This is a genomic window from Streptomyces sp. NPDC043996 (assembly GCF_056435225.1).
Genome location: NZ_JBWKEY010000007.1, coordinates 54,366 through 111,317, shown reverse-complemented (window position 1 = coordinate 111,317; position 56,952 = coordinate 54,366). Strand labels below are relative to the sequence as shown.

Annotated in this window: 50 protein-coding genes and 1 riboswitch (1 of these 51 cut by a window edge); of the genes, 28 read left to right on the top strand and 22 right to left on the bottom strand. The window is 73.3% G+C overall.

Translation table 11 applies throughout. The features are described 5' to 3' along the window. Positions 1-805 carry the 3' portion of an ABC transporter ATP-binding protein gene (locus tag AC07A4_RS19780; protein WP_478600184.1) on the top strand. Its footprint begins 53 nt before the window's first position, so the window shows 805 of its 858 coding nt (coding positions 54-858); its start codon lies beyond the left edge, outside the window; it ends in the stop codon at positions 803-805. Further along, the gene (locus AC07A4_RS19775; protein WP_478600182.1) at positions 802-1,767 is read left to right on the top strand and encodes an ABC transporter substrate-binding protein; all 966 of its coding nucleotides are present in this window, start codon (positions 802-804) and stop codon (positions 1,765-1,767) included. The genes AC07A4_RS19780 and AC07A4_RS19775 overlap by 4 nt, the downstream gene beginning before the upstream one ends. 112 nt (positions 1,768-1,879) lie before the next feature. On the opposite strand, the gene AC07A4_RS19770 is transcribed toward AC07A4_RS19775, so the two are convergent. The 4 genes from AC07A4_RS19770 to AC07A4_RS19755 all read right to left on the bottom strand — a co-directional run bounded on the left by AC07A4_RS19770 (position 1,880) and on the right by AC07A4_RS19755 (position 9,809). Next, positions 1,880-2,950 carry an RICIN domain-containing protein gene (locus AC07A4_RS19770; RefSeq protein ID WP_478600179.1) on the bottom strand — a complete coding sequence of 357 codons (1,071 nt, stop codon included), beginning with the start codon at positions 2,948-2,950 and terminating at the stop codon, positions 1,880-1,882. Positions 2,951-3,131: 181 nt separating this feature from the next. After that, on the bottom strand, positions 3,132-4,322 hold the full coding sequence (locus AC07A4_RS19765) for a hypothetical protein (protein WP_478600177.1): 1,191 nt from the start codon (positions 4,320-4,322) through the stop codon (positions 3,132-3,134). A 48-nt stretch (positions 4,323-4,370) separates the two neighbouring features. Next, positions 4,371-6,968: an ATP-binding protein gene (locus AC07A4_RS19760; protein WP_478600174.1), complete on the bottom strand. Its 2,598-nt coding sequence runs from the start codon at positions 6,966-6,968 to the stop codon at positions 4,371-4,373. A 27-nt stretch (positions 6,969-6,995) separates the two neighbouring features. Beyond that, positions 6,996-9,809 carry a helicase-associated domain-containing protein gene (locus tag AC07A4_RS19755; protein ID WP_478600172.1) on the bottom strand — a complete coding sequence of 938 codons (2,814 nt, stop codon included), beginning with the start codon at positions 9,807-9,809 and terminating at the stop codon, positions 6,996-6,998. Between the two features lie 268 nt (positions 9,810-10,077). On the opposite strand from AC07A4_RS19755, the gene AC07A4_RS19750 reads away from it, so the two are divergent. Both AC07A4_RS19750 and AC07A4_RS19745 read left to right on the top strand, forming a co-directional pair. Beyond that, complete coding sequence (locus AC07A4_RS19750; protein ID WP_478600169.1) at positions 10,078-11,091, top strand: GDSL-type esterase/lipase family protein; 1,014 nt, start codon at positions 10,078-10,080, stop codon at positions 11,089-11,091. A gap of 110 nt (positions 11,092-11,201) precedes the next feature. Further along, a complete protein-coding gene (locus AC07A4_RS19745) occupies positions 11,202-12,842 on the top strand; it encodes a DNA repair helicase XPB (protein WP_478600167.1) in 1,641 nt (546 codons plus the stop codon). A gap of 19 nt (positions 12,843-12,861) precedes the next feature. Here the strand turns inward: AC07A4_RS19745 and AC07A4_RS19740 are convergent, their stop codons facing one another. Further along, on the bottom strand, positions 12,862-13,062 hold the full coding sequence (locus tag AC07A4_RS19740) for a hypothetical protein (protein ID WP_478600165.1): 201 nt from the start codon (positions 13,060-13,062) through the stop codon (positions 12,862-12,864). Between the two features lie 423 nt (positions 13,063-13,485). Here AC07A4_RS19740 and AC07A4_RS19735 point away from each other — a divergent pair, with 423 nt between their 5' ends. Further along, the gene (locus AC07A4_RS19735) at positions 13,486-15,549 is read left to right on the top strand and encodes a HelD family protein (protein ID WP_478601034.1); all 2,064 of its coding nucleotides are present in this window, start codon (positions 13,486-13,488) and stop codon (positions 15,547-15,549) included. 642 nt (positions 15,550-16,191) lie between these two features. Here AC07A4_RS19735 and AC07A4_RS19730 read toward each other — a convergent pair. Together AC07A4_RS19730 and AC07A4_RS19725 are read right to left on the bottom strand one after the other, a co-directional pair. After that, positions 16,192-16,881 carry a copper homeostasis protein CutC gene (locus AC07A4_RS19730; RefSeq protein ID WP_478600162.1) on the bottom strand — a complete coding sequence of 230 codons (690 nt, stop codon included), beginning with the start codon at positions 16,879-16,881 and terminating at the stop codon, positions 16,192-16,194. 177 nt (positions 16,882-17,058) lie between these two features. After that, entirely contained in the window at positions 17,059-19,317 is a 2,259-nt protein-coding gene (locus AC07A4_RS19725; protein WP_478600159.1) for a heavy metal translocating P-type ATPase, read from the bottom strand. 178 nt (positions 19,318-19,495) lie between these two features. Here AC07A4_RS19725 and AC07A4_RS19720 point away from each other — a divergent pair, with 178 nt between their 5' ends. Further along, entirely contained in the window at positions 19,496-20,452 is a 957-nt protein-coding gene (locus AC07A4_RS19720) for a hypothetical protein (RefSeq protein ID WP_478600157.1), read from the top strand. A 52-nt stretch (positions 20,453-20,504) separates the two neighbouring features. On the opposite strand, the gene AC07A4_RS19715 is transcribed toward AC07A4_RS19720, so the two are convergent. After that, positions 20,505-21,182: a maleylpyruvate isomerase family mycothiol-dependent enzyme gene (locus AC07A4_RS19715; protein ID WP_478600155.1), complete on the bottom strand. Its 678-nt coding sequence runs from the start codon at positions 21,180-21,182 to the stop codon at positions 20,505-20,507. A gap of 85 nt (positions 21,183-21,267) precedes the next feature. Between AC07A4_RS19715 and AC07A4_RS19710 the strand changes: the two genes are divergently transcribed. Both AC07A4_RS19710 and AC07A4_RS19705 read left to right on the top strand, forming a co-directional pair. Beyond that, on the top strand, positions 21,268-21,915 hold the full coding sequence (locus AC07A4_RS19710; RefSeq protein ID WP_478600153.1) for an HD domain-containing protein: 648 nt from the start codon (positions 21,268-21,270) through the stop codon (positions 21,913-21,915). Positions 21,916-21,924: 9 nt separating this feature from the next. Beyond that, on the top strand, positions 21,925-23,040 hold the full coding sequence (locus AC07A4_RS19705) for a GNAT family N-acetyltransferase (protein WP_478600150.1): 1,116 nt from the start codon (positions 21,925-21,927) through the stop codon (positions 23,038-23,040). 63 nt (positions 23,041-23,103) lie between these two features. On the opposite strand, the gene AC07A4_RS19700 is transcribed toward AC07A4_RS19705, so the two are convergent. Together AC07A4_RS19700 and AC07A4_RS19695 are read right to left on the bottom strand one after the other, a co-directional pair. Then, positions 23,104-23,370 carry a DUF4031 domain-containing protein gene (locus tag AC07A4_RS19700; RefSeq protein ID WP_478600147.1) on the bottom strand — a complete coding sequence of 89 codons (267 nt, stop codon included), beginning with the start codon at positions 23,368-23,370 and terminating at the stop codon, positions 23,104-23,106. Continuing rightward, the gene (locus tag AC07A4_RS19695; protein WP_478600145.1) at positions 23,367-23,723 is read right to left on the bottom strand and encodes a hypothetical protein; all 357 of its coding nucleotides are present in this window, start codon (positions 23,721-23,723) and stop codon (positions 23,367-23,369) included. Before AC07A4_RS19695 ends, AC07A4_RS19700 begins: the two co-directional genes overlap by 4 nt. An 86-nt stretch (positions 23,724-23,809) precedes the next feature. On the opposite strand from AC07A4_RS19695, the gene AC07A4_RS19690 reads away from it, so the two are divergent. The 5 genes from AC07A4_RS19690 to AC07A4_RS19670 all read left to right on the top strand — a co-directional run bounded on the left by AC07A4_RS19690 (position 23,810) and on the right by AC07A4_RS19670 (position 28,050). Then, positions 23,810-24,721, top strand: a complete 912-nt coding sequence (locus AC07A4_RS19690) for a MurR/RpiR family transcriptional regulator (RefSeq protein ID WP_478600143.1) — start codon at positions 23,810-23,812, stop codon at positions 24,719-24,721. A gap of 102 nt (positions 24,722-24,823) precedes the next feature. After that, a complete protein-coding gene (gene murQ, locus AC07A4_RS19685; protein ID WP_478600141.1) occupies positions 24,824-25,786 on the top strand; it encodes an N-acetylmuramic acid 6-phosphate etherase in 963 nt (320 codons plus the stop codon). 172 nt (positions 25,787-25,958) lie between these two features. Then, a complete protein-coding gene (locus AC07A4_RS19680; RefSeq protein ID WP_478600138.1) occupies positions 25,959-27,206 on the top strand; it encodes an esterase/lipase family protein in 1,248 nt (415 codons plus the stop codon). Between the two features lie 119 nt (positions 27,207-27,325). Further along, on the top strand, positions 27,326-27,718 hold the full coding sequence (locus AC07A4_RS19675) for a type II toxin-antitoxin system RelE/ParE family toxin (RefSeq protein ID WP_478600135.1): 393 nt from the start codon (positions 27,326-27,328) through the stop codon (positions 27,716-27,718). Further along, positions 27,715-28,050, top strand: a complete 336-nt coding sequence (locus AC07A4_RS19670; RefSeq protein ID WP_478600133.1) for a helix-turn-helix domain-containing protein — start codon at positions 27,715-27,717, stop codon at positions 28,048-28,050. Before AC07A4_RS19675 ends, AC07A4_RS19670 begins: the two co-directional genes overlap by 4 nt. 15 nt (positions 28,051-28,065) lie before the next feature. Here AC07A4_RS19670 and AC07A4_RS19665 read toward each other — a convergent pair whose 3' ends face one another. Further along, positions 28,066-28,269, bottom strand: a complete 204-nt coding sequence (locus tag AC07A4_RS19665) for a hypothetical protein (RefSeq protein ID WP_478601085.1) — start codon at positions 28,267-28,269, stop codon at positions 28,066-28,068. Next, positions 28,266-28,481 carry a hypothetical protein gene (locus AC07A4_RS19660; protein WP_478600131.1) on the bottom strand — a complete coding sequence of 72 codons (216 nt, stop codon included), beginning with the start codon at positions 28,479-28,481 and terminating at the stop codon, positions 28,266-28,268. The genes AC07A4_RS19665 and AC07A4_RS19660 overlap by 4 nt, the downstream gene beginning before the upstream one ends. A 115-nt stretch (positions 28,482-28,596) precedes the next feature. Here AC07A4_RS19660 and AC07A4_RS19655 point away from each other — a divergent pair, with 115 nt between their 5' ends. The 7 genes from AC07A4_RS19655 to AC07A4_RS19625 all read left to right on the top strand — a co-directional run bounded on the left by AC07A4_RS19655 (position 28,597) and on the right by AC07A4_RS19625 (position 37,032). Next, the gene (locus tag AC07A4_RS19655) at positions 28,597-29,436 is read left to right on the top strand and encodes a helix-turn-helix domain-containing protein (protein ID WP_478600129.1); all 840 of its coding nucleotides are present in this window, start codon (positions 28,597-28,599) and stop codon (positions 29,434-29,436) included. Then, positions 29,420-29,620, top strand: a complete 201-nt coding sequence (locus AC07A4_RS19650; protein WP_478600127.1) for a DUF397 domain-containing protein — start codon at positions 29,420-29,422, stop codon at positions 29,618-29,620. The genes AC07A4_RS19655 and AC07A4_RS19650 overlap by 17 nt, the downstream gene beginning before the upstream one ends. 27 nt (positions 29,621-29,647) lie before the next feature. Further along, entirely contained in the window at positions 29,648-30,976 is a 1,329-nt protein-coding gene (locus AC07A4_RS19645; protein WP_478600125.1) for a serine/threonine-protein kinase, read from the top strand. Further along, on the top strand, positions 30,973-34,629 hold the full coding sequence (locus AC07A4_RS19640) for a protein kinase domain-containing protein (protein ID WP_478600122.1): 3,657 nt from the start codon (positions 30,973-30,975) through the stop codon (positions 34,627-34,629). The genes AC07A4_RS19645 and AC07A4_RS19640 overlap by 4 nt, the downstream gene beginning before the upstream one ends. 377 nt (positions 34,630-35,006) lie before the next feature. Next, positions 35,007-35,876, top strand: a complete 870-nt coding sequence (locus tag AC07A4_RS19635; protein WP_478600120.1) for a hypothetical protein — start codon at positions 35,007-35,009, stop codon at positions 35,874-35,876. A gap of 59 nt (positions 35,877-35,935) precedes the next feature. After that, the gene (locus tag AC07A4_RS19630; RefSeq protein WP_478600118.1) at positions 35,936-36,616 is read left to right on the top strand and encodes a Uma2 family endonuclease; all 681 of its coding nucleotides are present in this window, start codon (positions 35,936-35,938) and stop codon (positions 36,614-36,616) included. A 221-nt stretch (positions 36,617-36,837) separates the two neighbouring features. After that, the gene (locus AC07A4_RS19625) at positions 36,838-37,032 is read left to right on the top strand and encodes a hypothetical protein (RefSeq protein WP_478600116.1); all 195 of its coding nucleotides are present in this window, start codon (positions 36,838-36,840) and stop codon (positions 37,030-37,032) included. Between the two features lie 100 nt (positions 37,033-37,132). On the opposite strand, the gene groL is transcribed toward AC07A4_RS19625, so the two are convergent. From groL to thrC, 4 genes are all read right to left on the bottom strand, one after another. After that, a complete protein-coding gene (gene groL, locus AC07A4_RS19620) occupies positions 37,133-38,755 on the bottom strand; it encodes a chaperonin GroEL (RefSeq protein WP_478600113.1) in 1,623 nt (540 codons plus the stop codon). Between the two features lie 329 nt (positions 38,756-39,084). After that, positions 39,085-39,288 (bottom strand): cold-shock protein, encoded by a 204-nt coding sequence (locus AC07A4_RS19615; RefSeq protein WP_005315736.1) that lies wholly within the window; start codon positions 39,286-39,288, stop codon positions 39,085-39,087. A gap of 461 nt (positions 39,289-39,749) precedes the next feature. After that, on the bottom strand, positions 39,750-40,025 hold the full coding sequence (locus tag AC07A4_RS19610; protein ID WP_478600111.1) for a MoaD/ThiS family protein: 276 nt from the start codon (positions 40,023-40,025) through the stop codon (positions 39,750-39,752). A gap of 121 nt (positions 40,026-40,146) precedes the next feature. Beyond that, the gene (gene thrC / locus AC07A4_RS19605; RefSeq protein ID WP_478600110.1) at positions 40,147-41,487 is read right to left on the bottom strand and encodes a threonine synthase; all 1,341 of its coding nucleotides are present in this window, start codon (positions 41,485-41,487) and stop codon (positions 40,147-40,149) included. Next, positions 41,481-41,634: riboswitch (SAM riboswitch) on the bottom strand. It overlaps the preceding gene by 7 nt. A gap of 183 nt (positions 41,635-41,817) precedes the next feature. Here thrC and AC07A4_RS19600 point away from each other — a divergent pair. Further along, on the top strand, positions 41,818-42,795 hold the full coding sequence (locus AC07A4_RS19600) for a glucosyl-3-phosphoglycerate synthase (RefSeq protein WP_478600108.1): 978 nt from the start codon (positions 41,818-41,820) through the stop codon (positions 42,793-42,795). Positions 42,796-42,939: 144 nt separating this feature from the next. Further along, positions 42,940-44,328, top strand: coding sequence for an alpha,alpha-trehalose-phosphate synthase (UDP-forming) (locus tag AC07A4_RS19595; protein ID WP_478600106.1), 1,389 nt, complete (start codon positions 42,940-42,942; stop codon positions 44,326-44,328). Positions 44,329-44,625: 297 nt separating this feature from the next. Here the strand turns inward: AC07A4_RS19595 and otsB are convergent, their stop codons facing one another. The 3 genes from otsB to AC07A4_RS19580 all read right to left on the bottom strand — a co-directional run bounded on the left by otsB (position 44,626) and on the right by AC07A4_RS19580 (position 47,167). Beyond that, on the bottom strand, positions 44,626-45,480 hold the full coding sequence (otsB, locus tag AC07A4_RS19590; RefSeq protein ID WP_478600104.1) for a trehalose-phosphatase: 855 nt from the start codon (positions 45,478-45,480) through the stop codon (positions 44,626-44,628). A gap of 16 nt (positions 45,481-45,496) precedes the next feature. Next, the gene (locus AC07A4_RS19585; protein ID WP_478600102.1) at positions 45,497-45,739 is read right to left on the bottom strand and encodes a DUF3263 domain-containing protein; all 243 of its coding nucleotides are present in this window, start codon (positions 45,737-45,739) and stop codon (positions 45,497-45,499) included. Between the two features lie 159 nt (positions 45,740-45,898). Next, entirely contained in the window at positions 45,899-47,167 is a 1,269-nt protein-coding gene (locus AC07A4_RS19580) for an extracellular solute-binding protein (protein ID WP_478600099.1), read from the bottom strand. Positions 47,168-47,357: 190 nt separating this feature from the next. Between AC07A4_RS19580 and AC07A4_RS19575 the strand changes: the two genes are divergently transcribed. The 5 genes from AC07A4_RS19575 to AC07A4_RS19555 all read left to right on the top strand — a co-directional run bounded on the left by AC07A4_RS19575 (position 47,358) and on the right by AC07A4_RS19555 (position 52,549). Continuing rightward, a complete protein-coding gene (locus AC07A4_RS19575; protein WP_478600097.1) occupies positions 47,358-48,251 on the top strand; it encodes an SIS domain-containing protein in 894 nt (297 codons plus the stop codon). Positions 48,252-48,439: 188 nt separating this feature from the next. Continuing rightward, positions 48,440-49,441, top strand: a complete 1,002-nt coding sequence (locus tag AC07A4_RS19570; protein WP_478600094.1) for an ROK family protein — start codon at positions 48,440-48,442, stop codon at positions 49,439-49,441. Then, positions 49,441-50,580: an N-acetylglucosamine-6-phosphate deacetylase gene (gene nagA / locus AC07A4_RS19565; protein WP_478600092.1), complete on the top strand. Its 1,140-nt coding sequence runs from the start codon at positions 49,441-49,443 to the stop codon at positions 50,578-50,580. Before AC07A4_RS19570 ends, nagA begins: the two co-directional genes overlap by 1 nt. 132 nt (positions 50,581-50,712) lie before the next feature. Continuing rightward, positions 50,713-51,648 carry a 1-phosphofructokinase family hexose kinase gene (locus tag AC07A4_RS19560; protein ID WP_478600089.1) on the top strand — a complete coding sequence of 312 codons (936 nt, stop codon included), beginning with the start codon at positions 50,713-50,715 and terminating at the stop codon, positions 51,646-51,648. Positions 51,649-51,694: 46 nt separating this feature from the next. Continuing rightward, entirely contained in the window at positions 51,695-52,549 is an 855-nt protein-coding gene (locus AC07A4_RS19555; protein ID WP_478600087.1) for a class II fructose-bisphosphate aldolase, read from the top strand. 67 nt (positions 52,550-52,616) lie between these two features. Here the strand turns inward: AC07A4_RS19555 and AC07A4_RS19550 are convergent, their stop codons facing one another. Further along, positions 52,617-53,579 carry a carbohydrate-binding protein gene (locus AC07A4_RS19550; protein WP_478600084.1) on the bottom strand — a complete coding sequence of 321 codons (963 nt, stop codon included), beginning with the start codon at positions 53,577-53,579 and terminating at the stop codon, positions 52,617-52,619. Positions 53,580-53,678: 99 nt separating this feature from the next. Continuing rightward, on the bottom strand, positions 53,679-55,346 hold the full coding sequence (cdgB, locus tag AC07A4_RS19545) for a diguanylate cyclase CdgB (RefSeq protein ID WP_478600082.1): 1,668 nt from the start codon (positions 55,344-55,346) through the stop codon (positions 53,679-53,681). Positions 55,347-55,821: 475 nt separating this feature from the next. On the opposite strand from cdgB, the gene AC07A4_RS19540 reads away from it, so the two are divergent. Then, the gene (locus tag AC07A4_RS19540) at positions 55,822-56,340 is read left to right on the top strand and encodes a flavin reductase family protein (protein WP_478600080.1); all 519 of its coding nucleotides are present in this window, start codon (positions 55,822-55,824) and stop codon (positions 56,338-56,340) included. A 104-nt stretch (positions 56,341-56,444) separates the two neighbouring features. Here AC07A4_RS19540 and arfB read toward each other — a convergent pair whose 3' ends face one another. Continuing rightward, positions 56,445-56,879, bottom strand: a complete 435-nt coding sequence (gene arfB / locus AC07A4_RS19535) for an alternative ribosome rescue aminoacyl-tRNA hydrolase ArfB (protein WP_478600078.1) — start codon at positions 56,877-56,879, stop codon at positions 56,445-56,447. Positions 56,880-56,952: the final 73 nt, after the last annotated feature.

Sequence of the window (56,952 nt, the reverse complement as noted above, 5' to 3'; positions counted from 1 at the left end):
CGCCTACGACGACCGCACGGTCGTGCGCGGGCTCGACCTGGCGATCCCCGACGGCGAGGTCACCGTCGTCGTGGGCCCGAACGCCTGCGGCAAGTCCACCACCCTGCGCGCGCTCGGGCGGCTCCTGAAGCCGAAGGGCGGCGCGGTCCTCCTCGACGGCGAGGAGCTGGCGAAGCTGCCGACCCGGCGCATCGCCCAGCGCATCGGGCTGCTGCCGCAGACGCCCGTCGCGCCGGAGGCCATCACGGTCGGTGACCTGGTGGCGCGCGGCCGCCAGCCGCACCAGCGGTGGTGGCAGCAGTGGTCCGACGCCGACGAGCGGGCCGTCACCGAGGCGATGGAGCGCACCGACGTCGCCGCGCTCGCCGAACGGTCCGTGGACGAGCTGTCCGGCGGCCAGCGGCAGCGGGTGTGGATCGCGATGGCGCTCGCGCAGGAGACGGAGCTGCTGCTGCTCGACGAGCCGACGACGTATCTGGACATCTCCCACCAGGTCGAGGTCCTTGACCTGGTGCGGCAGTTGAACCACGACCGCGGCCGGACGGTCGCCGTCGTCCTGCACGACCTGAACCAGGCCGCCCGGTACGCCGACCACCTCGTCGTCATGAAGGAGGGCCGGGTGGTCGCCGAGGGCGCGCCGGGCGACGTCGTCACCGCGGAGCTCGTCCGGGACGTCTTCGGCCTGGAGTGTGTGGTCGTCCCCGATCCGGTGACGGGGTCGCCGCTGGTCGTGCCGGGTACGCCGTGGCGGCCCCCGGCCGCCGCGGAGAAGAAGTCCTCCCTCGACGAAAGGCACTCCCCATGACCCGAAGCCACCGCCGTGCCCGCGCCGCGGGCGCCCTCGCCGTCACCGGGGCGCTCGCGCTCGCCGGGTGCGGCTCCTCCGACGACGACAAGGAGTCGGGGTCCGGCAGGACGCACACCGTGAAGACCGCCATGGGCCCGGTGAAGGTGCCCGTGGCGCCCGAGCGGGTCGTCGTCCTCGACACCGCCGAGCTGGACTCGGCGCTCACGCTGGGCGTGCGGCCGGTCGGCGCCACGCACACCGACGTCGGCGGCGGCTTCCCCGGCTATCTGCCGAAGGGCGATGTCGCGGGCGTCAAGGACGTCGGCGAGATGACGAACCCGAACCTGGAGGCCATCGCCGGGCTCAAGCCCGACCTCATCCTCACCTCCAAGATCCGGCACGGCGCGAAGTACGACGCGCTGAAGGCGATCGCGCCGACGGTGATGACGGAAACCACCGGCTACCCCTGGAAGGAGAACTTCCAGACGCACGCGGACGCGCTCGGCAGGAAGGCCGGGGCGAAGCGGGCCGTCGCCGCCTACGACGCCCGCGTCAAGCAGGTCACCGCGGCGATCGGCGGCCCCGCGAAGGCGAAGGCGACCGAGGTCAACGTGGTGCGCTTCGTCGAGGGCGCGGACATCCGCATCTACGGCGAGCAGTCGTACATCGCCACGATCCTCAAGGACGTCGGCCTGGGCCGCGCGCCCATCGCCAAGAAGGCCAAGGACGGCTTCTCCTACGACGTGAGCCCCGAGAGGATCGACCTCGCCGACACCGACGTCATCTTCCAGTCCACGTACGGCGATCCGAAGAAGGCCAAGGAGCGGCAGACCGTGAGCAGCGGCCTGTGGAAGAACATGAGGGCCGTCAAGTCCGGCAACGTCCACGTCGTGGACGACGAGCTGTGGATCCAGGGCATCGGCTACACGGCCGCCGCGAAGATCCTGGCCGAACTGCGGGCGGATCTGACGGAGAAGTAGCCGCGGGAGAAGCAGCGGCAGACGTACGGGAGAAGGCGTACGGGAGAAGGCGTACGGGAGGTGAGGCGGGCGGGCGCGTGAGGGCGGGCCCGCCCGCCTCGGACCGCCGGTGTCACGCGTCGCAGGACGTGAACTCCGGGCCGGTCTTCGCCAGATAGATGCTGGACCGGCCCTGGTCGTCGCTCTTCAGGGGCACGGTGACGGTGTCCTTCGCCTTCCACGGGTAGCCGCCCGCGTCGAAGGTCCACTCGCCGGTCACCTTCGTCGCCAGCTTCGAGAGCGCCACCCAGCCGTACTGCTTCGGCGGCACGGTGATGACCAGGCTGTTGCCCAGGTCCTCCCGCAGGTCGTAGCTGACCTGGCCGTTGATGGTGAGGCTCACGCTGGTCTGCACGGGGCTCGCCATGCCGGTGCCGAGCGTCGAGGTGAACGAGACGCCGAGCTGACTCGACCAGCCCGACGAGGTGCTGAGCGAGAACGTCCACGGGACCGGCTCGCCGGTGCCGTTGTACCAGACGGGCGAGACGCAGCTCTTGGGCAGCGGCTCGGCGGGGGCCTGGCTGCCCTTCGTCCACGAGCAGGTCTTCGCGTCCTTCTGGCAGCGCGCGGAGGCGTACTCCACGGCGGCCTTGCGGGCCGCTTCACTCAGGGACGGCGGAACCCTCCACTGCTGCGCCTTGCTGCCGTTGCAGCCGTACGTCTGGGTCCACGCGTCGTCGTACTGCGCGGCCATCACCACGTCGACGCACTTGTTGTCGCCCGCGCTGCGGATCATGAACGTGTCGGCGGCGCCGGTCACGGGCTGGAAGTACCAGCGCTGGCCTGACGCCCCGGAACACGTGCGCTGCTTGAGCGGCAGGCCCGTCTCGACGCACTTGCCGGTGTCGTCGTTGACGAGGGCGAACGAGCCGTCAGGCCGCGCGTCGGCGGTCCACTTCTGGTGGTGGCCCGGCGCGGAGTTGGTGACGATGAAGACGCCGTCCCCGGTGTTGCCGTTCTGTACGTCCAGGTTCCGGCCGCTGTTGACCGAGGTGAACGTGAGGCCGCCGAGGCCTGGGGCGGCGTCGGCGCGGGCGGGGGCGGCCTGGGCGGCCAGGCCCAGGGTGAGGGCGAGGGTGGTGATGAGGGTGGTGGTGAGGGCGGCTATCGGTCTGGCTAAGGCGCCGCTTCGCTGCGGATTCATGCCAGAACAACCTCCTTGTCCGGTTCGGGTGTTGAGGGCGTGACCCATCTCTGAGGCCCGTCGGGCCCGTCTCTGGGGCCCGTCTCCCGGACGAGGCTAGTTCGGCGATGTCGCGCAGCGCACGCGCTCGGGCACACTACGTACCCCTAGAGAACCCGTACTGGCTGCGGGACGAGCCGCGCTACTCGGGGCGTCGGCGCTGCGATCTCCAGATGACGAACAGCGCGGAGGCGATGGCGGCCACCCGCACGACCCACGGCCAGGTGTCCTCGATCGCGGCGTTCATCTGCTTCTCAGCGATGGGCTCGCCCCACTTGCCCTGCGACCGCCCCCACAGCCAGCCGATCCCGCCCGCGACGGCGAGGGCGGGCAGCGCGATCACCGCGGTCTTCTTCTCCGCCGAGCCGAGCTTGCGCGAGAACCAGACGACGATCCAACCGCCGCCCAGGGCGAACCAGTTGCCGATGACCGCGCCGACGACGAGCGCGGCCGCGGCGAGCAGCAGCACCGGGTGGGAGAGGGAGCGGAGTCCGGCGAGCACGCCGGAGGCGCCGCCCGCCGCCGGGGCGGGCTCGGCGGCGGGGTCGTCGTCCTCGACGGGGGCGGCCTTCGTGGGGGCGGCCTTCGCGGCGGACGGCGCCTTCTTGGCCAGCGGGCCCTTCTGGGCGCTCGGCCCCTTCGGGGCGGGCGGAGCGTTCTTCGTCAGGGACGGCAGCACGCCGAAGCGACGGCGGGGCGCCGCGTGCGCCGCGTCCTCGACGGCCGCGTCACCGTCCTCGTCCTCGTCCTCACCCTCGTCGTCCTCCGGCTCACCCTCCGCGTAGTCCTCCGCGTCCTCCGCGTCCTCCGCCTCCCGGTGCTTCCCGGCCTTCGGCAGCATCTCCGGGATCTCCACGCCGCCCACGAACCCGGGCAGCGACTCCGCGCCCTCCAGCGGCACCCGCTCCACCCGCCACCAGTCCGGCTCCGGGCCCGAATCGCCCAGTTCCTCGGTGCTCGCCAGGTGGGGCGGGGACGGCCGCGGGTCGGGGGCGGCGGGGGCCTCGACGGAGCGGCGCGGCCGGGGCACGACACGGCGCGGGCGCCTGGGCTCGCGCCCGGCCGGGGCGGGCGCGGGCGCGGGGGCGGCGGCGGGCGGTGCGGCGGCGGGGTCGGCGGCGGCGGTGACCAGGTCGTCGGGGGTGCCGAGCCGGTCCAGGATGCGGCGGACGGCGGCGGGGCTGTCGGCGGCCTTGGCGCGGCGGCGGTCGATCTCGCCCCGCAGTTCGGCGACGAGCCGCATGCGGGCGGCGGACGGCAGCTGGCGCTGCTGGGCCAGGTCGCCGACGCGGCTCAGATAGTCGAAGACGAGCTGGTCGCTCTCGATCCCCACGAAGTTCCCTCCGGGGCTGCGGTGTTGAAGGGGGCCCAAAGGGTGACGTTACCCTGGTCGGCCCCGCGGGGTCCTACGGGTCCGCAGGGCGGCCTCCGCCAGGGCGAGGTTGGCTTCGGCGAGGGCGAGGGCGGACCGCTCGCCGCGCCCCTTCGCCAGGGCGACCGCCGCGCGCAGCGCCCGCGCCGACTCCTCCAGGCGCCCCGCCTTCAGCAGGGTCACGCCGTGGTTGTTGAGGGCGCCGGGCTCCCCCGGGCGGCCGGGCAGGGCGCGGATCAGGGCCAGGGCGCGGGCCTGGGCGGCGAGGGCTTCGGGCAGGCGGCCGGAGAGCTCCAGATAGGTGCCGAGGGCGGTGCGCGCCCGGGCCTCCTCGTGCCGGTCGCCGGACGCGCGGTAGGTGTCGGCGGCGCACCGCACGGTGTCGGCCGCCTCTTCGTGGCGGCCGTGGTGGGCGAGGGCTCCGGCCAGGGTGACGCGGGCCTGGTTCTCGTGGTGGACGTCGCCGAACGCGCGGAACCTCTCGACGGCCTGCCCGGCCAGGTCGACGGCACGCTCGTACTGGCCGATGAGCGTGAGGTCGGTGGCCAGATTGCTGAGGGCCATGGCGCCGTTGTAGGCGTCGCCGGTCTCTTGTGCGGCGGCGAGCGCGCCGGTGTGGGCGTCGGTCGCCGCGCGCGGACGGCCCGTCTCGCGCAGGGCCATGCCCAGGTGGTTGAGGGTGACGCCCTCGCCGCGCCGGTCGCCGGTGCGGCGGCAGACGGCGAGGTCCTCCTCGTAGGCGGCGATGGCCTCCTCGTACCGGCCGACGTCGTACAGGGCCATGCCGAGGTTCGTGTAGGCCATGCCCTTGGAGCGCGGGTCGCTGTCCGGCGGGAACAGGGCGAGGGAGCGCTTCAGGACGCGGATGGCGCGGTGCGGGCGGTGGGCCTCCTGGAAGGCGAGGCCGAGGTTGCTGAGGACGAAGGCCTCGAAGTGGCGGTCGGCGGAGGACCGGTGGCGGGCGGGGCCGCGCAGGCGTTCGTGGGCGGCGAGCGCGGTGCGGTACGAGGTGATGGCGGCGTCGAAGCGGCGCAGCTCGCGCTGGGCGGAGCCGAGGTCGCTCAGCAGGGCGGGCTCGTACGGGCGCAGGTCTTCGGGGGAGCGCGTGGCGCGGGCGGTGCGCACGGCGCGGGCGGCGAGGTCGACGGCGTCGTCGAGGTGGCGGCGGCCGATGAGGTAGCCGAACAGGGCGAAGTGCAGGATGAGTTGGGCGGTCGGCTGGCCGAGTCCAGGAGCCGCGCGGGCGACGGCGAGCAGGTTGTCCCGCTCGGCGTCGAGCCAGCTCGCGGCGGAGCCGGGGGTGGCGAACCGGGGATGGGCCGCCGCGCCGACCGCCAGGCGCGGGCCCGCCGCGCGGGCCGTCGCCACGTAGTGGGTGTACAGCCGGGACGCGGCGCCCGCGAGGTGCTCGGACGAGTCCTGCTCCCGGCTCCGCTCCTCCGCGTACAGGGCCATGAGGTCGTGCAGCCGCCAGCGGCCGAACGCGGCGGCGGGCTCGATGAGATGGCCGCGGGCGAGAGCGAGGAGCAGCTGTTCGGTGGCGTCGGGGGCACGGTCCGCGAGGTGCGCGGCGGCCTCGGTGGCGAGGTCGGGGCCCGGGTTCAGGGGCAGCAGGCGGAACAGCGCGGCCTGTTCGGGCGGCAGGTGCGCGTACGACAGGTCGAACGCGGCACGCACGGCGAGCTGGCCGTGCGCGAGCTGGCCGAGGCGCCGCACGCGGTCCTCCAGGGCGCGGGCGAGGTGGGCGGGCGGGCGGTTGCGCTGCTCGGCGAGGACGGCGGCGACGACGCGCAGCGCGAGCGGCAGGCCGCCGCAGAGCCGGGCGATGTCCCCGGCGGCGGGCGCGTCCTCCAGGCGGGTGTCGGCGGGGCCGAGGGCGGCCCGTACCTCCTCGCGCAGCAGGGCGACGGCGTGCGGCGCGTCCAGGACGGACAGGTCCTCCAGGCAGGCGTCGAGGTCGGCGAGCGTGTGCCGGGAGGTGATGAGCACCGGGGTGCGGGCGTCGCCGGGGACGAGCGGGCGCACGTGGTCGCTGTCGCGGGCGTTGTCGAGGACGAGCAGCACGCGGCGGCCGTGCTCGGCGCGGACGGCGAGCACGGAGCGGAACAGGCGGGCGCGGTCCTGGAGTTCCTCGGGGACGTCCTCCGCGGGCACGCCGAGCCCGGCGAGCAGCGAGCGCAGGGCGCGCCCGGCGTCCAGGCGCCGCGTCCTGTCGTACCCGAACAGGTCCAGGAACAGCACCCCGCCGGGGAGCCAGCCCCGGCCCCGGGCACGGGCGGCGACGTGCAGGGCCAGTTCGGTCTTGCCGACCCCCGCGAGCCCGGCGACGACGTGCACCCGGCTCCCGTCCGCGCCCCCGGCGGACGGCCGCAGCGCTTCGGTGAGACGGTCCAGGACGCGGTCGCGCCCGACGAACACCCGCGAGGGGGCGGGCGGCCCGTACGGGGCGGAGGTGTCGCGCCGGGGAGGCGGCAGCTGGACGCTGTGCGCCTGCGTGACGGGCCCGTGGAAGACACCGCCGTGGATCTCGTTGTGGGTGTCGGCGGGGGTGTCGGCGTGTCGTGCGCCCCGTGGGTCGTCGCCAACGCGCTCCCGGTCACCGGACATGGCCGCGCCCCCTCGGCGTCTAGTCGTCTAGTCGTCGGCGAGCTCCGCGACGCCCGTGACGCGGTGCAGCGGATACGTCTTCACCTCGTCGGCCGTGTGGTCGTACGCCGTGACGAAGCCGCCCTCGACGCGGATGGGGGCGATGACACGCTGGCTGGCGGCGCCGTCGGCGTTCACGTACCCGATCCACAGGGTCTCGCCGGTGAGGACGGCGGCCTGCATCGTGGCGAGGGTCTCGGCCGCCGTCGTGCGCGGCAGTTCGCCGCTCTCCGCGGGCGCGTCCTTGCGCGGGGCGGTGGCGGCCAGGTCACCGGCGCGGATGGCGCGCACGGCGGCGTCGAGGAGGGTGGCGTCCGGCAGCGGCGGGCCGTCGGGCACCGGCTCGGGCGCGGTGCGCGGCGGGGTGCGGTGGCTGTGGGCGCGGGTGATCAGGACGTCGCCTTCGGCGCTCTCGGCGGAGGGCGCGAAGCCGAGGCCGCGCAGCCCTTCGAGGAGCGCGCCGGGGTCGGCCTGCGCGGCGAGCACGGTGGGCGCGAGGCGCCGCAGGCGCAGCCCGTGGGCGCGCTTGTCGGCGAGGATCTCGTCCAGGACGCTCGCGTCGTCGCACCGCACGTACGCGGACGCGGCGCCCACCCGCAGGTGCCCGTGCTTGCGGGCCACGTCGTCGATCAGGTACGCGAGGGGCTGCGGGACGGGCGTACGGGAGTGCGCGGCGAGGAAGGCGTGCAGGTCGGACGCGCTCTGCCCGGAGTCGAGCGCGCGGCGCACGGAGCCCGGCGTGAACCGGTAGACGGTGGCGCCGCCCTTCGACTCGACGTCGGCGAGCACGTCGAGCGCGTCCGCCAGCGGCCGCTGGAGCGGGCCGGGGGCCACGGCGGTGAGGTCGGCCTGGAGGAGGACGTGGTCGAGGGGGTCGGGGAGGAGGGGGGCGAGGATGCGGGCGGCTTGGGCGGAGGCGGTGGCGCGTTCGGTGGGGGTGGGGTGGGGATGGAGGGGGGTGACGGCACCGCCGTGCGGGTCGGCGGGGGCTGCCGGGTGCGCGGGTGGGTGGGTGGGAGCCCCGCCGCGGAGCGGCGGAGACGCGGCGGCTGCCGGGGAGCTGGCGGGCTGGGGGCCGTCCGGACCGCCGGGGGCTGTGCCGGAACCCGCCGGGCGCACGGGTGGGTGGGCGGGAGCCCCGCCGCGGAGCGGCGGAGACGCGGCCGCCGCCGGGGAGCTGGCAGGCTGGGGGCCGTCCGGACCGCCGGGGGCTGTGCCGGAACCCGCCGGGCGCACGGGTGGGTGGGCGGGAGCCCCGCCGCGGAGCGGCGGAGAAGGCTGCGCAACGCCCGGCCCGGCCGGAGAGGGCTGCCCAAGGCCCGGCTCAACGGGAGAGGGCCCCCCAAGGCCCCCAGCCACCAGCAACGCCCTCCCCTGCGCGGCCAGAGCGCCCCGTCCCGTCACCCCGAGCAGCTCCGCCTCCCCCAGGGCCCACCGCGCGAGGCGCACCCGCAGATCGTGGGCGCCCCCGCCAGAGGGCCGCTCCCAGCGCAGCCGGGCGAGCACCGACTCCGGCTCCGGCGCGGCGCCCTCCGGCAGCGCGGCCAGGAGCGCGAGGACCCGGTGCCGCACCTCGGGCGCGGCCGAGCGGTCAAGGCCGGGCCCGAGCGCGGACAGCGGCCGGTCCTTGGCGTCGCGCCCGCCGACGAGCCCCGCGCAGCGGCTCGCGGTGAGCCAGGCCGTGGCGAGCGCCGCCCACCGCTCGGCGGCGGGCAGCTCCTGCCAGGCGTCGTAGGCGGGCGTCGCCGCGTACCGCTCGTCGGCCTCGCCGTCGGGCGCGAGCAGCCCGGCGGCGTAGGCGAGTTCGACCCAGAAGGCGGCCTGCGGCTCCGCCACGTCCAGGGCGACGGCGGTGCGCTTCAGGTCGCGCACGCTCAGGCCGCCCGCGCGCAGCACGGCGGGCCCGCCCTCGTCCCAGTCCTTGAGCAGCTCCTCCACGGTGGCGAGCGCGGTGTACGCCTGGCCCGCGGCGGTCGTGTCCACAACCTGTGGACGGTGCTCGCGCGCGGCCGCCACCTCCGGCGGCCACGGCGCGAGGTCGCGGTGGGCGCGGCCGCCGCGCAGATGCAGGGCCGCCTCCCGGGGCAGCACGACGGTGCCGGGCGCGGTCGGAAGCAGCAGCCCCCGGTCGAGCAGCCAGCGCAGGTGCGGCGCGGGATCGGCGGTGACCTGCCCGTACGGCGGCCCCCACACCAGGCGCGAGAGGACCTCGATGGACTCGGCGGGGGCGCTGTCGAGCAGCGCGGACATCCGCTCCTGGTCCGTGAACAGCGCCGTGAGGGACTCCACGGCCGACACCGCGTCGTGCGTCGAGGCGAGCCCGGCCGCGGCGACGACGCTCTGCACCCGCCCCGGCGACATCCCGGCGGTGGCCTCCGCGACGGTCGGCCCGAGCCCGGTGGGCGAGGGCCGCTGCGGGGTCGGCGCGAGCAGCTCCCGCGCGGTGCGCACCAGGCGGAGGCGGTCGTCGGCGCCCCACACCAGGGCCTGCTCGCGCAGCGTCCCGACGGCCCGCCGCAGCGTGTCCTCCGGGGCGCCGTCGAGCAGCGCGGCCAGTTGCTCGTACGAGGCGGGGTCCGGGGCCACCGCGAGCGCCTCGGCGACCTGCTGCGCGAACCGGTCGAGCCGCTCCAGGGCCCGGACGACCGAGGCCCGCGTGCCCGCGCGCGTCGCGAGCTGCGTCAGGTCGTTCGGCACGGGCGTCAGCAGGTCGGGCCGCGCCCGCAGCAGCGCGACGAGACGGTCGTCGGCGCTTGCCCTGAGGGCTTCCGCCAGGGAACGGGGGGCGTCCGGGGTGCTCATCTCGCCACGGTAGCCGGTCCCCGGCGCGACCGACGGACCTCGGGCGGCCGCTTTCCCCGAGCCGCGCCCCCGCGAACTGCGGCCCGGCGCGCTGCTGTTCGACCAGAAGCACGCCACCGGACACGCGCCGCCCGCGCGCGGCCGACGCGACGGACGCGGGCGGCGGGACCGCCCCGACCAGCGAGAACTAGGCTGATCCCGATCATTCCCCGCGGAAGAGCCCGCAGCAGAACCCGCAGCAGAACCCGCAGAAAGACACGGCCCCCCGGTGACCGAGCCCCGCCCCCACGCCCTGTTCTCCTTCGGCACGCTCCTGGACGAGCGCGTCCAGACCAAGCTGTTCGGCGGTCCGGTCCCGACGACCCCGGCGTCCCTGGCCGGGCACACGACCCGGCCGCTGCCGATCACCGACCCGGACGTCATCGCCACCAGCGGCCTGGACGTGCACCTGACCCTGAAGCGCGCGATCGGGGAGAGCGTCCAGGGCGCGGTCCTGCGTCTGACGGACGCGGATCTGGCCGCGGCCGACGCCTACGAGGTTGACGACTACGCCCGCAGGCGCGTCCTCCTCGCCCCGGACGACAGCACCCCGGGCGACAGCACTGCGGACGACACCGCCCCGGACGACAGCACCGCGGGCGACAGCACCCCGGGCGACAGCGCCTGGGCGTACCTGGACGCGCGGCCGCTGCGCCCGGCGGCACGCGTCGTCATCGTCGGCGACAGCATCGCGTACGGCCGCTGCGACCCGTACGGCGGCTGGGCCGCGCACCTGGCGGCCGCGCACATCGCCGCGGACGAGGCCGCCCACCGCGTCTTCAACCTGGCCATCCCGGGCAGCACCCTGGCCGACGTGGCCGCGCAGACGCCCCCGCTCCTTAGCCCCCGGCTGCCCGACACGCTGCTCGTCGCCGCCGGGATCAACGACTCCGCCGTGCCCGTCGGCGGGCACGGCCCGGGCGGCGACCCGCTGGAGCGGCTCCCGGAGCACCTCGACGCGCTGGCCGGGGCCGCGCACCGGCACGGGGCCCGGCTCGTCGTCGTGGGCCCGCTGTGGCTCGACGAGACCCGGACCGCCGACTACGAGGGCCTGTGCTTCACCGAGGCCCGCGCGCTGCGGCTGCGCGCGCTGCAGCGGGACTGGTGCGCCCGGCACCACGTCGACCACCTGGACCTGTGGGAGCCGCTGCGGGGACGGCCCGAGCTGCTCGTCGACGGCCTGCACCCCACCCCCGAGGGCCACAAGGAGCTCTCCGTGCGGCTCAGCGCCCTCACCGGCTGACGACGGGCCGCTGACCCCGGGGGAAGGACGCGCGCATGAGGCACACTGGACGTTTGGCCAGGCGCCGCCGTCCGCGGCGCCCGGGCACGGGTTCGTGAAGGGATGCGTACGTGAACGGACCGCTCATCGTCCAGAGTGACAAGACCCTCCTGCTCGAAGTCGACCACGAGCGGGCCGACGCCTGCCGCCGGGCCATCGCCTCCTTCGCCGAGCTGGAGCGCGCCCCGGAGCACATCCACACCTACCGCGTGACGCCGCTCGGGCTGTGGAACGCGCGGGCGGCGGGGCACGACGCGGAGCAGGTCGTGGACGCCCTGGTGGAGTTCTCGCGCTACCCGGTGCCGCACGCGCTGCTCGTGGACGTCGCCGAGACGATGGCCCGCTACGGCCGCCTCACCCTGTCCAAGCACCCCACGCACGGCCTGGTGCTCACCACCACCGACCGCCCTGTCCTGGAGGAGATCCTCCGCTCGAAGAAGGTCCAGCCGCTGGTCGGCGCCCGCGTCGACGCGGACACGGTGGCCGTCCACCCCTCCGAGCGCGGCCAGATCAAGCAGACGCTGCTCAAGCTGGGCTGGCCCGCCGAGGACCTCGCCGGGTACGTGGACGGCGAGGCCCACGCGATCGACCTGGCCGAGGACGGCTGGACCCTGCGCCCCTACCAGCGCCAGGCCGTCGAGGGCTTCTGGCACGGCGGCAGCGGCGTGGTCGTGCTGCCCTGCGGCGCGGGCAAGACGCTGGTCGGCGCGGGCGCCATGGCCGAGGCGAAGGCCACCACGCTGATCCTCGTCACCAACACCGTCTCCGCCCGGCAGTGGAAGCACGAGCTGGTCAAGCGGACCTCCCTCACCGAGGACGAGATCGGCGAGTACAGCGGTACGAAGAAGGAGATCCGCCCGGTCACCATCGCCACGTACCAGGTCCTGACGACGAAGCGGAAGGGCATCTACCCGCACCTGGAGCTGTTCGACTCCCGGGACTGGGGCCTGATCGTCTACGACGAGGTGCACCTGCTGCCCGCGCCGGTCTTCAAGTTCACCGCCGACCTCCAGGCCCGCCGCCGCCTCGGCCTGACGGCCACCCTCGTCCGCGAGGACGGGCGCGAGTCGGACGTGTTCTCGCTGATCGGGCCCAAGCGCTTCGACGCGCCGTGGAAGGAGATCGAGGCGCAGGGCTACATCGCCCCCGCGGACTGCGTGGAGGTGCGCGTCGACCTGACCGAGTCCGAGCGGCTCGCGTACGCCACGGCCGAGCCGGAGGAGAAGTACCGCTTCTGCGCCACGACGGCGACCAAGCGGAAGGTCACGGAGGCCATCGTCCGGAAGTTCGCGGGCCAGCAGATCCTCGTCATCGGCCAGTACATCGACCAGCTCGACGAGCTCGGCGAGCACCTGGACGCGCCGGTCATCAAGGGCGAGACGTCCAACGCGCAGCGCGAGAAGCTCTTCGACGCGTTCCGCGAGGGCGAGATCAGCGTGCTCGTCGTGTCGAAGGTCGCGAACTTCTCCATCGACCTGCCGGAGGCGACGGTCGCCATCCAGGTGTCCGGCACGTTCGGCTCCCGCCAGGAGGAGGCGCAGCGCCTCGGCCGCGTCCTGCGCCCGAAGGCCGACGGCCACCAGGCGCACTTCTACTCCGTGGTCGCCCGCGACACCATCGACCAGGACTTCGCGGCCCACCGCCAGCGCTTCCTCGCCGAGCAGGGGTACGCCTACCGGATCATGGACGCCGGGTCGCTGCTCGCGGACTGACGGGCCCGGGGGGCGGCGGTCAGCGGCGGCGGACGCCCGCCTCCTCGGCGTACTCGCCGAGCACGGTGACGCCGAAGGCCGCGGTCACGAAGACCTTCGCGGCGCGCACGGCGTCGCCGAAGCGGTGCGGACGGTGGGACTCGGAGGCGGCGGTCGCACCGTCGGCACGGCGGCCGCCGGGGGCGAGGGACGCGGGGCTGAGGACTGTTGCGCTGCTCATGTCTCCATGGTGCTGCGCGGGGCGGGCCCGGACATCGGCCTGCGGGGGTAACCGCGCGGGTCCCCCCGTAGGACCCAGGGACCGTGCCCTCTACACCTCCGGACGGACGGCACCCCTGAGGACCGTCTCAGGGATGACTCAGGGTTGACGCCCCGGGCCTCCGTAATTCGTTGGTGCCGCCACGGACGTCTCACTAGGATGCCTCCTTCCCCGCCTCCCGCCTCGCCGTGGAGCGCCGCCGCCCGGTCGGAAACCGGCGGTTCAGAGCCCACCCGTGACCACCCGCACCGGAGGCAGACCCCCGTGAACCCCCCACCCGCCGACCCCCTCGACCCCCTCGACCCCCTCGTCCCTCTCGACCCTCTCGACCCTCTCGCCCGGGAACGGACCCACCTGTCCGCGTCCCGCTCCGCGCTGCGCGCCATGCGCGAGGACGTCGAGTCCCTGGACATCCGGGACGTCACCGCGAACTGGGTCAACGCCGAGGTCCTCCAGGGGCAGATCGACGACCGGATCAAGGCGCTCGCGGACCTCGCGCACACCCCGCTGTTCTTCGGCAGGCTCGACTTCCTGCACGCGCCCGGCGCCGACCTCGCCGAGGGGGCCGAAGGCGAGCGGTTCTACATCGGGCGCAGGCACGTGCACGACGCCGACGGCGACCCCATGGTCATCGACTGGCGCGCGCCCGTGTCCCAGCCGTTCTACCGGGCGTCGAAGAAGGACCCCATGGACGTGGGGCTGCGCCGCCGGTTCGGCTACACCGGCGGCGACCTGACGGCGTACGAGGACGAGGACCTCACGGACACCGCTGCGGCCGAGCGGACCAGCAAGCTGCTCCAGCAGGAGATCGAACGGCCGCGCGTGGGCCCCATGCGGGACATCGTGGCGACGATCCAGCCGGAGCAGGACGAGATCGTACGCGGCGGGCTCGCCGGATCGGTGTGCGTGCAGGGCGGCCCCGGCACCGGGAAGACCGCCGTCGGCCTGCACCGCGTCGCCTACCTCCTGTACGCCCACCGCGAGCGGCTCGCCCGCACCGGCACCCTCGTCATCGGGCCGAACCGTTCCTTCCTGCACTACATCGAGCAGGTGCTGCCCGCGCTCGGCGAGTTGGAGGTCAAGCAGGCCACCGTCGACGACCTCGTGGCACGGGTGGAGGTCCGGGGCGCGGACGACGCGGCCACCGCCCTCGTCAAGGGCGACGCCCGCATGGCCGAGGTGCTGCGCCGGGCCGTGCGCGCGCACGTGACGCCGCCCACCGAGGCCGTCGTGGTGGTGCGCGGCTCGCGCCGCTGGCGCGTACCGGCGTACGAACTCGAGGACATCGTCCGGGAGTTGCAGGAGCGCGACATGCGGTACGGCGCGGCACGCGAGGCGCTGCCGCAGCGCATCGCGCACGCCGTGCTCGTCCAGATGGAGCGGTCCGGGGAGGCCCCGGACGACCGCGTGCAGGACGCCGTGGCGCGCAACGCGGCGGTGAAGGCCGCCGTGAAGGCGATCTGGCCGCAGGTGGACCCGGCGAAGCTGGTGCACCGGCTGCTCAGCGACCCCGAGTTCCTGGCCGCGCACGCCGAGGGCGTCCTCTCGGCGGAGGAACGCGCGGCCCTGCTCTGGGCGAAGCCCGCACGGACGCCGAAGAGCACCAAGTGGTCGGCGGCGGACGCCGTCCTGATCGACGAGGCCACCGACCTGATCACCCGCACCCACTCCCTCGGCCACGTCGTGCTCGACGAGGCGCAGGACCTGTCCCCCATGCAGTACCGCGCCGTGGGCCGCCGCTGCACCACCGGCTCGGTGACCGTCCTCGGCGACCTGGCCCAGGGCACCACGCCCTGGGCGACGCGCGGCTGGACCGAGGCGCTGGCCCACCTGGGCAAGGAGGACGCCGTCGTGGAGGAACTCACGGCCGGCTTCCGCGTACCGCGCGAGGTCATCGCCTACGCGTCCCGCCTCCTGCCCGCGATCGCTCCGGGCCTGACGGCGGTCGAATCGGTACGCGAGTCAGCGGGCTCGCTAACGGTACGACCCGTCGGGCCCGACGGCCTCGACCGAGCGGCCCGCGACACCGCCGCCCTCGACACCGCTGCCCTGGACGCGGCGGTCCTCGACGCCACCGCCCTCGACAACGCTGCTCTGGACGCGGCGGTCCTCGACGCCTGCGCCGAGTCGCTCCGGCACGAGGGGTCGACCGGCCTGATCGCGGCGGACGCGCGGGTTCCGGCGCTGGCGGCGGCGCTGGACGCGGCGGGCGTCCCGTACCTCGCCCCCGGCGAGGAGACCACGCCCGACGTGCGCCTCACCCTCGTGCCCGCGTCGCTGGCCAAGGGCCTTGAGTACGACTACGTGGTACTGGACGAGCCCGCGGCCGTGGTCGCCGGTGAGCCCGACGAACGCACGGGTCTGCGGCGCCTGTACGTAGCCCTGACCCGAGCGGTCTCCGGCCTGACCATCCTCCACGCCACCCCACTCCCGGCCCCCCTGACCTAACCACCACCCGGAGCGCCCCCTGCGCCTCCCCACCCACGGCTTCGCCAGCCACCCCCCGTCTCCGCCGCTCCGCGGCGGGGTCTCCCACCCACCCACCCATGACTCGCAGCTGCGCCAGCCACACCCCCGCTCCGCCGCTCCGCGGCGAGGTCTCCCACCCACCCACCCATGACTCGCAGCTGCGCCAGGCACACCCCTTCTCCGCCGCTCCGCGGCGGGGTTTCCCACCCACCCGCCCGTGACTGGCAGCTGCGCCCCGCACCCACCCCGCTCCGCCCGGGCCGGGGGGCACCCACGGCCAACTGTCAAAGCCACGAGTAACGGGCGGGTGGGTGGGAGACATCCCGCCGCGGAGCGGCGGGCACATGGGCGACGGGCCGCAGCCGAAAACGATCCGGGCGGCAGGCGGGGGGGCCACCCACCACCACGGAGTCACGGGCGGGCGGGTGGGAGACATCCCGTCGCGAAGCGGCGGGGACATGGGCGACGGGCCGCAGACGACAGACGAGCCAGGCGGCAGGCGGGGGACCACCCACCCACCACAGAGTCACGGGCGGGCGGGCGGGTGGGAAACACCCCGTCGCGACGCGGCGGGCACGTGGGCGACGGGCCGCAGACGACGGCAGGCCGGGGGGCGAAGCCTCAGGCGTCCAGAGCCCGCCGCCAGGCGGACACCGCGTCGGCGGAGAGCGGCCGCCCCCACCCGTGGGGCCGAGCGGCACCGCCAATGTGGAACGCACCAAGCCCCGCCCCCCGCAACCGCGCGAGGTGCTCAAGCCGCAGCCCACCCCCCACCAGGATCGTGGCCTCATACCCGGGCTCCCCAGCCCGAGCCGCCTCGGCGACAAGCGTGGGCAGCCCCTCATCAACCCCGGCGGCAGCCCCCGCGGTGAGGTAGGTGTCAAGCCCCGGCAACTCCGCGAGCTGCTTGCGCAGGGCGTCCCGGTCGGCGGCCCGGTCGATGGCCCGGTGGAACGTCCACCGGCAGCCGTCGAGCGCCCCCACGACCTCCTCGACGGCGGCGAGGTCGGCCCCGCCCGCCTCGTCGAGGAAGCCGAGGACGAACTCATCGGCGCCCTCGGCCCGCAGCTCGCGCGCCCGGCGCACAAGGGCGGCGACGTCCCCGGCGGCGAAGCCGTCGGCGAGCCGCAGCATGACGCGCAGCGGGATGTCCACGGAGGCGCGGATCTCGGCGAAGGCCTCGCGGGACGGCGTGAGTCCGTCGGCGGCCATGTCGGTGACCAGTTCGAGGCGGTCCGCACCTCCGGCCTGGGCGGCGACGGCGTCCTCGGCGTCGAGGGCGATCACCTCCAGGACTGCGCGCTTGCTCATAGGTGTCGTCTTCCTTCTCGCCGAATCCGGTCCTGAGCCTGGTGCCGGCGCTGGCGGGAAGCCAGCCGGCGGCGACCACCGAAACACAGGTCTAGTCCAATTACCAGAGTAAACGCAGATCACCCCGGCGCGCATGTGTCCGCACCGGGGTGATCAGGCCAGTCCGACCCGTTCGCATCAGCTCAGTGGCTTGAATCCACGCAGTCGCAGGCTGTTGCCGACGACGAACACGGACGAGAAGGCCATCGCGGCCCCCGCGATCATCGGGTTGAGCAGTCCCGCCGCGGCCAGCGGCAGGGCGGCCACGTTGTAGGCGAAGGCCCAGAAGAGGTTGGACTTGATGGTGCCGAGGGTCTTGCGGGAGAGCCGGATGGCATCCGCCGCGGCCCTCAAGTCACCCCGTACGAGCGTCAGGTCGCCCGCCTCGATGGCGGCGTCCGTGCCGGTGCCCATGGCGAGCCCCAGGTCGGCCTGGGCGAGCGCGGCGGCGTCGTTGACGCCGTCGCCGACCATGGCCACCGAACGCCCCTCGCCCTGGAGGCGCTTGACGACGTCGACCTTGTCCTGCGGCAGGACCTCCGCGATGACGTGCTCGGGAGCGATCCCCACCTCGGCGGCGACGGATTCGGCGACGGCCTTGTTGTCGCCGGTCAGGAGGATCGGCGTGAGGCCGAGGGCACGCAGCCGCCTAACAGCATCCGCACTGGTGTCCTTCACCGCGTCGGCCACTTCGAGCACGGCCCGCGCCTCGCCGTCCCAGGCGACGGCGATGGCGGTGCGGCCCGCCTCCTCGGCCGCGTCCTTGGCCTTCTTCAGCTCCTCGGGCAACCGCATCGCCCACTCATCCAGCAGCTGCTCACGCCCCACCAGCACCGCGTGCCCCTCGACGATGCCCTGCACGCCGAGCCCGGCGATGTTCGCGAAGTCCTCGGGCGTGGGCAGCGCGCCCACCTTCGCGGCCGCACCGGCGGCCACGGCCTGCGCGATGGGGTGCTCGGAGGCGTGCTCAAGGGCGCCCGCGAGCCGCAGGACGTCCGCCTCGTCGGTGCCCTCGGCCACGTGCGCGGCCAGGAGGGTCATCTTTCCGGTGGTGACGGTGCCGGTCTTGTCCAGGACGATCGTGTCGACGCGGCGGGTGGACTCCAGGACTTCGGGGCCCTTGATGAGGATGCCGAGCTGCGCGCCGCGCCCGGTGCCGACCATGAGCGCGGTGGGCGTGGCGAGCCCCAGGGCGCACGGGCAGGCGATGATCAGTACGGCGACGGCGGCCGTGAACGCGGCGGTGAGTCCCACCCCGTTGCCGAGCCAGAAGCCGAGGGTGGCCACGGCGAGCGCGATGACGACGGGCACGAACACCCCGGAGATGCGGTCGGCGAGGCGCTGGGCGGCGGCCTTGCCGTTCTGGGCGTCCTCCACGAGCCGCGCCATGCGGGCCAGTTGGGTGTCGGCGCCGATGCGCGTGGCTTCGACGACGAGCCGCCCGCCGACGTTCAGGGTCGCCCCGGTCACCGCGTCGCCCTCGCCGACCTCGACCGGCACGGACTCGCCGGTGAGCATCGAGGCGTCGACGGCGGAGGCGCCCTCGACGACCCGCCCGTCGGTGGCGATCTTCTCGCCGGGCCGCACGAGGAACTGGTCCCCGGTCATCAACTCACTAACTAGAACGTTCTTTTCAGTGCCATCCCTAAGTACCGTGACGTCCTTCGCGCCGAGCTCAAGCAGCGCCTTAAGGGCGGCGCCCGCCTTCCGCTTCGAGCGGGCCTCGAAGTACCGCCCGGCGAGGATGAAGGCGGTGACTCCGGCCGCGGCCTCCAGATAGATGTTCCCGGCGCCGTCGGTGCGCTCGATGGTCAGCTCGAAGGCGTGCGTCATGCCGGGCTCACCGGCCGAGCCGAGGAACAGCGCCCACAGCGACCACAGGAAGGCCGCCGACGTACCGACGGAGATCAGCGTGTCCATGGTGGCCGCGCCGTGCCGCGCGTTGGTGAAAGCGGCCTTGTGGAAGGGCCAGGCGGCGTACGTGACGACGGGCGCCGCGAGCGTCAGGGACAGCCACTGCCAGTACTCGAACTGGAGGGCCGGGACCATCGCCATGGCGATGACGGGCACGGACAGCAGGACGGCCGCGATCAGCCGCTGCCGCAGCGGCCGCAGCGCGGCGTCACCGTCGTCGGCGCCGTCGGCGTCTGCCCCGGCCTCACCCCCCTCCGTACGGGGTGGCGCGGGTTCCTGCGCGGTGTACCCGGTGGCCTCCACGGTGGCGATCAGATCGGCCACGGCGAGTCCTTCGCCCTCGAAGCTGACCTTGGCCTTCTCGGTGGCGTAGTTGACGGTCGCCTCCACGCCGTCCATGCGGTTCAGCTTCTTCTCGATGCGCGCCGCGCAGGAGGCGCAGGTCATGCCGCCGATGGCTAGCTCTACCTGAGTGGTGGACATGTCATCTGCTCCTCGTGCCGGGACGGCCGGGATACCCGGGGTCGGTATGGCCTTACGAGAAATATTTATACCCCCCAGGGGTATCGACCGCAAGAGAGATCCCCGCTTGACTTCATACCCCCAGGGGGTATCGTCACCATCCAGGAATCCAGAACACTCACAAGGAGCCGACGACGCCATGAACACCGGACTCAAGATCACCGCCTTCGCCGCGGCCGTCGCGGCGACGTTCGGCACCGCGTACGCGGTGGGCACGAGCGTCGACACGGTGGGCACACCGGCGGCGCACAGCACGGACCACACCGGAAAGCAGAACCAGCAGAACCAGCAGAACCAGCAGAAGAAGAAGCCAGGGACGGGTGAAGGCGCGGCCCACACCCCCGCGGGCCTCCAGGTGGCCGCCGACGGCTACGCACTCGACCTGAAGACACCCCGCGCCAAGGCGGGCGACCCCACGCGGCTGCGCTTCACGGTGTCCCGCACGGACTCGGGCCGCACCGTGACGACGTACCAGAAGGACCACGGCAAGGAGCTGCACCTGATCGTCGCGTCACGCGACCTGACGACGTACCGCCACCTGCACCCCACCCGCGCCGCCGACGGCACCTGGTCGGTCCCGGCGACGCTGCCGAAGGCCGGGGACTACCGCGTCTTCGCGGACTTCCGGCCCGAGCGGGCGAAGGAGAAGGTGACGCTGGGTACGGACCTCGCGGTGACGGGCGCGTACGAGCCCGCGCGGCTGCCCGCCCCCGCGGCCAAGGCGAAGCTGGCGGACGGCTACGAGGTGCGCCTGGACGGCGCGTTGACGCCCGGCGAGCCCGGCCGCCTCACCTTGCGCGTCACCCGCGACGGCAAGCCCGTCACCGACCTCCAGCCCTACCTCGGCGCGTACGGCCACCTGGTGGCCCTGCGCTCCGGCGACCTCGCCTACCTCCACGTCCACCCGGAAGGCGAGCCCGGCGACGGCCGCACGAAGCCGGGCCCGGCCGTCTCCTTCACGGCGACGGCCCCGAGCGCGGGCTCCTACCGCCTGTTCCTGGACTTCCGGCACGAGGGCCAGGTGCGCACGGCGGCGTTCACGGTACGGACGACGGACACCGCGGAAGGCGGCGGGGACGCCGGGCACGCCCACTGAACGCGCCCCCCACACCCCATCCCCACCCCACCCCACCCCACCCCCGCGACCTCTAACTGAAGATCGACAGCTCCTCCGCCGTCACCCCCGCCAGTTCGAACCGCGCGCCCGCAAGCGGGCGGCCCGCGTACAGGCGGATCAGGGTCGGGGCGTCGCCGATGTACCGCGCGGGCGGGCGGCTGCCGTCGGCGGCGCCCAGGGTCAGCGGCTCGTCGAAGTCGTCGAGGTCCGCGTGCAGCGGCGGCGCCGGGCGCTGCTCGCTGAACGCGGCGAGCAGCGCGAGCGCGTCGCCGAGCCCGGCACCGGCGTACGCGCCGGGCAGCCCCCACGCGTCTCGTACGTCACCCGCGTGCACCCATTCGCCGAGGGCGACGCCGTCGAGCAGGCCCTTGGACGCGGCGATGGCGGCGCCCGCGTGCGTCATGCCGTACTCCAGCTCGTCCACGACGCGGGAGACGGGCCACGGATCGCGTTCGGCGATGTCCCTGTCGTTGGCCTCCGCCGTGAACACGCCCTCCTCGAAGCGGCTTTCGACGACCCGCGTCAGGGCGGCGGCGCAGTGCGCGAGCACATGGCGGACCGTCCAGCCCGGGCAGCAGGTGGGAGCCGTGAAGGCGGCGGCGTCAGCGGCGCGCAACAAGGGGATGAGCGTGTCGCGTTCGGTACGGAGGAGTCGGCCGGGCCGGTCGGAGTCGTACGCCGTGGAGGGCGTGGTCGCGTCGCTCGTCATGCGGGCCACCCAACCCCTCACCGCCCTCAATGGCAACGGCACGACACCCTCCGGTTCCAGCCCGTCCGGCACGTACCGTGACCCCATGGCCCACTCCACCGCCCCTCTCCACACCCGCTGGCACGAAACCCTCACCGCGGCCCGCCACCCCGCACCCACACCCCCCGACCCCACCCCCTACGCCGACGCCCTCCTGGCCCGCTGGTCAGAGCCCCACCGCCGCTACCACACGCCCACCCACCTCACCGCGGTCCTGGACCACATCGACACCCTCCAGAGCCACGCGGACCACCCGCACCTGGTGCGCCTCGCGGCCTGGTTCCACGACGCCGTCTACGCCCCGGACCGCTCGGAGAACGAGGAGCGCAGCGCCCGTCTGGCCGAGCGGGCCCTGCCGGAGGCGGGCCTTACGGCGGCGGACACCGCTGAAGTGGCCCGCCTGGTACGGCTGACCATCACGCACGACCCGGCGGAAGGGGACCGCGACGGCGAGGTCCTGTGCGACGCGGACCTGGCGGTCCTGGCCTCGCCGCCGGACGCCTACGCGGCGTACGCGGCGGCGGTCCGCGAGGAGTACGCCTTCGTCCCTGACGAGGCCTTCCGCGAGGGCCGCGCCAACGTGCTGCGCCAACTCCTGGCCCTGCCCCGCCTGTTCCGCACCCCGTACGGGGCAGCGCACTGGGAGTCCCCGGCGCGCGAGAACCTCGTCGCCGAGCTGGCCCTGCTGACGTAGCCTCGGCGCATGCTGGAGATGGGCGCGGAACACATCGACCGGGCCACGGCGCACGCGGTGCGGGCGCTGCGGGCGGCGGCGACGGACGCGTACGACTGGACGCGGCCCGCGGGCGGCCTGGAGTGGAGCTGCCTCGACACGGCCGCGCACATCACGAGCGACTTCACGGCGTACGCGGCGCAGCTGACGGGCCGCACCACCACGACGTACGTCCCGATCGACGTGCGCCTGGAGGAGGGCACGGGCCCGGCGGGCGCGGTGCACGCGGTCGAGGCGTCGGCGGGGCTCCTCGCGGCGGTGGTGCGCACGACGCCCGCGGGGGTGCGCGGCTTCCACCCGTTCCCGTACGGCAGCGCGGACGCGCGCGGCTTCGCCGCCATGGGCATCGTGGAGCTGCTGGTGCACACGTACGACATCCTGCGGGCCTTCGACATCGCCTACGAGCCGCCGGAGGACCTCTGCGAGGCGCTGCTGGCCTGGCAGTTCCCGCACGTGCCGCCCGCCCGCGACGGCGCCTCGCACGGGCGGACCCTGCTGTGGGCGACGGGCCGCGCCACCCTGCCGGGCCGGGCCCGCCCCGAGCGCTGGCGCTGGCACAACCAGATCCACCTGCCCGCCGACCGGATCGCCCTCCTGGAGATCGCGCCCCCGGCCCTGGCCGACCTCGCCACCGGCGGCACCGGCGGCTTCGACTGGATCGAGGGCGGCCCCTGCGAGGGCACCCGCACCGGCGCCGCACTGATCGCGAAGGCGTACGCCGCCGGGACGCACCGCCCCGAGTGGGGCTCCTACGCGATCATCCGCACCACCGACCAGCGCGCCCTGGGCGCCATGGGCTTCCACGGCGCCCCCGACGACGAGGGCTGGGCGGAGATCGGCTACGACCTGGTCCCCACGGCCCGAGGCAACGGCTACGCGACGGAGGCGCTCCGCGCGCTGACGAAGTGGGCCCTGTCCCTGCCGGATGTCCGGGGCGTACGAGCCGTGGTCGCCGAAGGCAACACCCGCTCCGAGGCGGTCCTCACCAGAGCGGGCTACACCCGAGACGCGGACCGAGAGGGCCAGCGAACCTATCTAGCCCGTCCGGCGTTTGAGGACGAGGCGCGGAGCGCCAATTGCGGTTGAGCGGGGCCCGGGGCGGCAGCCCCGGTTTCGGGAAAGGGGCGGGCCTGGGGCGCACCGCGAGGCCTAAACCCCGCGCCCCTTCCGCCGCCGCAACCCCGCCCCCACAAGCACCCGCACAACCTCCCGAGACCCCACCTCCACAGCCCCCGCCGCCACGGCATCCGCGTACCGCGAAGACGGAACGTCATAGTGATCCCGCTCGAACGCCCGCTCCGGCACCCCGATCCGCGCGGCGAACGCATGCAGTTCCTCATACGACACATCACTGACCAGATGCGACCAGAGCCGCCCGTGCCCGGGCCAGACCGGCGGATCTATATAGACGGTCACGTCAGGCTCCCCACAGCCGCCACGACGACCCCCGCCTTCCCGCACACCCAGTGCGGATCGGGCCCCAGCTCCGGCTCCACGTCCAGGGCGTGGGGATCGCCCGAGCCGCAGACGGGGCACAGCGGCCAGCGCCCGTACCGCTCCAGGATCTTGTCCTGGACGTCCTGGGCGACGAGCCCGGCCACGTAGTCGGCGCCTTCGGGCCACTGCTCGACCCACCAGCGGCGGTGTGCCACGGCCTCCTCGACGAAGGAGACGACGTCGGCCTGCGCGACCTCGCGCGCGGCGAGGTCGGCGAGGACGAGCGCGCGGGCGGCGTGCAGCGCCTGCTCCAGGGGGTCAATCGTGTCCATACGGCAATTGTCACCCCACGCGCCCCACGCGGGGCGACGGCCGCCGGGGTCTTGACCCGCCCCCACCCTGAAAATACCTTTCAAAGGTGACGTCTGACGTGAAGGAAATTTTCGCCGGAGGCGCCCCGCCCGCTCCGGCCGCCCTCGCGGCCAAGGTGCGCACGCTCGCCCCGTCGATGACGCGCTCCATGCAGCGGGTAGCGGAGGCCGTCGCGGGTGACCCGGCGGGCTGCGCCGCCCTCACGGTCACCGGCCTCGCCGAGCTCACCGGCACCAGCGAGGCCACGGTGGTCCGCACGGCCCGCCTCCTCGGCTACCCCGGCTACCGGGACCTGCGCCTGGCGCTCGCCGGGCTCGCCGCCCAGCAGCAGTCGGGCCGGGCCCCGGCCGTCACGGCGGACATCGCCGTGGACGACCCGATCGCGGACGTCGTCGCGAAGCTGGCGTACGACGAGCAGCAGACCCTCGCCGACACGGCGGCCGCGCTCGACACGGTGCAGCTCGGCGCGGCCGTGGCCGCGCTCGCCGCCGCCCGGCGCACGGAGATCTACGGCATGGCGGCGTCCGGGCTCGTCGCCCAGGACCTGGCGCAGAAACTCCTGCGCATCGGCCAGGTCGCGCACGCGCACTCCGACCCGCACCTCGCCGTCACCAACGCGGTGACGCTCCGCGCGAAGGACGTGGCGATCGCCATCACGCACTCCGGTTCGACGGGCGACGTGATCGAGCCGCTGCGGGTCGCCTTCGAGCACGGCGCCACCACCATCGCGATCACAGGACGCCCGGACGGCCTCGTGTCGAGCTACGCGGACCACATACTGACCACGTCCACGGCCCGCGAGAGCGAGCTGCGCCCGGCGGCGATGTCGTCCCGGACGAGCCAACTGCTCGTCGTGGACTGCCTGTTCGTCGGGGTCGCCCAGCGTACGTACGAGACGGCTGCGCCGGCGCTCGCGGCGTCGTACGAGGCTCTGGCCCACCGGCACCGGGCCGGCTGAGGCCGCCTCGGCTCGCCGCGTGTCGCGCTGCGCGCTCGTCCTCAAACGCCGGACGGGCTTGTCCCCACCCACCCGCCCTTTCCCTGAAAGAGCCACTCCCTCATGACCTCCACCCCCGACGGCCACGACCACGGCCACGGCTACGGCGAGCTGCGGGCCGAGCTCGCCTCCCTCACCACCGAGGCCTTCCGGCCCGAGCTCGCCGAGATCGACCGGCTGCCCACCGAGGACATCGCCCGGATCATGAACGGCGAGGACGCGACCGTCCCCACCGCCGTCGCCGCGCAGCTGCCCCGCATCGCCGCCGCCATCGACGCCACGGCGCAGCGCATGGCGCGCGGCGGCCGCCTGATCTACGCGGGCGCGGGCACGGCCGGGCGCCTCGGTGTCCTGGACGCGTCCGAGTGCCCGCCGACGTTCAACACCGACCCCGGTGACGTGCTCGGCCTGATCGCGGGCGGCCCGGCCGCGATGGTCACGGCGGTCGAGGGCGCCGAGGACAGCAAGGCCCTGGCCGCCGAGGACCTGGACGCGCTCGCGCTCACGCCGGACGACACGGTGGTCGGCGTCTCGGCGTCGGGCCGCACGCCGTACGCGATCGGCGCGGTCGAGCACGCCCGCGCCCGCCGGGCCCTGACGATCGGCCTGTCCTGCAACGCGGACAGCGCGCTCGCGGCGGCCGCCGAGCACGGCATCGAGGTCGTCGTGGGCCCCGAACTCCTCACCGGTTCCACCCGCCTGAAGGCGGGCACGGCACAGAAGCTCGTCCTCAACATGATCTCGACGATCACGATGATCCGTCTGGGCAAGACGTACGGGAACCTGATGGTCGACGTCCGCGCCTCCAACGAGAAGCTGCGGGCCCGCTCCCGCCGCATCGTGGCGCTGGCGACGGGCGCGTCCGACGACGAGATCGAGCGCGCGCTCGCCGCCACCGACGGCGAGGTGAAGAACGCGATCCTCGCGATTCTCGGCCAGGTGGACGGCCCCACGGCGGCCCGCCTCCTGGCCGAGTCGCGGGGCCACCTGCGCGCGGCCCTCGCGGACGCGAACCCGACCGCCTGACGCAAGGGCGCGTTTCCGGTCATGTGCGATTTTCTTCGGACGTGACGGGAATGGCGCGAATCACGGGTTCCCGCGATCACCCCGTGTACCGAGGATGTCACCACATGTCATCGCGCTGACATGTCTACGCGTACGGCTGACACGTCTACGCGCACATCCGAGAGGGGACCCCATGCCTGAAGAGCAGCCGCCGAGCGAGGAGCAGATCCAGGAAGCGTTACGGGCGGCGGCGCCCATCACGCTCGGCTCGGGCCCGACGCAGCCCGTCACCGCCGCCGCGCCCGAGCCCAACGAGGTGTGGCCGCTGCCGCAGGGCACGGCCTGGGTGTACTACGGCGAGGGCAACAGCCACCTGACCCGCCCCGTGATCCTGGCGGACGGCTTCAACTCGGGCCCCAGCAGCCTGAACGACTCCTGGGACTACCTGGACCGCCACGACTTCCCGTTCCTCAGCGAGCTGCGGCGGCGCGGCCGGGACGTCATCCTGGTCGGCTTCAACGAGCGCAGCGCCTCCATCCTGGACAACGCGCAGGCGGCGGAGGCCGCCATCATCCGGGCCGGCGCCGAGAAGCTGGGCGAATCCCGCCTGACCGTCGGCGGCTTCAGCATGGGCGGGCTCGTCACCCGCTACGCGCTGGCCCGCCTGGAGATGCGGCGGATGGACCACCGGACCGGCCTGTACCTCTCGTACGACAGCCCGCACCGGGGCGCCTGGATTCCCATCGCGCTCCAGTCGTTCGCGCACTACATCCGCAAGCTCAACAGCAGCTTCTCGGACCAGATGAACAGCCCGGCGGCGCAGCAGCTCCTCTGGCAGCACATCGCCGAGTGGCAGGACACGCCCGCGACCAGCAAGCTGCGCACGGAGTTCCTCACGGAGCTCGAGCGGGTCGGCAACTGGCCGCGCATCCCGCGCCTCATCGGCGTCGCCAACGGCGCCGGGGACGGCACCGGCAACGGCGTGGAGCCGGGCAAGCTCGCCTTCGAGGGCAAGGGCCTGTCCGTCCTCGGCAGCAGGCTGCTCACGCAGTCGCCCGGTGAGCATCAACTCGTAGCGAAGCTGCGCGTGGTGACCCCGCCGCCCGCCAAGGAGATCCACACCACCGGCCTGCCGCGCATCGACGGCGCCCCCGGCGGCACCCTCAACAGCTTCGAGATCCTCGCCAACCGCTTCAACGCGCTGCCGCCGCTCCTCGGCTTCAAGTCCGAGGCCCCCATCAAGTCCCACAGCTTCGTCCCCGCCGTGAGCGCCGTCGCCGTCCGCGACCTCGACTCCGACGACAAGCTGTACGCGGACATCAACTCCCTCTCCCCCGACCAAACCGACCTCGACGACTTCCTGTGCGCCTCCCAGAACGAGGGCCACACCCGCATCACCGAGGAACTCTGCACCTGGATCATGGACCGGCTGCCCGACTAGCCACGCCCCCCTGACGCGGGAGGCCGGGCGTCGCCCACACCCACCGAAGCGCCGCCCGCCTTCCGCAGGAACCATCGTCAGGCCGTATTATGTCGTGCACAACATAATACGGTCGTGGCATGGAACCCCTCTACACGATCGAGATGGAGCCGGAGGTCCGCGCCTGGCTTGAGCTCCTGGCCGACCGCGAGCATCGGAAGATCGAGGAGTACGCCCAGTTACTCGCGAGCATGGGCACGCTCACTCCCATGCCCTTCGCTCGTCCGTTACGCGATGGCGTGTACGAACTCCGCCCCACTCTGGGCGGCCAGGAGACCCGCGTCACGTACTGGTTCGCGCCCGGTCGACGCATCGTGCTCCTCACGGTCTTCCACAAGACCCGGATGCGTGAAGCGGATCAGGTCGAGCGAGCCGTGAAGGCCCGTAGCGTCTGCGAGAGCGGACATGGGCCGGCCCATCTGACGTATGACCGGGACAAGCGAGACCAGGAGAAGGACGGAGACGCGACGTGAGCCACACGCGCTGGAAGCTGCACCGCGAGAAGAAGCTCGCCGAGGGCTACGCCGAACCGCCCGAGGCCGCCGCCGAGCGGGCCGAGATCCGACTGGCCATGGCCTTCGCCAAGGCCGTGTACGACCGCCGCCGGGAACTCGACCTCACCCAGGCCGAACTCGCCGAACGCGCGGGCCTCACCCAGGCCAAGGTCTCCCGCGTGGAAGGCGCGGACTCCGTCCCCACCCTCCCCCTCCTGCGCCGCCTGGCCTCGGCCATGGACGCGTCCCTGAGCATCGACCTGGACGCCGACCACGAACAGGTCTCCTTCACGGCCCACCGCGCCGCCTGACCACGAGGCCACAGGCTACGGCAGCCGCCCCTCCCGGTTCACCTGGCGCACCCGCGCCCGCAGCACCTCCCCCGTCGACGCGGGCGCCGTCGCCTCCGGCGGGCAGTCCCACTCCCGGCCGCCGCCCACCGGCCGCAGCTGCACGTAGCCGCCCTCGCTGCCCATCACCTGGCCGACGCTGCCGTCCCGTACGTCGACGGCGTACTCCCCCGGGTTCACCGGCCCGCCCCCCGCAGCACCGTCACCAGCCGCATCGCCGTGTCGAGGTTGCAGCGCCCCAACTCGACCAGCGGGTACGGGGCTTCGGCCACCATCGTCAGCGGGTCCACCCGCAGGGACGGTAGCGTGACGCCCAGGCGGGCCAGCTCCGTCCGCAAGGCCTCCACCACGTCCTCGGCGGCCCGCCCGCGCTCCTCCGGTGTCATCGCCATCGCGTACGCCTTTCTACTGAGTGTTCAACGTTCCTCACCCAGGGTGTTCACTCGCGCCTACCCTGAAAAGCGCAGGCCACCCAACAGCCCCCGGTGTCCGAGGAGTCCCCCACCGATGACACGACCCAAAGACCTCGACCCGTCCTCGAACCCCCGTGCCTTACTGGGCGCGGAGCTACGCCACGCCCGCGAGAAGTCCGGCCTCAACCAGGAGAAACTTGGCAGCCGGATCTTCGTCAGCGGCTCGTTCATCGGCCAACTAGAGGCCGGTACGCGGCGGATGCAGCCGGACCACGCACGGATGCTCGACGAAGTCCTTGGTACGGAGGGCTTCTTCACCCGGAACTGCCGGGCAGCGGCGAAGTCCCGCTATCCCGAGCACTTCGCTGAGGCGGCGGAGGCTGAGGCGGACGCCACGGTGCTCCGCGAATACGCGCCGATGCTGATCCCCGGGTTGATCCAGACACCCGCTTACGCACGGGCCGTGAACCGAGCGTTCGCTCCGACAGCACCGGACGAGACCATCGAAGAGTGGGTGGACGGTCGGATGGCGCGCACCCGCCTGCTCAACTGCCCCACAAAGCCGTTGTTGTGGACGGTGCTTGACGAGGGCGCGCTGCGCCGGGTGACAGGCGGCCACGCGGTGATGGCTGAGGCCCTGCGCCATATCGCGAGCCTGGCGCGTCGGGGCCGCGTCATCATGCAGGTGCTGCCGCTCAGCGCGGGCGGACACACCGCAATGCAGGGCTCACTGAAGCTGATGGACTTCGAGGACGCCCCGCCTCTGGTCTACTTCGAGGGCGTACGCACCGGACGGCTGGAGGACGACCCGGCCACTGTCGCCGAGCTGAAGTTCACCTTCGAACTCCTCGCAGCCGACGCACTCTCGCCGGAGAAGTCCCTGGTCCTGATCGAAGCGTTGGCGCAGGATTACACCCATGAGGAACACCCGTGAGTACGACCTGAGCACGGCCACCTGGCAGAAGTCGAGCTATAGCGGCGGAGGTGGCGACAACTGCCTGGAGGTAGCCCCCCGCCAAGGGGTCATCCCCGTCCGCGACTCCAAGACCCCCCAAGGCCCCCACCTCCTCTTCCATCCCCCGGCCTGGTCCGCTTTCATCGGCTCCCTGAAGGTGTAGCGCCAACGACACACGGGGGGACGGCCGTTGAGGCGGGTCGGGGACTATGTGATCGAGCGGGAACTGGGCCGTGGCGGCATGGGCGCCGTCTACCTGGGACGCTCCCGGGCGGGCCGCCCCGTGGCCATCAAGGTGGTCAGGGCGGAGTACGCGGCGGACCCCCGGTTCAGGAGCAGGTTCCGCAAGGAGGTGGAGGCCGCCCGGAGGGTCGGTGGCTTCCACACGGCGGCCGTGGTGGACGCCGACCCCGACGCGCCCCAGCCGTGGATGGCCAGCGCGTACGTGAAGGGGCCGACGCTGGCCCGGGAGATCGAGCGCGGCCCGCTGAACGAGGCGGCACTGTGGTCGCTGGGCGCGGCGCTCGCCGAGGCGCTGGAGGCGATCCACGCCTGCGGCCTCGTACACCGCGACCTCAAACCCGCCAACATCATCCTGGCGGAGGACGGCCCGAGGGTCCTGGACTTCGGGATAGCCAGGGCGCTGGAGGGCACCCGCCTGACGGGCGACGCGGTGGTGGGAACCCCCGGTTTCATCGCTCCGGAGCAGGCGCGGGGCGAGCCGGAGATCACCGGGGCGTGCGACGTGTTCGCGCTGGGCGCGGTCCTGGTCGCGGCGGCGGGCGGCAGCGCGTTCGAGGGGGACTCCCCGCACGGGCTGCTGTTCCAGGCGGTGTACGAGAAGGCCGACGTGTCGGCGGTGCCGGAGGCGCTGCGCGAGGTGGTGCGGGCGTGCCTGCGGAAGGACCCGGCGCGGCGGCCGACACCAGAACAACTCCTTGACCTGTTCACGGGCGACGCCACCGGACACCCCGCCACCGAGACGGCCCCGCCCCGCCCGGAGGGCAGGCCGTACCCGCCCGCCCTGTACCGCCGCGACCGTCGCGGCTGGGGCGTTCAGGTCCTGCTCAACACACTGGTGGCGCTCGCGTTCGTCACGGTGGTCGTCCTGAACCTCAAGGCGCTCGAATGGTCGGACTGGATCACGGGCGCGGGGCTGTTCGGGGCGTTCGTCACGCTGATCCGGCTCATCGGCCTGCTCAGCACCTTCAAGGACGGGCTAGTCCTGAACGACCTGGGCATCGGGGTGGGCGGCCCGGACACGCTCGTCATCCTGCGCTGGTCGGACATCCGGTCCCTGGAAGTGGACGACAGGGCGTCGCTGACGCTGCGCCTCAGCGGCGGCGGACACCTGCCCGTCGGCTTCCAGCACCCGACGTGGGTGCGCAAGCACCAGGACGGCACCATCCACATCCACACCCGCCCGCTCTCCCCGGCCGCCGACGCACCCCCGCTCCCGGACCGCGTCCGCGCCCTCGCCGCCCGCCACGGCCTGCCCCTGACGGAGGCCCGGCGATGACGGCCCCGCTCAAGGACGAGGACCCCGAGCGCCTCGGCGGCTACTGGCTGGCCGCGCGGCTCGGCGCGGGCGGGCAGGGCGTCGTGTACGAGGCGTACGACGGCCAGGGCGCCCGCGTCGCGGTGAAGGCGCTGCACCGGGGCGCGGAGGCCGCCGAGCGGGAGCGGTTCGGCCGTGAGGCCGACGCCGCCCGGCGGGTCGCGTCGTTCTGCACGGCCCGCGTGCTCGACGCGGCCGCCGACGGGGAGACCCCGTACATCGTCAGCGAGTACGTGCCGGGGTCCACGCTGGCCGACGAGGTGCGGGAGCGGGGCCCGCTGGCGGAAGACGCCCTCACCCGCATGGCGATCGGCGCGGCGACCGCGCTCGTCGCGATCCACGGTGCCGGAGTGGTGCACCGCGACCTGAAACCGGGCAACGTCCTGCTCGGCCCCGACGGCCCCCGCGTCATCGACTTCGGCATCGCCCGCGCCCCGGACACCTCCCTCACCGCCACCGGCAAGATCATGGGAACGTTCGGCTACATGGCCCCCGAGGTCCTCGCGGGCCGGCGCGCCACGGACGCCTCGGACGTGTTCGCGTGGGCGGCGGTCGTGCTGTACGCGGCCAGCGGCACCGAACCCTTCCGGGGCGCGAACATCGGTGAGGTCGTGCACCGCACGGCGGCCCTCGACCCGGACCTGTCGGCGCTGCCGAGCCGCATGCGGCCGCTGGTCGCGGCGGCGCTCGCCAAGGAGCCGGACCTGCGGCCCTCGGCGCGGGAGGTGCTGCTCGGGCTCGTCGGGGAGCTCCCGAAGTCCGCCGACCCGCGCCACGCGCTCCTCGAAGCGGGCGCACGGCGCGCGGCGCGGCCGCACGAGACGGCCGCCGCGCCGCCGCTCGGGGACCGCGCGGAGTCGGCGTACGCCGCGCTGCCTGGCCCGGCCCAACTTGCCGCCCAAGAGCTCCTGTTGCGTCTCGTCGTGCCCGGCGACGCCGCCGACGGCTCCCAGGATTCCGTACGCACCGCGAGCCGCGCCGAACTGTGCGCCGACCGGCCCGAGAGCGAGCGCCAGGCGACGGAGGCGGCCGTCGCCGCGCTCGCCGCCGCCGGGGCCCTCGTCGCCGACGAGGACGACCACTCCGTACGCCCGGTCAGCGCGGCCCTGGTCCCCGCGTGGCGGCGGCTGCGCGAATGGATCGCCGCCGACCGGGCCGGGCTCGCGACGCACCGAAGACTGGGCCGGGCCGCGCTCGCCTGGCACACGGACGGGGAGCGCCCCGACGACCTGCTGCGCGGCACCGCCCTCACCACCGGCGCCGACTGGCTCGCCAGCGCCCCCTTCCCGCTCCGGCCCAACCCCCTGGAGCTGCGCTTCCTGGCGGCGTCCCGCGCCGAGGCCGCCCGAGCCACGCGCCGCAGACGCCAACTCCGCTCCGCCCTGGCCGCGTTGACGACCCTGGTCCTGCTCGCCGGAACCATCGCCTGGTTCCAGACCCGCGAGAGCCGCCGCAACGCCGACGAGGCCGACCGCCGCCGCGCCGAGGCCACGGCCCGCTCGGTCGCCCAGGCCGCCGACAACCTGCGCGGCGACCAGCCCGACACGGCCCTCCTCCTCAGCCTGGCGTCCTGGCGCATCGCCCAGACCCCGGAGTCCCGCTCGGCCCTCAACTCGGCGGCGACGCAGCGGGAGACGGCCGTGATCCCGCTCCCGCAGGACTCGGGAAGCCACGGAGCCGGGGAGGTCCTGCTGTCCGGCGGCCGCACGATGATGCGGTACACACCGGGCAAGGTGACGTTCCAGGACCTGACCAAGGGGCCAGAGGGGGCGGCCGACCCCTACCTCACCCTCAAGGGTGACGTCCTGGGGGACACCCTCTCCACCCCCCTGACCAGCCTCGACGGCCGCCTCCTGCTCCTGGAGGACGAGGACGACGGCCCGTACCGCATCGTGTCGACCCGCGACGGCGAGCCGGTCGGGAAGGCGGTCGCGCGTCAGGCCGGGTTCTCGCCGCAGGAGCTGTCCGGCCGGGGCCAGGTGCTCTTCCGCAAGGAGAAGGGCGAGGGCGGCGGCTTTGACTACCGGCTCGTGTCCTCGTCGGGCACGCGGATCGCCGCCTGGTCCGAGGCGGGCCGGGCCCGGCTGGCCCCGGACGGCGAGCGCTACGTGTCCTGCCGTCCGGGGAAGGCGGCGGACAGCCTGGAAGTCCGGTCCATCGGCCCCGGCGGCCGCGAGCGCGTCTTCCGCACCACGGCGCAGGGCACCGAGGCCATCCCCTGCGGTTCCCTCAGCTTCAGCGCGAACGGCGACCGGCTCGCGTCGATGAACTCCGACAACGTGGTGGTGTGGTCCACCACCACCGGCGAGGAGACGGGTTCCGTCCTGTACTCGAACCTGGAGGGCGGCGAACTGACCGCCGACGGCCGCTACTTCGTGGGCACCACCGAGAAGGGCGCCGTGGAGGTCTGGGGCCTGGACGACGCCCGCAAGCCCCTGTACCGCGTGCCTCCCGGCCGCCAGGAGCCGGCCGGCGCGACCCAGTTCGCCTTCGACGCGCGCGCCAGGACCCTCGTCCACGTCACTGACCCGCCGCACCAGGTCCACCGCTACGACGTCGCCGCCGCCCTCGCGGGCACCGCGCCCGGCACCTACACGGAGGGCGCCGCCGTCTCGGGCGACGGCCGCGTCGGGGTGTACCGCTCGGGCCGCGACCAGCCGGTGCAGCACTTCCTGGACCTGCGTACGGGGAAGGAGTCCGCCCGGCCCGTACGCCAGCGCGTGGGTCCGAGCGATGCCTCGGCGAACCGTTTCAACGCGCTGTCCGGCGACGGCCGCTTCGTCGCCTTCACCGACTTCCGGCCGCGCGGCGGCGACCTCAACCTCGCCGTCAGCGTCTGGGACACCCGCGCCCACCGGGAGGTGTTCCGCGGCCCGGTTCCCGAGCAGCGGTCGGTCGGCAACATCAGCCTCTCGCCGGACGGCGGCCACCTCGCCTACCAGTACGACTTCGCGGGCGTCCCCACTCCCGGGGGCGGCGTCATGGAGGTGTGGGACGTCCGGGCGCGCGAGCGCGTGCACCGGTTCGCGGACGCGGACGTCTACAGCCAGTTCAGCCGGGACGGCCGCCGCCTGGTCACCACCCGGGGTGACGTCCTGGACCTGGCCAGTGGCAAGGCCCGGCGGGTCCGCTTCGGCCCCGAAGGCACCGAGGACCTGGTCTTCTCCCCCGACGGAAAGCTCCTCGTCCTCATCAAGAGCGGCGGCTGGGCCGAACTGTGGGACAGCGCGGTCCACGAGCGTCTGGCGCGGATGCCCGGCAGCACGGTCCGTGGCGCCGAACGCTCCGGGGACTCCCTGCTGTTCCCGGCCGTCTCGCCCGACGGCAAGCTCCTCGCGGCCGTCGTCGGCGGCGACTCCGTACAGGTGTGGGACCTTGAAGCGCGCCTGTCGCTGGGCGCGCCCGTCGACCTCACCGGCCGCGAGATCGACCGCCTGGCCTTCGACGGCGACGGCGTCCTGCGCGCCCTCACCGGGAACCGGGTGGCGTCCCTCGACCTGAACCCCGCCCACCTCACGACCACGATCTGCCGCAAGGCGGGCCGCGACATCACCCGCACCGAATGGCGCACCTACGTCCCGGACACCCCGTACCGGAGCCTGTGCCAGAGGTGATCCAGCCCGTCCGGCGCTTGGTAATTCAGCCCGTCCGGCGTTTGAGGACGAGGCGCGAAGCGCCAATATCTGTGAGCGGGGGAACGGGGGCAGCCGCACCCGGATCGGGAAGGGGCGGGCCTGGGGCGCCCCGCGAGGCCTACGACACCCGCACCCGAAGCTCAAGCCCCCAGCCCCAAGCCCTCTTTCCAAGGAACGGGCGGCGGGCCTCAACCCACCCACCCTCCCCGCGAGTTGAAGAATCCCCACTTCCCGCAACCGACTTGCCACGCAACGTAGCGACGCCTTAACGTGCCCGCATAACGAACAACCCCCGCTCGGCGCTAGCAACACCGGCGGGGGTTTAACCAACAAGATCGAAAGAGACGTTCGATCCCATGGCTGACGCCAAGTTTAGCGACGCCGCCCGCGCCCCGCACGCGACCCCGCACCCGATGGCCAACCCGGGTTACGGAAAGCGCTCCGCCCCGGACCAACTCCCCCGCTCCGGAGAAGACTTCCCGCACTTACCGCCCCGCGAGGCGGCCATCGCCGCATACCTCGACCGGCTGCCCGACGGCACCGACATCTCCGTAAAGACGCTGGCCAAGGTCCTGCCGTACGGGCAGTGCGCGCTGCGGACGGCCCTCAACGCCCTTCAGGCGGCGGGTCATCTGCGCCGGGGACGCGAACACGTGCACGGCAGCGGAAGCGCCCGCTGGATCACCCGGACGTGGTTCTCGCGGACGGCGCGGGACGACGAGTGGTGGGCGGAGTTCACCCGGGGCGACTTACCGAGGGAGCGCCAACGCCCGACGCGCAGCAGGGCGTTCATCCTCCTGGCGGCCCTGGGCCGCACGGCCCCGGCACTCTCCCTCTCGGCGGCGGACTGCGCGGCGCTCGGCCCCCTTGCGGAGCGGTGGTTCGCGCGGGGCGCCACGGAGGAGGCGATCCTGCGCGCCCTGACCACGGGCCTGCCCACCCCGGTCCACAGCCCGGCGGCCCTCGTACGCAGCCGCCTGACCTCAAAGCTCCCACCGGAGCCGATCGCCGCGCGCCCCGTGCTGCGCGTACTGGAGTGCGCACGCTGCGGCGCTCCGGGGCGCCCGGAGGAACTGCCGGGAGGTGCCTGCGGGCCCTGCCGGGGAGAGCCTGCCCGCACCAGGCCCCCGGCACCTCTCACCGCCCTCGCGGTCCAGGCGCACGCCGCCGCGGCCCGCGCGGCACTCGGCCTGCCGAATCCCCTACCCGAAGGGACACCCACATGACCGCTCAGACGGTCCGGCCGCATGGCTCCGGGGCACCATGGAGGGGAGGAGGCAACACCATGACCCCTGGCACCGCCGAACGCCCGCAGATGTCCGTCGAGGACTTCGAGGAACTGGTCCGCAGGGCCCCGGAGACCGTACGGAACAAGCTCGAATTCCTCGACGGACGCCTGCTCGTACGGCACGGCCCCATCGACGTCGACGACTTCGAAGAACTGGCCCGCGTCGCCCCCGAGACCGTGACACTGGAACTGATCAACGGAGAGCTAGAGGTCAAGCCCGTGCCGGACGGCGACCACGGTTCGATCATCATGTGGTTGGTCCGCCAGTGCATGATGCAACGCCCCGAGCTGGCCCTGCATGTGGAACAGGGGCTGCGGATCGACACGTACAGGAAGGGTTGCATCAAACCGGACGGCGCCCTGACTCCGGTCGACTACTTCGCCGGACAGGGCGAGTGGGCGCCCCCCGGCGGCGTCCTGATGACCGTCGAGGTCACGTCCCGCGACAGCGACACCGACCGTCGCGACCGCCACGACAAACCGCGCGCCTACGCCCACGCCGGTATCCCCGTCTATCTCCTCATCGACCGCGACGAGCACAGCGTCGTCGTGTACAGCTCCCTCGAGAACGGCGCCTACCAGAGCCGCCGCCCGTACCGCTATGGCTCCACCGTCCGCATCCCCGCCCCCGTAGCCCTCACCCTCGAAACCGAAAAGCTCAAGGACTACGCGGACTGACAGCCAGGCCGGGCACAACCGGAACGCCGCCGCACCCTACGCGTACTGGAGTACGCGACCTGCGGCGCCCCGGGCCGCCCGGACGCCCTGCCGAGCGGCCGCTGCGGCCCCTGCCGGGGCGAGGCGACACCCCGCACCCCCACGCTCACGGCCCCCCAGGTCCACACCCACGCGGCCCGAATCCGCGCGGCGGCCGCTCCCTGACACGAAAGGACGACGTCTTGGGCGAGCTCGAAGAACTGCAGCGGCTGCGCGACGAGGCCGACATCGCCGAGGCTCGGGCGCGCGAGGCCGCCCCCACGGGGCCTGCCTTGGCCCACGACGAGTTCATGGCGCAGCTGGAGGCGGAGGACCACCGAGAGGCCGCCTCGCGCTGTACCGGGCGGACGGCGACACCGTCACCGTCCACGTGCTGAAGACCGGCCGCGTCGGCTGACGCGGAAACGCCCGAGGGCGGCACCCCCCGCCAGTGGCAAGGGATACCGCCCTCGGAAAGGACAGGCTGAACCGTCAGGCTCAGAAGTCCATGTCACCGCCCGGCATGCCGCCCGGAGCGGCCGCGGCGGCCTTCTCCGGCTTGTCGGCGATGACGGCCTCGGTGGTGAGGAACAGCGCGGCGATCGACGCGGCGTTCTGCAGCGCGGAGCGCGTGACCTTCGCCGGGTCGATGATGCCCTCGGCGATCATGTCCACGTACTCGCCGTTCGCGGCGTTCAGGCCGTGACCGGGGGTGAGGTTGCGGACCTTCTCCACGATGACGCCACCCTCGAGGCCAGCGTTCACGGAGATCTGCTTCAGCGGGGCCTCGAGCGCCAGCTTGACGGCGGCGGCACCGGTGGCCTCGTCGCCCTCGAGCTCCAGCTTCTCGAACACCGAGGAGGCCTGCAGCAGGGCCACGCCACCACCGGCGACGATGCCCTCCTCGACGGCCGCCTTCGCGTTGCGAACGGCGTCCTCGATGCGGTGCTTGCGCTCCTTGAGCTCGACCTCGGTCGCGGCACCGGCCTTGATGACGGCCACGCCGCCCGCGAGCTTCGCCAGGCGCTCCTGGAGCTTCTCGCGGTCGTAGTCCGAGTCGCTGTTCTCGATCTCGGCGCGGATCTGGTTCACGCGGCCCTGGACGGCCTCGGAGTCACCGGCACCGTCGACGATCGTGGTCTCGTCCTTGGTGATGACGACCTTGCGGGCGCGGCCGAGCAGGTCGAGACCGGCGTTCTCCAGCTTGAGGCCGACCTCCTCGGAGATGACCGTGCCGCCCGTGAGGATGGCGATGTCACCGAGCATGGCCTTGCGGCGGTCGCCGAAGCCCGGGGCCTTGACGGCGACGGACTTGAAGGTGCCACGGATCTTGTTGACGACCAGCGTGGACAGGGCCTCGCCCTCGACGTCCTCGGCGATGATCAGCAGCGGCTTGCCCGACTGCATGACCTTCTCCAGGAGCGGAAGGAGGTCCTTCACGTTGGAGATCTTGGAGTTGACGATCAGGATGTACGGGTCGTCGAGCGACGCCTCCATACGCTCCATGTCGGTGGCGAAGTACGCCGAGATGTAGCCCTTGTCGAAGCGCATACCCTCGGTGAGCTCCAGCTCCAGACCGAAGGTCTGGGACTCCTCGACGGTGATGACGCCTTCCTTGCCGACCTTGTCCATCGCCTCGGCGATGAGCTCGCCGATCTGGGTGTCGGCGGCGGAGATGGAGGCGGTCGAAGCGATCTGCTCCTTGGTCTCCACGTCCTTGGCCTGCTCGAGCAGGGCGCCCGAGACAGCCTCGACGGCCTTCTCGATGCCGCGCTTGAGGGCCATCGGGTTGGCACCGGCGGCCACGTTGCGCAGACCCTCGCGCACCAGGGCCTGGGCCAGGACGGTCGCGGTCGTCGTGCCGTCACCGGCGACGTCGTCCGTCTTCTTCGCGACCTCCTTGACCAGCTCGGCGCCGATCTTCTCGTACGGGTCCTCGAGCTCGATCTCCTTGGCGATGGACACACCATCGTTGGTGATCGTGGGGGCGCCCCACTTCTTCTCGAGGACGACGTTGCGACCCTTGGGGCCCAGGGTCACCTTGACGGCGTCGGCGAGCTGGTTCATGCCGCGCTCGAGGCCGCGCCGTGCCTCCTCGTCGAACGCGATGATCTTGGCCATGTGAAGTGGTCCTCCCGGACAGGGGTGGAAATACTCGGACCGCGCCGGCGCCCGCGACGGACGGTCTGCCTGCCTTGTGGTTCCTTGCCCCACCCGGCCTGCGGACCTCACCCACCCGGTCCTTCTGTCACTCTCACTCGTAGAGTGCTAACGCCAATGATTAGCACTCGCCCCCTCCGAGTGCAAGGTCGCCCCCGAAACCGGACCCGCCCCCGGCCCGCCGCCGGGTCCCGCCCGGCCCCGCGGCCGGGCACAGCGAAAGGGCCCGCATCCCGGTCAACCGGGATGCGGGCCCCACACGTCGCTGGTGGCCGATCGCGCCAAGCCGATCAGACGGCGAGCTTGACCATGTCCGCCTGCGGACCCTTCTGGCCCTGCGAGATCTCGAACTCGACCCGCTGACCTTCTTCCAGGGTGCGGTAGCCGTCCATCTGAATCGCGCTGTAGTGGACGAATACATCCGCACCACCGTCTACCGCGATGAAGCCGTATCCCTTCTCCGCGTTGAACCACTTGACGGTGCCCTGAGCCATGCCTAACTCCCCTATTACTGGCCCTTGCGCAGGACCGCACTTCGCGGACCCGGGTCAGACCTCACTCCCCATGGGTTGGGGGTGTGCGCCGGAACGCGTCGACCGCGGCTGAATGTATCTGCCCAACTGCCGTCTGCAACAGGTCAATCGGACGAGAATTCTGGGCATGGCCGATCGGCGGTATAGGGAGAATTCGCCGGAGTTCAGGGCAAGTCGGGCCAGACAAATGCCGCATTAGGCTCAAATAGGCGGCGCACTTTGGCTACTTCTTGTCGGCCTGAAGGCCGGCTCCGTGCCCGCTCTGGGCGCCGCTCCGCTCCAAAAGCGAAGCTTCATTCCCAACTGTACCGCGCTCAACCATGCAGAATTGCCCCCTCCGCTTCTCTCGCGGAGGGGGCAATCCCGGTAACGCTGCGTACGGCGCGCGGCGGTCGTATACGAAGGAGCTACGAAGGGGGCGCTCAGCCGCCCGCGACCGCCGGAATGATCGATACGCCCGCGCCGTCCGGCGTGGCCGTCTGCAGGCCCTGCTCGAAACGGACGTCGTCGTCGTTGACGTACACGTTCACGAAGCGGCGCAGCTTGCCCTGGTCATCGAGGACGCGGGTGGCGATACCCGTGTGGTTCTTCTCCAGGTCGGCGATGACCTCGGCGAGGGTGCCACCCTCGGCACTCACCTCGGCCTGCCCACCGGTGTAGGTACGCAGAATGGTCGGAATCCGAACGTTGACGCTCATAGTCTTCACCTCGGTGTATCGAAGGGCGCCCCTGTCAGGAGCGCCCCGAAGGGGCGCGGGGAACTGCGCGACCAGCCACGACCAGCCCGCAGACGAAAATCAGGCAGCAGGCCCTACGGCGCTAACCCGCAAGCCCCGCGGAGCGAAAAGCGTCCAGGCTGGGCCGAATCGTGGCGGTGGCCTGCGAGGTCTCGGCGACCGCGTCAAGGGTCTTGAGGCCGTCACCGGTGTTGAGGACGACCGTGGTCAGGGAGGTGTCGAGGAGCCCCGCCTCGATCAGCTTGCGCGTGACCCCGACGGTCACGCCACCCGCGGTCTCCGCGAAGATGCCCTCCGTGCGCGCGAGGAGCTTGATCGCGTCGACGACCTGCTCGTCGTTGACGTCCTCCACGGCGCCGCCCGTGCGCCGGGCGATGTCAAGGACGTACGGACCATCGGCCGGGTTGCCGATGGCGAGGGACTTGGCGATGGTGTTCGGCTTCTGGGGGCGCACCACGTCATGGCCCGCCTTGAAGGCGGCCGAGACCGGCGAGCAGCCCTCGGCCTGGGCGCCGAAGATCTTGTACGGCTTGTCCGCGACAAGGCCCAGCTTGATGAGCTCCTTCAGACCCTTGTCGATCTTCGTGAGCTGCGATCCCGAGGCGATGGGGATCACCAGCTGGTCCGGCAGGACCCACCCCAGCTGCTCGCAGATCTCGTACGCCAGGGTCTTGGAGCCCTCGCCGTAGTACGGCCGCAGGTTGACGTTGACGAAGCCCCAGCCCTCGCCGAGCGGGTCGCCGATGAGCTCGGAGCAGAAGCGGTTCACGTCGTCGTAGTTGCCCTCGATGCCGACGAGCTCGCCGCCGTAGACCGCGGCCATGACGACCTTGCCCTGCTCCAGGTCGTGCGGGATGAACACGCAGGAGCGGAAGCCCGCGCGGGCGGCGGCGGCGCCGACGGCCCCGGCGAGGTTGCCCGTGGAGGAGCAGGACAGCGTGGTGAAGCCGAAGGCGCGGGCGGCTTCCAGGGCCTGCGCGACGACGCGGTCCTTGAAGGAGTGGGTGGGGTTGCCGGAGTCGTCCTTGACGAACAGCTTGCCCGGCTCGACGCCGAGTTCACGGGCGAGGTTGTCGGCCTTGACGAGCTTGGTCCAGCCGGGGTTGAGGTTCGGCTTGTCGGCCACGTCGGCGGGGACCGGAAGCAGCGGCGCGTACCGCCAGATGTTCGCCGGGCCCGACTCGATCTTCCGCCGCAGTGCCTCCGGGTCGCCGACGGGCAGGTCGTACGCGACTTCGAGCGGGCCGAAACACTCGGCGCAGGCGAAGATCGGACCGAGCGGGAAGAGCGTGCCGCACTCGCGGCAGGAGAGGCCCGAAGCGGGTCCGAGGTCGACCTGGGTGTCCGGCGCGGAGGCGGCGTCCGTTGCGGAGGGGGTGGCGACAGTCTGCACAGCCATGGAGGCGAGGCCCTTTCTCCTCATCTTCCTCGCGGCGCATCTCGCCACGAGACGGAATTGGCACCTTCCCGAGCCGGGAGCCTCGCGGTGCGCCGATGGCGTCGCAAGAGACCGACTGGAGGGTTGCCGGGGCTTCAACGGGCCGTATCCCTCTGCCCCTCTGGATGAGCGGTATTCGATTGTGACGGCGGCGACCCCCGACATGCGATGGTCACCGGCGTTGTTCAAGACTGTAACCGAAGGCCCGGACAGTTGAGATAGTCGTCCGAACCGCGAGATGGATCACATGCATGGATCACGTGCACGGATCACACGCACAGATCACACGCACGGTCACCAACGGGAGGAGCCCGCGTGCTGGAAGAGGTCGAGCGCTGGCTGAGCAGGCGTTCCTGGTCCGTGGCCGACCGCCCGCTGGACCGGCTCACCGCCGCCAAGCGGGCCACGGGCACCACGGTGAGCGTCGTGCTGCCCGCGCTCGACGAGGAGCGGACCGTCGGTGAGATCGTCGCCGAGATCCGCCGCGAGCTCGTCGAGAAGGTGCCGCTGGTCGACGAGCTCGTGGTGGTGGACTCCGGCTCGCGCGACCGCACCGCGGACGTGGCGCGCGCCGCGGGCGCCCGGGTGGTGCGGCGGGACGACGTGCTGCCGCGCCTGCCGGCCGTCCCCGGCAAGGGCGAGGTCCTGTGGCGGTCACTCCTGGTGACGAGTGGCGATGTGATCGCGTTCGTGGACGCCGACCTGAAGGAGTTCTCGGCGGACTTCGTGACCGGCATCGTGGGCCCGCTGCTCACCGAGCCCGACGTGCACTTCGTGAAGGCGATGTACGACCGCCCGCTGACCGTGTCGGACGACCGCCACGGCCCCGACGCCGGGGCGACGGCGGGCCAGGGCGGGCGCGTCACCGAGCTCCTCGCCCGGCCGGTCCTGAACATGCACTGGCCGCGGCTCGCGGGCTTCGTCCAGCCCCTCGGCGGCGAGTACGCGGCCCGCAGGTCGCTCCTGGAGCGGCTGCCGTTCCCCGTCGGGTACGGCGTGGAGCTGGCCCTGCTCGTGGACGCGCTGCACACCGTGGGCCTGGACGCGCTCGCGCAGGTCGACGTGGGCGTGCGCAGGCACCGGCACCAGGACGGGCAGGCGCTCGGGCGGATGGCGGCGTCGATCTACCGCACGGCGCAGCTGCGCCTCGCCCGCGGCCAGCTGGTGCGGCCGGAGCTGACGCAGTTCGTGCGGGGCCCGTCCGGGTTCGAGCCGCGCACGTACGCGGTGGACACCGAGGAGCGGCCGCCGATGGCCGAGATCGCGGAGTACGCGGCGCGGCGCGTCGCGTGAGCCCGGTGGCCCACCCTCGCGTGAGCCCTCACGTGAGCCCCCTGGCCCGCCCGCAGCGGCTTCTTCCGGCCGCTTCACCCCCGCGGCGGGCCGGTCGCACGGATGCGCGTTTACGGGATCGAGGCGCGGGCTAGGTTCGTCTCCATGGTCTCCGCGCATGCCGCCGCTTCTGTTCTGGTCGCGTCCAACCGCGGCCCCGTCTCCTACGCCGTCGGGGAGGACGGGGCGCTGACCGCCAGGCGGGGCGGCGGCGGGCTCGTGTCCGGGCTGAGCGCCGTCGGCGACGAGGCGGACGCGCTGTGGGTGTGCTCGGCGCTCGGCGACGGCGACCGCGAGGCGGTGCGGCGCGGGGTCGGGGAGCCGGGCGTGCGGATGCTGGACATCGACGCCGAGACGCACGCGGCGGCGTACAACGGCGTCGCGAACTCGGTCCTGTGGTTCGTGCACCACATGCTGTACCAGACGCCGCTTGAGCCGGAGTTCGGCCCGGAGTTCCGCGCCCAGTGGGCCGCCTACGAGCGGTACAACGACGCCTTCGCGCGGGCCCTCGCCGACAGCGCGGCACCCGGCGCGGCGGTCCTGGTGCAGGACTACCACCTGGCCCTGGTGCCCGGCATGCTCCGCGCGCTCCGCCCCGACCTGCGCATCGGGCACTTCTCGCACACGCCGTGGGCGCCGGTGGACTACTTCCGGATGCTGCCGGACGACGTCGCCGAGCGGCTCCTGCGCGGCATGCTCGGCGCGGACCGGCTCGGCTTCCTCACCGGGCGGTGGGCGGACGCGTTCACCGAGTGCTGCGTACGGGTGCTCGGGGGTACGTCGGGGACGCGGATCGGGGTGCACGGGCTCGGCGCCGACGCGGACTTCCTGCGGGAGCGGTCGCGGCGGCCCGACGTCGAGGAGCGCCTGGCCGCGCTGCGGGAGCAGGTCGGAGCCGGGCGGAAGGTCATCGTCCGGGTCGACCGCACGGAGCTCTCCAAGAACATCGTGCGGGGGCTGCGGGCGTACGAGCTGCTGCTCGCGGAGCGGCCCGAGTGGCGCGAGCGGGTGGTGCACGTGGCGTTCGCCTACCCCTCGCGGCAGGACCTCGCGGTGTACCGCGCCTACACGGCGGAGGTCGCCCGGGTCGCCGACGCGATCAACGCCCGCTTCGGCACGGACGGGTGGGCGCCGGTGGTCCTGCACGTCAAGGACGACTTCGCGCGCTCCCTCGCCGCGTACCGGCTCGCCGACGTGGCCCTCGTCAACCCCATCCGGGACGGGATGAACCTCGTCGCCAAGGAGGTGCCTGTCGTCTCCGACGAGGGGTGCGCGCTGGTGCTCTCCCGGGAGGCCGGGGCGTACGAGGAGCTCGCCGAGGACGCGATCGGGGTGAACCCTTACGACGTGTCGGGGACGGCTGCGGCGCTCCATGAGGCGCTGGTCCTTCCCTCCGGGGAGCGGGCCGAGCGCACGAAGCGGCTTGCCGCCGCGGCCACGGCGTTGCCTCCGGCGCGGTGGTTCGTGGATCAGCTGTCCGCGCTCACGTCTTGACCGCCGTCCGGTGCCCACCGCTATCGCGGCGGGATTCTTCCCACCCACCCACCCGTGCACCCCTGAGCTGCAAAACGGCGCCCTCGACGCGTGGCGCTGCGGGTGGGTGGGTGGGTGCGCTACGCGTTGTGCCTCGCCGGGCGCGCCTCGTGCCGCCCCTCGCCGGGCACACCTCATGCCGCCCCCGCTGTGGGCAGCTGGGCCGCCCAGAGGGCGGAACGGGTGGGCACAGCCCGAAGCCGCCGGGTACGGGTTCGCGCCGAAGCCGCCGGGTGCGGGTCCGCCAGGGCCGTCGCCTCAGCTGCCGGGCAGGTGTTCCGCCAGGGCCGACAGCAAGGCCACCACCCCGGCCGGGCCGTCGACCACCAGGTCGGATCGGGATGACAGGTCCGTCACCTCCTGGCTGCCGCTGCACACCAGCAGCCCCCGCAGCTCCCCGTCCACCCGCAGCTTGTCGACGGCGGCGAAGGCGGGCAGGTCGCCCAGGTCGTCCCCGGCGTACAGGACCGCCCCGGCGCCGACCTCCCGTACGTACTCGGTGAGGGCGACGCCCTTGTCCACGCCGGGCGGGCGCAGTTCGAGGACCATGCGGCCCGGCTCCACGATCAGGCCGTGGCGGGCGGCGAGGTCCGCGAGCGGGGCGCGCAGCGCGTCGAAGGCGGCCTCGGGGTCCTCCGCCCGGCGCGTGTGCACGGCGACGGCCCGCCCCTTCTCCTCGATCCAGGTGCCGCGCCACGCGCCGATCCCGTCGAGGAACCCCGGGAGTTCGGCGCGCACGGCGGCGACGCCGGGGTGCGGCTCCGCCGCGTGCACGGTCCCGGTCACCGCGTCCCAGCGCTCCGCGCCGTAGTGCCCGAGGACGACGAGGTGTTCGAGGCCGGGGACGCCCGCGAAGCCGCCGTGGCGGACGGCGACGCCCGCCGGGCGCCCGGTGACGACGGCGACGGAGCGGACCTGGGGGGCGAGCGCGGCGAGCGCGGGCACGGCGCCGGGGTGGGCGCGGGCCCGCTCGGGGTCCGGCACGATCGGGGCGAGCGTGCCGTCGAAGTCCAGGGCGATCACGGCCCTTTCGGGGCGGGCCAGGATCGCGGCGAGCCCGTCGCGTCCGGCGGGGCTCAGCGGCTCGGGCAAGGCGTGCGTGAGGTCACCCATGGGCCCGACCATAGCCTCAGCGTTCGGCGCGCCGCGCCTCGCGGACCCGCCGCAGCCGGTTCACGGTGACCGGGTCGTGGGCGAGGGCCCGCTCGTCGTCGAGGAGGGCGTTGAGGAGCTGGTAGTAGCGCACCGGCGCGAGCCCCAGCTCTTCGCGGATGGCCCGCTCCTTGGCCCCGGGCCCGCTCCAGCTCCGCCGCTCAAGGGCAAGCACGGCGAGGGCCTGCGCGGAGAGCCCAGCTCCAGAAACGTCGGTCACCCGCCCACACTAACCACGGCCACCGACACCCACCCACCACCCGCGGCGCCACGCGTCGAGGACGCCGTTTCGCAGCTCAGGGGCGCACGGGTGGGCGGGTGGGAGAAGATCCCGTCGCGGTAGCGGCGGGCACCGAGCACCGCCCCCACCCCGGGAGGGCTACCGCGCGTTCTCCTCGGCGGCCGCCTTCGACTCGATCTGCCCGAGGACGGCCTCAGGGTCGCCGTTCGGGTCGACGGTCTTGCCGATGTACTTCTTGACCTGCACGGACACCTGCGCCCACGAGGTCTTGCCGACCGGGTACAGCTGGGAGGTGGGCAGCTGCTCCAGGAAGGTGCCGAGCTTCTTCGCGTCCTGCTTGTCGGCGGCCATCGCCTGGGAGGCCGACGTGGTGACGGGCAGCAGGTCGTACTCGCGGGAGAAGTCCAGGACGTTCTTCTTGGAGTAGGCGAAGTCGAGGAACTCGCTGATCTCCTTGCGGTTGCCGTTCTGCTTGAAGGCCATCATCCAGTCGGCGACGCCCATCGTGGCCTGCGTCTTGCCGTTGACGCCGGGCATCGGGACCATGCCGAACTTGACGCCCTTCTTGGCCGCCATCTGCATGAGCGTGGGGTGGCCGTTGAGCATGCCGACCTCGCCGCGCGTGAACGCCGCGAAGGCCTGCGCGCGGTTGAGCTCGGCGGGCGCCGTCGGCCCGGTCAGGCCCTTGCCGACCAGCTCGTCCTTCAGCCACTTGAACGTCTGCACGTTCTGCTTGGAGTCGATGTCGTACGAGCCGACGTTGTCGGTGTAGCCGCCGCCTCCGCTGAGCAGCCACTGGAGGGTCTCGGCCTGCGCCTCCTCCGGGCCGAGGGGCAGCGCGTACGGGTACTTCACGCCGCGCGACTTGAGCTTCTTCGCGGCGGCCTGGAGCTGGCTCCAGCTCTCCGGCGGGGTGACGCCCGCGTCCTTGAAGAGCTTCTCGTTGAAGAACAGCAGGCGCGTGGACGCGGCGAACGGCATGCCGTACTGGACGCGGTTGACGACGCCCGCCTTGGACAGCGGGGCGAGGAAGTCGGCCTGGGTGGGGATGGAGAGCACGTCGTCGGCGCTGTAGAGCTTGTCCCGGGCGGCGTAGTCCGCGTAGGCGCCGATCTGGGCGAGGTCGGGGGCGTCGTCGTCCGCGACCATCTCCTTGACCTTGCGGTCCACGTCGGTCCACGAGTAGACCTCGACGTCGACCTTGATGTCCGGGTGCTCGGCCTCGAACGCCTTGGCCAGCTTGTCCCAGTACTTCTTGGAGCTGTTCGCCGCCGAGTCGCCGTAGTCGGCGGCCACGAGCTTGAGGGTCACATCGCCCGATCCGCCCGATCCGCCGCATCCGGCGAGCAGTGCCGCCATGCTCAGTGCGGCCACCGCCGCCGTCAGCCCTGTCACGCGCCGCTGCACTGCTGTTTTCCCACCCTTGTCGGAACGTACGGAACCGCGAGTCTCCCCCGCGTCCTGACACCAGGTCTACACCACCCGCGTATCGCTTCTGCAACGGCGGTACCCCATTGCCGCACCCGTCGCGCTGCTGCTATGCACTGCTCGGGGCGATGCCCCACGCAACTCCCGCACCGGCAAGGAGCCTTGGCAGATGTCGCGTACCGCAACTGAGATAGCCACCCAGCCCGACTGCTGGCGGCGGGCCGCCGCGCACGCCGCGGACTTCGAGGGACTGCCCGCGCCGGGCGAGCGCGTCGCCGTGACCGGCTGCGGCACGTCGTGGTTCATGGCGCTCGCGTACGCGGCGCTGCGGGAGGCCGCGGGGCAGGGCGAGACGGACGCGTTCGCGTCGTCGGAGTTCCCCGCCGGGCGGCGCTACGACCGCGTCGTGGCGATCACCCGCTCCGGTACGACGACGGAGGTCCTTGACCTGCTCGCGGCGGTGCGCGGCACCGTGCCGACCCTTGCCCTGACCGCCGACCCGAAGACGCCCGTCATGGCGGCCGCCGACACCGTGGCCGTCCTCGACTGGGCCGATGAGGAGTCGGTGGTGCAGACGCGGTTCGCGACGACGGCCCTGGCCTTCCTGCGCGCCGGGCTCGGCGAGGTCCCCGGCGTGAAGCCGCTCGCAGAGGCGGCGGCGGACGCCGAGCGCGCGATCGCCGAGCCGCTGCCCGAGGCGGTCGTCGCGGCGGAGCAGTGGACGTTCCTCGGCCGCGGCTGGACCTACGGCCTCGCCCTGGAGGCGGGCCTGAAGATGCGCGAGGCCGCGGGCGCCTGGACGGAGGCCTACCCGGCGATGGAGTACCGCCACGGCCCCATCTCGATCACCGCCCCCGGCCGGGTGGCCTGGATGTTCGGCACCCTGCCCGAGGGCCTGGCCGAGGACGTGACCCGCGTGGGCGGCCACCTGGAGACACGCACCGACACCGACCCCCTGGCCGACCTGATCCGCGCCCAGCGCCTGGCCGTACACCTGGCGGAGTCCCGGGGCCAGGACCCTGACCACCCCCGAAACCTGACCCGCAGCGTGGTCCTCAAGTAGACGACGGCGGGAAGTTCCAGCCCGTCCGGCGTTTGAGGACGAGGCGCGAAGCGCCAATGTCTGTTGAGCCGGGGGCCCGGGGGCGGCAGCCCCCGGTTCGGGAAGGGGCGGGCCTGGGGCGCCCCGCGAGGACGGCACCGGGGTCACTGGACTAGACCTCTCGCGGGGTCACACGCGACACTGTCCCCGTGAGACATGTCATCGCCCTGGACGTGGGCGGCACCGGAATGAAGGCCGCCCTGGTCGGGGCGGACGGCACGCTGCTCCACGAGGCCCGCCGCCCGACCGGCCGCGACCGCGGCCCGGCCGCGGTCGTCGAGTCGATCCTCGACTTCGCCGCCGACTTGCGCGCGCACGGCGAGGAGCAGCTCGGCGAGAGCGCCGCGGCGGCGGGCGTCGCGGTCCCCGGCATCATCGACGCCGAGCGCGGCCTCGCGGTCTACGCGGCCAACCTCGGCTGGACCGACGTACCGCTGCGCGACCTGCTCAGCGCCCGCCTGGGAGACATCCCCGTGGCCCTCGGCCACGACGTGCGCACCGGCGGCCTCGCCGAGGGCAGGATCGGCGCGGGCAAGGCCTTCGGCCGCTTCCTGTTCGTGCCCCTCGGCACCGGCATCGCGGGCGCCATCGGCATCGGCGGCCGCATCGAGCCCGGCGCCCACGGCTCCGCGGGCGAGATCGGGCACGTCGTCGTCCGCCCCGGCGGCCCGCCCTGCGGCTGCGGCCAGCGCGGCTGCCTGGAGCGCCTGGCGTCCGCCTCCGCAGTCAGCGAGGCGTGGGCGAAGGCCAGCGGCGACCCGGGCGCGGACGCCGCGGACTGCGCGAAGGCGGTGCGCTCGGGCGATCCGCGCGCCCTCGCGGTCTGGCAGCACGCGGTGGACGCCCTCGCCGACGGCCTGTTGACCGCCCTCACCCTTCTGGACCCCGAGGCGCTGATCGTCGGCGGCGGCCTCGCGGAGGCCGGGGACACCCTGTTCACGCCCCTGCGCGAGGCCGTGGCGGCCCGCGTGGTCCAGTTCCAGACGCTGCCGCGGATCGTGCCCGCGGCGCTCGGCGACGCGGCGGGCTGCCTGGGCGCGGGACTCCTCGCCTGGGACCTGCTCACGCCGAAGGGCGCGCGTACCGATACATCTCTCGCGTCCACCACCCCCACCACCCCCACTGCCGACTCCACGGAGGTAACCGCCTGATGGCCACTAGCAAGGTTCTCGCCGGTGCTCAGGTGGTCCTGCCCACCGGGACCGTCGCCCAGGGCCGCGTGATCGTCGACGGCGCGCGCATCGCGGGGAGCGCTCCCGCGGACGCCGAGGTCGTCGACCTGAGCGGCCACTGGCTGGTCCCCGGCTTCGTCGACATCCACAACCACGGGGGCGGCGGCGCCTCCTTCACCAACGGCACCGTCGACGACATCCTGCACGGCGTCCACACCCACCGCCTGCACGGCACCACCACCACCGTCGCCTCCACCGTCACCGGCGAGATGGACGCGCTCGCCCAGCGCGCGGGCCTGCTCTCCGAGCTCGCCGAGCAGGGCGAGATCGCGGGCATCCACTTCGAGGGCCCGTTCATCTCGCCGTGCCGCAAGGGCGCGCACAGCGAGTCCCTGCTGCGCCACCCGGACCCGGCGGAGGTCCGCAAGCTCCTCGACGCGGCCCGCGGCCAGGCCAAGATGGTCACCCTCGCCACCGAACTGCCCGGCGGCATCGACTCCGTACGGCTGCTCGCCGAGCACGGCGTGATCGCCGCGATCGGGCACACCGACGCCACGTACGAGCAGACCGTCGAGGCCATCGACGCGGGCGCCACCGTGGCCACGCACCTGTACAACGCGATGCCCGGCCTCGGCCACCGCACCCCGGGGCCGATCGCCGCGCTCCTGGAGGACGAGCGGATCACCGTCGAGCTCATCAACGACGGCACCCATCTGCACCCGGCCTCCTTCCAGCTGGCCTTCCACCACGCGGGCGCCGAGCGGGTCGCGCTGATCACCGACGCGATGGACGCGGCGGGCTTCGGCGACGGCACCTACCACCTGGGCCCGCTGGAGGTCGTGGTGTCCGAGGGCGTCGCGCGGCTCGCCGAGGGCGGCTCCATCGCGGGCTCCACGCTGACCCTGGACCGCGCCTTCCAGCGCGCGGTGACCATCGACGAACTGCCCGTCGAGGACGTCGTGGCCGCGATCTCCGCGAACCCGGCGAAGCTCCTCGGCGTCTACGACAAGGTCGGCTCCCTGGAGCCCGGCAAGGACGCCGACATCGTCGTCCTGGACGCGGAGTTCGCCCTCAAGGGAGTGCTGCGCAAGGGCGAGTGGATCGTCGACCCCACCTGACGCGCGCCCGCGCACCCGCACCCCGCGCGCTGAGGCGGTTGGCCCTGGGTCTGGGCCAACCGCCTTCTTTTTGGCATGATCAGGCCCCGAAAGCCTTAAGGGGTACGTGCGTTGGTTCTCGGGGGTGAAGCGGTGATCGTCACGGTCACGCTGAACGCCGCCCTCGACCTCACGTACCACGTGCCGGAGCTCACGCCCCACGCCACGCACCGCGTCACCGAGGTGACCGAACGCGCGGGCGGCAAGGGCCTGAACGTCGCCCGCGTGCTCGCCGCGCTCGGCCATCCGGTGACCGCGACCGGCTTCGCGGGCGGCGACACCGGCCGCACCCTGCGCGACCACCTCGCGCGCGTCCCCGGCGTCACCGACGCGCTGCGCCCCGTCGCGGGCGCAACCCGCCGCACCCTCGCCGTCGTGGACACCCGCACCGGCGACACCACCCAGCTGAACGAGCCGGGCCCGGCCGTCACGCCCGCCGAGTGGGCCGGATTCCTCGACGCGTACGAGGCGTTGGTGCGCGGCGACGGCGTGGCCGCGGTCGCCCTGTGCGGCAGCCTGCCGCCGGGCGTCCCCGTCGGCGCGTACGCCCTCCTCGTCCGCGCGGCGCGGGCCGCGGGCGTCCCCGTGCTGCTCGACACCAGCGGCGAGCCGCTGCGCCGCGGCCTCGCCGCCCGCCCCGACATCGTCAAGCCGAACGCCGACGAACTCGCCGAACTCACCGGCGCCCACGACCCGTCCCAGGCCACCCGTGACGCCCGCCGCAGGGGCGCGCACGCGGTCGTCGCCTCGCTCGGCGCCGAAGGGCTGCTCGCCGCGACCCCCGAGGGGACGTGGCGGGCGGCGCCGCCCGCGCCGGTGCGCGGCAATCCGACGGGCGCGGGCGACTCGGCGGTCGCGGGCCTGCTTTCCGGGCTCGTGGAGCGACTGCCCTGGCCCGAGCGGCTCGCCCGCGCGGTGGCGCTCTCGGCGGCGACGGTCGCGGCGCCGGTGGCGGGCGACTTCGACCGGAAGGTGTACGACGACGTGCTTGCCGGGGTCACCGTGAGCGGCAGGGCGTCGACGGCGTAGCGAGGCCTGACTGAGCGGGCCGTGCGCGCCCGGGAATGGGGACACCGTGCCACTGCTCACCACCGGCGAGCTGATCGACGGGGCGCGCGCCGAGGGGCGCGGCGTCGCCGCCTTCAACGTGATCACCCTGGAGCACGCGGAGGCCGTGGCCCTCGGCGCGGAGCGGGCGGGCTCCCCCGCGGTCCTCCAGATATCCGAGAACGCCGTGCGGTTCCACGGCGGCCGCCTCGCCCCCCTCGCCCAGGCCGCCACCGCGGTGGCCCGCGCGTCCACGGCCCCGCTGTCCCTGCACCTGGACCACGTCACGGACGTGGACCTGCTGCGCGCGGCCCACGCCGAGGGCTTCAGCTCGGTGATGTTCGACGCCTCGAAGCTGCCCTACGCCGAGAACGTCAAGGCCACGGCGGACGCGGTGCGGTGGGGCCACGAGCGGGGCATCTGGGTGGAGGCGGAGCTCGGCCGCGTCGGCGGCAAGGAGGGCGAGGCGCCGCTTGACGCGCACGCGCCCGGCGTCCGCACGGACCCCGGCGAGGCCGTCGCGTACGTCGCCGACACCGGGGTCGACGCGCTGGCCGTGGCCGTGGGCTCCAGCCACGCCATGACGGAGCGCACGGCGGCCCTGGACCACGACCTGATCCGCGCCCTGCGCGCGGCCGTTCCCGTGCCGCTGGTCCTGCACGGGTCCAGCGGTGTCCCCGACGCGGAGATCCGCGCCGCCGTCGCCTCCGGCGTGGTGAAGGTGAACGTGGGGACGGCCCTGAACACGGGGTTCACCGGGGCGGTACGGGAGTTCCTCTCGGGTGCGGGGAACTCGGCGGTGGTGGACCCCCGCAAGTACCTGGCCCCTGCGCGGGGGGCGATGGCCGCGGTGGTGGCCGACTTCCTCCACGTGGTCGCCTGAGGTCACCGAACCGCGCTAACGCGCTTGTCCTCAAACGCCGGACGGGCTGGGACTTGCTGGCCAGGAGCTACTTCGTCACATGGCCGCGCTTCAGCCAGAACTGGTCCAAATTCGCATCGCACTTGTCGCCCTGCTGGCAGGACACCGTGATCGTGTTGGTGCCCTTGTTCAGCTGGACGAACGCGTAGGTCTGGGTCCAGCCCTTGTCCCACGCGCCGTCGCCCGCGCGGGCGAAGTTGTCCATGTTGAGCTTGCGGTCGGAAGGCGTGCCGTTGACCACGAGCGTGGTCTCGGCCGCCTTGCCGGGCACCCCGTACCCGACGAACACGGTGTACGCGCCGTCCTTCGGGATGCCGTTGACGGTCCAGGTGGCCTGCGCGCCGACCTGGTTGAGCCCGGCGACGTACACCCCGCCCGCGGCCCTGGCGCCCTTGACGTCGGACGCGGTCGTGGTGCCGCCCTCCAGCTTGAGGGCCTTGGCGTCGGTCTCGGGCAGCTCGGCGGCGTCCGGCTTGTCCTTGGTCTTGGAGGTGGTGGGGCTCGGCCCGGCGGACTCGCTCTGGCGCTGCGAGGGTCCCGCCTTGTTGTCGTCGCCCTCGTCGTCGCCGCCGGACAGCATGGCCGCGCCGATGCCGAGCGACACCACGGCGACGACGGCGATCGCGCCGATCAGCAGCCCCTTGGTGTTGGGCCCGCGGCCGCGCCCGGCGGGCGGCGCGGGCGGCGCCTGCCGGATCGGGGCGGTGACGCCGGGCTGCGCCTCGGGGGCGGCGTAGTGCGCGCTGGGCTGGCCGTGGGGCTGCGCCTGCGGGGGGTAGCCGTAGCCGCCCGGCTGGGTCTGCTGGCCGTACTGCCGCTCGCCGACGGGGCGCACTTGGTGGTACGAGGACCGGGGTCCGGGGTAGCCGTAGCCGCCGCCCGCGGGCGGGGTGGCGCCGGACGCCTGGCCGTCGGCGTACAGATAGCCGAACGGGTCGTCGTCGCCCTGCGGCGTGCTCGGCGTCTGCTCGCCGTTGTTGCCGGGCGTCATTCGCAGGTCACTCCCTCGCGTCGCGGATGCGGGCGAGCCTACCCGCTCCGGGGGACCGCCCCGGGCCCGGTGGACGCCGTCCCGCCAGCGGCCCGCGGGTCACCCGGCTCGCCGGTGCTGCTTGGCACGGGAACGTTTCTCGACGTACATCCGCTGGTCGGCCGAGTGCAACACTTCGTCCGCCGACATCCCGCAGTGGGCCCAGCCGATGCCGAAGCTGGCGCCTACGCGCACGGCCCGGCCCTCGACCCGGATCGGCGGGATGATCGCGTTGCGCAGCCGCACCGCGAGGTCCTGCGCGTCGGCCCTGCCGAGCCCGTCGGCGAGCACCACGAACTCGTCGCCGCCGAGCCGGGCCACGGTGTCGCCGTCGCGGACGCCGCTGGTCAGACGGCGTGCGACCTCGATGAGGACGGCGTCGCCCGTGTGGTGTCCGAAGCGGTCGTTGATGGACTTGAAGCCGTCGAGGTCGCAGAACAGGACGGCGAGGCCCTTGGTGCCGTCGTCGGCCTCGCTCTCCTCGGGCGGGGCGACGGTGTGGACGTGGTGGTCGAAGTCCCCGCCCGGGTCCGCCGGAGCGTGCCCGTGCCCTCCGGCGGCGTGGCCGTGGGCGTTGCCGTACAGGCCGGTGTGGTCGTACGCCGCGTCGAGGGAGTCCACGGCGCTCGGGCGGCCCGCGTGCGGCCTGCGGCACAGGCGGGCGCTGAGCCGGGCGCGCAGCTCGGCGGAGTTGGGCAGGCCGGTGAGCGAGTCGTGCGAGGCGCGGTGGGCGAGCTGGAGCTCGCGCCGCTTGCGCTCCTCGATGTCCTCGACGTGCGTGAGCAGGAAGCGGGGGCCGTCGGCCGCGTCGGCGACGACGGAGTTGCGCAGCGAGACCCAGACGTAGGTGCCGTCGCGGCGGCCGAAGCGGAGCTCGGCGCGGCCGCCCTCGGCGGAGGTGCGCAGGAGGGTGCCGATGTCCTCGGGGTGGACGAGGTCGGAGAAGGAGTAGCGCCGCATCTGGGAGGCGGGGCGGCCGAGGAGGCGGCACAGGGCGTCGTTGGTGCGCAGGATGCGGCCGTGCTGGTCGCCGCCCATCTCGGCGATGGCCATGCCGCTCGGCGCGTACTCGAAGGCCTGCCGGAAGCTCTCCTCGCTGGCGCGCAGGGCCTGCTGCTCGCGCTCCAGGCGGACGAGGGCGCGCTGCATGTTGGCCCGCAGGCGGGCGTTGCTGATGGCGATCGCGGCCTGGAAGGCGTACATCTGGAGGGCTTCGCGGCCCCAGGCGCCGGGCCTGCGGCCGTTGCGCGGCCGGTCGACGGAGATCACGCCGAGGAGTTCGCCGCCCGCGGAGCCGGTCGCGTACATGGGGGCGAAGAGGCGGTCGGAGGGGTGCCACTCGTCCTCGAAGCGGGGCTCGGGGCCTTCCGTGTACCACTGCGGCACGTCGTCCTCGTCGAGTATCCAGCCCTCGGTGTGCGGGATGAAGCGCAGCGCGCCCCAGGCCTCGCCCATGGTCAGGCGGCGCTCCCAGGACTCGCGGGAGCCGACGCGGCCGGTGATGAGGGCCTCGGCGGCGGGGTTGCCCGCGAAGGCGGCGACGACGAGATCGCCGTCCGGGCGCACGAGGTTGACGCACGCCAGCTCATAGCCAAGGCCGTTGACCACGCCGTCGGCGACGGTCTGCAGCGTGTCCGCGAGGCTGCGGGCCGTGTTGAGGTCGGCCACCACCTGATGGAGCTGCCGCAGGGTCGCAAGACGGACGTACGGCTCCGACTCGGTCTCCATGCTCGCTCTCCCCGAGACCTCGACAGCAACTCCAGGATCCGCAGCGTCCTCAGTGTCCGGTCTGTATGAGTTCGTACGGTGCCGTTCTTCCGTGCCCTCAGCGTCTGTCTGATTGCCACGGTCACTGAATCACAGCGAGCTGCCCACTCGGTACACAGGGTCAACAAAATATGGGTCCTGTGACTCAAGTCACAGGTGGGAAGGCCTGTTTGGGTCCGGGATTTGAGGCTTGCTTGAGCTAATGGGACACCTGGGAATCGCGGTGCCGGGCGCGGGCGGGGTTGGGGGCTGGGTTGGGGGCTGGGTTGGGGGGCTGGGTTGGGGCTGTTGGTCCTAGGACTCGGCCTAGGACCCGCATCGGCCCGGGGGCCGATGCGGGGGCGTCTTTCCCGGGGCTAGCGTCACTCGTGTGGTTGCTGACCTGACCTTGAAGACGCAGAGCCCGCCGGACCCGTCGACCCCCCATCCTGTGGGGGTGAGCAACGACGAGTTCCGCGCGGCCATGTCCCGCCTGGCCGCGGGCGTGGTCCTGGTGACGGCCCAGGAGCCCCCGCTGGACCCGGACGACCCGATGGCCCCGGGCGGCGAGGACGTGGGCATGACGGCCACCGCGTTCGTGTCGGTCTCCCTGGACCCGCCCCTGGTCATGGTCAGCCTGCGCGCGGGCTCCCGCATGGACGACCTGCTCGCCGAGCAGCCGCTGTGGGCGGTGTCGGTGCTCTCCGAGAGCCAGCGGCACATCGCGGGCCGCTTCGCGATGAAGGGCCGCATCAGCGACCGGCTGCTCTTCGAGGACATCCCCTTCGTACGCGGCGGGGCCGCCGGAGCGCCGCTGGTGGGCGGCGCCCTCGCCACCCTGGAGTGCCGCACCGAGCAGACGGTGGCCGCGGGCGACCACACGCTGGTCATCGGCCGCGTCCTGACGGCTCAGCTGCCGAGCGCGAGCGGGGAGCCGCTCATGTACTTCCGGGGGCGCTACCGCCAGCTCGGCTAGGGGGCGGCGGCCCGGCCAGGGCGGGCTGAGCGCTCGGTCGGGGCGCGGCTTCCGGGCGGGCGCTCACGCGGCCGGGGCGGGGCGGGAGACGTCCCCTGCGGCTCCTACCAGTCCTTGCCCGGGCGGCCCCGGCCCTGCTTGGTCTCCCCGCGCTGCTTCTTCTCCCGCAGCCTGCGCTCGTTGATCCCGCGCGGGACGCGGGTGGGGCGGCGGGGCCGCGGCGGCGGCGCGGTCGCCTCGGCGAGCAGCGCGGCGAGGCGGGTGGCCGCGGCGTCGCGATTGCGCCATTGGGAGCGGTGCTCGCTGGCCCGCACGCTGAGGACGCCGTCGACGAGGCGGGGCGCGAGGCGCTCCAGGGCCCGGGCCTTCCACACCTCGGGCAGCGCCCGCGTCCGCGCCAGGTCGAAGCGGAGCTCCACCTGGGAGTCGCTGGTGTTCACGTGCTGGCCGCCCGGCCCCGACGAACGGGAGAAACGCCACATGAGCTCGGCCTCCGGCAGGGAGACCGAGCCGCGGATGACGTGCTCGCGACCAGACATGGCTCCTATGATCCCCCGCCCGGGCGCCCCGCGACACCGGTTTTGCGCCGCGCCCCGGGCCGCACACGGGCCG

Bases quoted from the DNA above. Each gene is read 5' to 3' on its own strand.
- AC07A4_RS19775 (WP_478600182.1), top strand. From the start codon at position 802: ATGACCCGAAGCCACCGCCGTGCCCGCGCCGCGGGCGCCCTCGCCGTC.
- AC07A4_RS19770 (WP_478600179.1), bottom strand. From the start codon at position 2,950: ATGAATCCGCAGCGAAGCGGCGCCTTAGCCAGACCGATAGCCGCCCTC.
- AC07A4_RS19760 (WP_478600174.1), bottom strand. From the start codon at position 6,968: ATGTCCGGTGACCGGGAGCGCGTTGGCGACGACCCACGGGGCGCACGA.
- AC07A4_RS19755 (WP_478600172.1), bottom strand. From the start codon at position 9,809: ATGAGCACCCCGGACGCCCCCCGTTCCCTGGCGGAAGCCCTCAGGGCA.
- AC07A4_RS19740 (WP_478600165.1), bottom strand. From the start codon at position 13,062: ATGAGCAGCGCAACAGTCCTCAGCCCCGCGTCCCTCGCCCCCGGCGGC.
- AC07A4_RS19735 (WP_478601034.1), top strand. From the start codon at position 13,486: ATGCGCGAGGACGTCGAGTCCCTGGACATCCGGGACGTCACCGCGAAC.
- AC07A4_RS19730 (WP_478600162.1), bottom strand. From the start codon at position 16,881: ATGAGCAAGCGCGCAGTCCTGGAGGTGATCGCCCTCGACGCCGAGGAC.
- AC07A4_RS19725 (WP_478600159.1), bottom strand. From the start codon at position 19,317: ATGTCCACCACTCAGGTAGAGCTAGCCATCGGCGGCATGACCTGCGCC.
- AC07A4_RS19720 (WP_478600157.1), top strand. From the start codon at position 19,496: ATGAACACCGGACTCAAGATCACCGCCTTCGCCGCGGCCGTCGCGGCG.
- AC07A4_RS19715 (WP_478600155.1), bottom strand. From the start codon at position 21,182: ATGACGAGCGACGCGACCACGCCCTCCACGGCGTACGACTCCGACCGG.
- AC07A4_RS19710 (WP_478600153.1), top strand. From the start codon at position 21,268: ATGGCCCACTCCACCGCCCCTCTCCACACCCGCTGGCACGAAACCCTC.
- AC07A4_RS19705 (WP_478600150.1), top strand. From the start codon at position 21,925: ATGCTGGAGATGGGCGCGGAACACATCGACCGGGCCACGGCGCACGCG.
- AC07A4_RS19695 (WP_478600145.1), bottom strand. From the start codon at position 23,723: ATGGACACGATTGACCCCCTGGAGCAGGCGCTGCACGCCGCCCGCGCG.
- murQ (WP_478600141.1), top strand. From the start codon at position 24,824: ATGACCTCCACCCCCGACGGCCACGACCACGGCCACGGCTACGGCGAG.
- AC07A4_RS19680 (WP_478600138.1), top strand. From the start codon at position 25,959: ATGCCTGAAGAGCAGCCGCCGAGCGAGGAGCAGATCCAGGAAGCGTTA.
- AC07A4_RS19675 (WP_478600135.1), top strand. From the start codon at position 27,326: ATGGAACCCCTCTACACGATCGAGATGGAGCCGGAGGTCCGCGCCTGG.
- AC07A4_RS19660 (WP_478600131.1), bottom strand. From the start codon at position 28,481: ATGGCGATGACACCGGAGGAGCGCGGGCGGGCCGCCGAGGACGTGGTG.
- AC07A4_RS19655 (WP_478600129.1), top strand. From the start codon at position 28,597: ATGACACGACCCAAAGACCTCGACCCGTCCTCGAACCCCCGTGCCTTA.
- AC07A4_RS19650 (WP_478600127.1), top strand. From the start codon at position 29,420: ATGAGGAACACCCGTGAGTACGACCTGAGCACGGCCACCTGGCAGAAG.
- AC07A4_RS19640 (WP_478600122.1), top strand. From the start codon at position 30,973: ATGACGGCCCCGCTCAAGGACGAGGACCCCGAGCGCCTCGGCGGCTAC.
- AC07A4_RS19635 (WP_478600120.1), top strand. From the start codon at position 35,007: ATGGCTGACGCCAAGTTTAGCGACGCCGCCCGCGCCCCGCACGCGACC.
- AC07A4_RS19630 (WP_478600118.1), top strand. From the start codon at position 35,936: ATGACCCCTGGCACCGCCGAACGCCCGCAGATGTCCGTCGAGGACTTC.
- groL (WP_478600113.1), bottom strand. From the start codon at position 38,755: ATGGCCAAGATCATCGCGTTCGACGAGGAGGCACGGCGCGGCCTCGAG.
- AC07A4_RS19615 (WP_005315736.1), bottom strand. From the start codon at position 39,288: ATGGCTCAGGGCACCGTCAAGTGGTTCAACGCGGAGAAGGGATACGGC.
- AC07A4_RS19610 (WP_478600111.1), bottom strand. From the start codon at position 40,025: ATGAGCGTCAACGTTCGGATTCCGACCATTCTGCGTACCTACACCGGT.
- thrC (WP_478600110.1), bottom strand. From the start codon at position 41,487: ATGAGGAGAAAGGGCCTCGCCTCCATGGCTGTGCAGACTGTCGCCACC.
- AC07A4_RS19595 (WP_478600106.1), top strand. From the start codon at position 42,940: ATGGTCTCCGCGCATGCCGCCGCTTCTGTTCTGGTCGCGTCCAACCGC.
- otsB (WP_478600104.1), bottom strand. From the start codon at position 45,480: ATGGGTGACCTCACGCACGCCTTGCCCGAGCCGCTGAGCCCCGCCGGA.
- AC07A4_RS19575 (WP_478600097.1), top strand. From the start codon at position 47,358: ATGTCGCGTACCGCAACTGAGATAGCCACCCAGCCCGACTGCTGGCGG.
- nagA (WP_478600092.1), top strand. From the start codon at position 49,441: ATGGCCACTAGCAAGGTTCTCGCCGGTGCTCAGGTGGTCCTGCCCACC.
- AC07A4_RS19550 (WP_478600084.1), bottom strand. From the start codon at position 53,579: ATGACGCCCGGCAACAACGGCGAGCAGACGCCGAGCACGCCGCAGGGC.
- cdgB (WP_478600082.1), bottom strand. From the start codon at position 55,346: ATGGAGACCGAGTCGGAGCCGTACGTCCGTCTTGCGACCCTGCGGCAG.
- arfB (WP_478600078.1), bottom strand. From the start codon at position 56,879: ATGTCTGGTCGCGAGCACGTCATCCGCGGCTCGGTCTCCCTGCCGGAG.